This is a genomic window from Paenibacillus sp. ALJ109b (genome assembly GCF_010747435.1).
Classification (GTDB): domain Bacteria; phylum Bacillota; class Bacilli; order Paenibacillales; family Paenibacillaceae; genus Paenibacillus; species Paenibacillus taichungensis.
The window spans coordinates 1-57,671 of record NZ_JAAIFP010000016.1 but is presented as its reverse complement, the minus strand read 5'-3'; the positions used below and the strand labels follow the sequence as shown (position 1 = coordinate 57,671).

The following is a 57,671-nucleotide window of genomic DNA, read 5'->3' as shown; positions in this document are numbered from 1 at the left end:
AATTCAACGCGAGAATTCATTTGCATAAAACATACAGCACGAATCCATATCCCTGGCCTCTTTGGGTCTTTGATCAATTTCCAAAGAAGGATCATCTCAGGGTTTTAGAATTGGGTGGTGGAAACGGATTATTGTGGATGGCCAATGCCGAGCGCATTCCTGATCATTGGGATATAACCATTACAGACAAATCGTCGGGGATGCTTCAGGATGCCCAGCGCAATCTTGCTCATCTTGGGGAACGTGCCCAATGGAGTGTCATGGATGCAGAGAAAATTCATTATCCCAATGAAAGCTTTGATATCGTAATCGCGAATCATATGTTATATCATCTTGGGAATTTGGAGAGGGCATTGTCCGAAATCGGGAGAGTGCTTAAGAAGAGCGGGACCTTTTATGCAAGTACCATCGGTTCACGAAATATGGCCGAGATGAAAGAGTTGGTAAAAGAATTTAATCCTGATAGCCAATATGACAGTGTTCTTGGCATGATTGAGTCGAAATTTTCCATGGAGAACGGAAAGCAACAACTTGAAAATGCCTTTACTGATGTGCAATTACATGTGTATGAAGACTCGCTTTCCATAACAGACTCAGACGCAATCGTCGAATATGTATTATCCATGAATGGGTTGGAAGGAAATGAACAAGTCATGAGTCTTCAGGAAGCGCAAGCGTTTAAAGTCTTTTTAGATGGGAAAATGAAAGAATCAGATGGGAAGATACACATTAGCAAGACTTCTGGAATGTTCTCTTGTACAAATGCCAGAATTGTTCATTCTTCAACTAATCCATCCTAGATGGACTCCTTGTCAGATTGGATCAGCAATCGATCTAAACCATAGATTTTGCCATATTCACGGTGATGATATCACCAACATTCTGGAGGTACCCGATGCTTTCAGCTCCAGTAGCCTTCCCGTAGATTCCTACTAAAGTTTACGTCTATGAACACATGCTATAATAATTGGAAATGGGACAGAATGTTGGGGGTATGTAATGAAAATTGTACTTAAACGAATGGGTTATGGTGCACTGGCTTTATTGGGTATCCTGCTATTGTTCATAGCGATTAGTTTCACGAATCATACAATAAAATTAAAGAAAGAATCGGCTATACTATCACCCCCAGGTGTAATGGTTGATGTTAATAATCACCCAATGCATGTCTACACAGAAGGTGCCGGAAAACATACACTGGTCTTTATGTCAGGTGGGGGCACATCTTCCCCTGTATTGGATTTCAAGGCGCTCTATTCCAGATTGTCGGATCAATACAAGATTGCTGTTGTTGAGAAGGCAGGCTACGGCTTCAGTGCAACGGCAAAGGTCCCTCGTGATATCGATACGATGTTGGAAGAAACCAGAACAGCTCTGACGTTAGCGGGAGAAACACCACCCTATGTGCTATTTCCGCATTCTATGTCGGGCATAGAAGCACTATATTGGGCACAAATGTATCCAAATGAAATTGAGGCTATCATTGGTCTTGATCCTGCTATTCCACAAGTTTATGGAGAGTATCCTCTACCTTCATTTGGAATGAGGAGTCTTACAGGTCTAGGAGCTCGTGTCGGAATAACCCGTTTTTTCCCCGACATTGTTAACTCGTCCGCCGCAATTGAAGAGAAGAGGTTGTCCTCCCAAGATGAGGAGATCTATAGGGCATTATTTTATAAGAAAACGCAGACACTGAACATGAATGAAGAAGTTGAAATGATTAGGAATAATGCAGCACAAGTTTTAGAACGAGGTATTCCGGATGTGCCCATGTATTTTTTTATATCTAATGGAGAGGAATTACCTATCGAGAACTGGAAAAATTACTTAGTAAACTACGTTGAGTCTGTGAAAATTGGGCGCTATCTGTTATTACATAATGGTCATTACGTTCATGATGCTGATCCCGGTCTAATTGCAGAGGAAAGTATCAAATTTATAGAAGAACTGTGAATAAGGAAAAGGAAAACAATGATTTCGGAAAAGTTTTTAGAATAATGAGACGACACCATAGGTGCTCGTCTTTTCTTTTATAACGTAAGGGGATTATGTCACGCTTGGATTACTTCAGATTTATTGTTGCAGTGGCAGTAAATGAAACCTTCAACCTTATATTCATGTATTATAGTACATATGAACTGATCGAAGGAGGAACGAATGATGGGAATCTTATCGAGGTTTAGGGACGTGATGAAAGCGAATGTGAACCATGTGCTGGCTCGGACGCAAGATCCGGAGAAGACGGTGAATGAATATATGCGGAGCTTGAGCAGTGATCTGGGTCAGGTGAAGGCAGAGACGGCAGCGGTTCTCTCGGATGAGAGCCGGGCGAAGAGGGCTTTGGACGAATGCAGTGCAGAGATTAAGAAATTACAGCGGTATGCAGAGAAATCTGCGGAGTCCGGTGATGAAGACAAGGCACGTGGTTTTCTGGAAAAGAAGGCAGAGCAGGCTGAGAAACGGAATGAATTACAAGCTGTTTATGATCGGGCTTCTGCCAAAGCCAAAATGATGAAGCATATGCACGAGAAGCTGGTTGCGGATATGGGGCAATTGGAAGCACGACATACGGAGCTGAAGGGCAAAATGGCGGCTGCCAATGCGCAACAACAGGCCAATGAACGGAACGCCTCCGCTGCCAATGCGAGTGCTGCTCTAAAGGCGATGGAAGACAAGGCGAATCAGGCACTTAACGAAGCTGAGGCTTTGGCTGAACTTCGTGCTGGGGCACAGGAAGATGATTTGGATGTACTCATTGCGCAGTTGGAGCAGCAAATGAATGCCGAAGCGGGTAATAATGCACAGGTGACGCCTAGTCCAGATGAAGAGCTTGCAGCAATTCAGAAGAAATTGGAAGATAAATAACGATATATATCATGTAGTACATTTCGTTAAACATTGAGGTGAGCAAATGCCGGTAATCGAGTACAAGTGTCCCAACTGCGGCAGTGGAATGCTTTTTGATAGTGCAACTGGAGCGTTGTCCTGCCCCAGCTGCGGACGACAGGATAATATCGAACAGATCCCCGATCCGCTGAAGAAACAGGTGTTCACGGAGAATGAGGTCAAGGAGTATCACTGTAACAGCTGCGGCGCGGATATTGTGACTGAGCCGGAGACAAGTGCAACGACATGCAGCTTCTGTGGAGCCGCCGTTGTTCTGAGTGATCGACTGACGGGAGATCTGGCACCGGCCATGGTCTTACCCTTTTCGATCAGTAAGGATGAGGCCAAGCAGGCGTTCAAAAAATGGTGCAGAAACGGCTTGCTGACACCTAGCGGATTCATGACAGCTGACCGGGTCAAGAGCATTACCGGGATATACGTGCCCTTCTGGTTATATGAGTTACATAATAAAATTGAAGTTCATGGCCGTGGCACAAAAATCAGAACCTACACGCAGGGTGATTATCATTACACGGAAACACAGCATTTTGATATTTACCGGAGAATCCGGCTGAATTATGTGAATCTGCCCATTGATGCTTCGGAGAAAATGAAAGATGAACTGATGGATAAGCTGGAGCCATTTCCGTATAACCAGTTAAAGCTTTTCAAAACCCCGTATCTCGCCGGGTATATTGCGGAAAAATATAGTTATACGGATGAGGAGCTGTACCCACGCGCCAAGGAAAAAACGAGCTCTTATATCGATTCTTATATTGCATCAACGGTTTCAGGCTATAACAGTGTCAGTTACACAGATAAACAGATCGATACTACGTTAAAAAATGCAGACTATGTGCTGCTCCCGGTATGGATGGTTTACTATGACTACAATCGTTCGCAGTATACCTTTGCCATGAATGGTCAGACAGGTAAAGTGGTGGGAAAACCGCCCATTAGCAAAGCTAAAGTTGCTGGATGGTTTGCAGGGATTTCAGCCGTTTCTTTGTTGTCATTGAAACTGGTCTCCTGGATGATGGGAGGTGGATTCCTGTGAGAAAAGGAAAACATTTGGCATGGATGGCAACACTCATTTTATTTGTGATTACCCTCGCTTCTCCATTGATTCCAATGTCAGTAGCATCGGCAGCAGATAGCAAGAACCTGATTTACGATGAAGCTAATCTGCTGAACGAGCAGGAGAAAAGTGAACTGAACGCATTGGCGAATGAGTATGGGGCGGAGAGGCAGACGGATTTTGTTATTCTGACAACGAATAATACAGAGAATCAGGATGTACAGCTGCTAACCGAGGATTTCTATGATGAGCACGCTCTTGGGTATGACAAAGCGAATGGAAATGCGGTCATTCTGACGATGGACATGAATAATCGGGAAGTGTATTTGGCTGGATTCTATAAAGCTGAAGATTATCTGGACAACGGTCGGCTGCAATCAATCCGAAGCAGGATTACCTCTGAATTATCTAGTGGGGATTACAAACTCGCTTTTGAGAAATATATTAAGCTTTCCTATAAATATATGGGGTATGAACCTGGTGTGAACCCGAACAATATTTTATTTAACGGTTGGTTCCAATTAGGAGTATCTGTATTAATCGGAGGCGTTGTTGTTGGGATTATGACTTACCGTTCTGGCGGACGTGTGACGGTCAACCGGGCGACCTACGAGGATTCGAGTACTTCCAGCGTAATTGATCGTCAGGATCGGTATATCCGTACAACGGTAACCAAACGCAAAATTGAGAAGAACAACAATAACGGTGGCGGTGGGGGCGGAGGTACCAGCCGAGGCGGTCATTCGCACAGTGGTAGTAGAGGATCTTTCTAGCAGGAAAAACAACAACTCAACTTATGTCATGATGATGCAAAATGCTTACTATAGAAGGGATGGGAACGAGTATGGGATTTTTCAAAAATCAATTTTCAAATGTGGTGGAATGGGAAGAGTTCAGAGATGATATGATTTTCTGGAAGTGGAGTAACCGTGAGATCAAGAAGGGAAGTAAATTGATTATCCGTTCGGGGCAGGATGCGATCTTCCTGAATAACGGCAAGGTGGAAGGGATTTTTGAGGACGAAGGGTCGTTTAATATCGATTCCGAGATCATTCCGTTTCTTTCTACCTTAAAAGGCTTCAAGTTCGGATTCAACAGCGGCATGCGGGTCGAAGTGCTATTTGTGAATACGAAGGAGTTTACGGTTCGGTGGGGTACGCAAAGTCCGGTATTGATTCCAACTCCTCAACTTCCAGGTGGAATGCCGGTTCGTGCGAATGGTACGTTTAATTTTAAAGTGAGTGACTATGTTACATTGATCGATAAAATTGCGGGTATCAAGCAGAGCTATCTGGTCGAGGATGTTAAGATCCGGATCACGTCTGTGCTGGATCAGTTGCTAATGAAATGGATTAGCCGTGAGGGTAAGGACATGTTCAACCTGCAGGCGAATGCTTCGGATATTGCCAGAGGAATTCAGGAAGACCTGGATATGCAAATGATGGACATCGGGATCGGTATCACAGGTTTCCAGGTGATGAGCTTCAATTATCCGCAGGAGATCCAGGATATGATTACGAAGACCGCTTCACATGAAATGATCGGCAATTTGCAAAAGTATCAGCAGGTCAGCATGACTGATGGCATCTCATCCGGTAAAGTTAAGGGTGGCGGCGCTGCTTCGGATATGGCGGGCATGATGATGGGCATGAACATGGCGAATGAAATGATGAAGAACATGAATCAGAACCAGAACAACCAGAATCAGAATTCGGATCAAAAGCCTGCGACTAATCCAAACAGCGATGCAGGTGCATCTTCTTCGTCTGGAGACAATAAAAAGCCGAACTTCTGTCCGAACTGTGGCGCCAAGAATGAAGGAGCAAATTTCTGTCCAAACTGTGGTCAGAAGTTGGGTTAACCTATATATAAATATAAGAAGGGCTTACTCTAAGGTCAAACGTTGGAGTAGGCCCTTTTTTCATGCTATTTTAAATGGGAGAAAACGGTTGACAACGAATCATAAATCATTTATCTTTAAATTAAGATATTTAATTTGAATATAAATCAGACTCAAATAACAAATATCTTAATTCCGATTACGAGGAGAGATCAAGATGATGATTCCAACATTGACCAGAATAAATGAACTTTCAAGAAAAGCTAACGCGGCAGGGTTGACGGAGATGGAGAAAGCAGAACAAATTCGTCTGCGCCAGGAATATCTGCAAACCTTTCGCGGTTCGATCAACGATATTCTGCTGAATGTAACCATCTATGATCCGAACGGCGATGACGTCACTCCGGATAAACTGAAACAGGAACAGGCCCAACAAAATAATAACTGAATTAGCTCGGTTTAATATCTTAATATTAAGATAATATAAATGATCTATAAAACTAGGAGGAAATGATGATGACAATTCAAACTGCAGGTATTCACCATATTACAGCTTTTGCGGGAGATCCGCAGGCCAATGTCGACTTTTATGCTGGTGTCTTGGGACTTCGGCTTGTGAAAAAAACAATCAACTTCGATGCACCAGACGTTTACCATCTGTACTTTGGGGATGAGAACGGAAGCCCAGGTACCATTATCACATTCTTCCCATCAGCCGGATCACCGCGAGGCAAAATTGGTGGCGGTCAGGTTGGCATCACCTCGTATGTGATTCCACCTGGGACTATTGGCTTCTGGCAGGATCGGCTGGAGCAGTATAACATTGAGGTAACCAAAACAAGTCGTTTTAACGAAGAGCTGCTGCAATTCGAAGACAGCGAGGGCTTGCGTCTTGAACTGGTTGAACGTGAAGAGGGCCCAGCCAGCACCTGGGTGCATGAAGGCATTCCAGCGGATAAAGCCATCAAAGGATTTGGAGGTGCCGTGCTGTTCAGCGTCAATCCGCAGAGAACGATGGATGCGCTGGACAAAATACTCGGATTCACCAAAGTAGATGAGAATGAGGAGTATGTACGATTCCGGTCCGTCGGAGATATCGGCAATGTCGTGGATGTTCCTGTCACCCGGATGGCTTTGGGGGCAGGCGGAGCAGGGACGGTCCACCATATTGCGTGGCGTGCCAAAGATTTTGCAGAGCACGAGCAGTGGAGAGAAGCTGTACAACAGTACGGCTATCAACCAACCCCAGTTCGGGACCGTCAATATTTTAACGCAATCTATTTCAGAGAAGCGGGCGGAATCCTGTTCGAAATTGCTACTGATCCTCCTGGATTTGCGAAAGATGAGCCTGCGGAGTCGCTTGGACAGAAACTCATGCTGCCTGAGTGGTTTGAGCCATATCGCGCCCAAATCGAAGGCAATTTGCAGCCGATCCAGGTAAGAACGTTAGAGCCTTCGCATTCTATGGAGGCACGTTAAAGAAGAGGCAAGAACAGTAATCTTTTTTGATAAGAGTTTAACCAAAAGGGGCATTGAAGGATGATGGAGAAAAAGGTTACTTGGCTGGAGCTGTTCTATGATTTGCTTTTTGTAGCAGCGGTCTCCAAAGCGGGACATGTCCTGCTGCATGCCGAACACGGCGTGATTTCGTTTGAATATTTGATGAAATTTGTTTTGATTTTTATTCCTGTCTGGTGGGCATGGGTCGGTCAGACCCTATTTATTAACCGTTATGGTCAGGATATCTTCATCCATCGAGTCTTTCTTATCCTTCAACTCCTGTCCGTTCTGGTGATGACGGCGAGCCTCTCGGTTGATTTTGATCAATACTATCTTCCCTTCTTTGCGGGTTATATCGGTTCGAGGGCACTTACAGCCATTCAATATTTTATGATTCACAATTCCAAAAGCGAACATCAACAAAAAGCCGCCCGTTATCTGGGTGTATGCTTCATCATCGGCATATTGATCTCAACAGGTTCCCTGTTCTTTGATTCGTGGCTGCGATATGCGATTTTGTACGTGGGAATTGCCGTGGATATCATTCTCCCACTCATCGGACGCAAAAATCTGGTGAAGGTGCCGATACACACCCATCATTTATTGGAACGTTTCGCTCTGTTCACTCTCATCCTGCTTGGTGAGTCGGTCGTCAGTATCATTGCCGTGCTGCAAATGGATCATTGGGATGTACGATCTGTTCTGTTCGCGGCGTTTACATCCATATTCGTGATTGCGATGTGGTGGCAGTATTTTGATAATGTTGAGAAAAAGGTCAGCAAAGAGATTCAGACTGCCGGGCAAGCGATCATATACGGCCATCTGTTCATCTATATATCCATGAGCATGATTGCCGCTTCCATTCAACTGTTATACCTGAATGAACTCAATTATGGTTTCATGTTGGCCTTTGTATTTGGATCAGTTCTACTGTATTTTCTGTCCACCTCGCTGGTGTTCCACCGATACAGGCATGCTCATCTGCGGCTACGTCCACGTCACTTGGTGTTTATGCTGGGGATTATGGCCGCGTTTATCGTTGTGGATCTGATCTATCGGGTGCCTAATTATGCAATTGTGGGAGAGAACATGGTGTTCTTCCTTATCTACGCCAAATTAACGACCTAATGCATAGGTCACACAAGAATAAAAGTCACGGACGAATAACGTTCGTGGCTTTTTAAGTTCGATAATTGTAAAATCATGTCCACTGTGAGAAAAAACGTTTAACCTGATTTATTTTCTACTATAGAATCTGTTAATATGAGACTAGATACAAGTGAATCTACCAGATTAACGAATATACATAGTGATTCGTGGAGATGGAGATGACAATCAGGAGGGAAATCATTGAGCACACATCAAATCGGAGTTCCATTGGAAGGGTTTGCAGAGTTTAGCCGCACGGTTGCCGCTGAAGGCGCAGTGCTTTTGAAGAACGAAGGACAAGCGCTTCCAATTCAAAAAGACGAAAACGTTTCAGTGTTTGGACGGATTCAAGTCAACTATTATCGCAGTGGTACAGGCTCAGGCGGCAGTGTTCATGTGGCGTATACAACCAATTTGCTGGATGGTCTGCGTAGCAAAAAAGGACTTACAGTTAATGAAGAATTGGCAGCAGTCTATGAAAAATGGATTGAAGAAAACCCGTTTGATGACGGTGGAAAAGTATGGGCAGCAGAGCCTTGGAATCAGAAAGAAATGCCTTTAACGGACGAAGTGGTATCCCAAGCCAGAAGTAAATCCAGCAAAGCGATCGTGGTGATTGGACGAACAGCAGGCGAAGATCAGGATAATGTGGATGCACCAGGTAGCTACCGGTTGACGGAAGATGAGAAAGCGATGCTGAAGCAGGTCACGAATCATTTTGAACAAACGATCGTCGTATTGAATGTTTCGAACATCATGGACATGAGCTGGTTGAATGATCAAAGTTACGTTCATCCGATCCAAAGTGTCATTTACTCGTGGCATGGCGGTATGGAGGGTGGTAATGCGATCGCCGATGTACTAGCCGGAGACGTTACACCAAGTGGTAAATTAACCGATACGATTGCGTATTCCATTGAAGATTATCCTTCCACAAGTAATTACGGGAATGAGTTTAAGAACCTTTATCAAGAAGATATCTACGTAGGCTATCGTTATTTCGAAACGTTTCGACCTGAAAAAGTACAATTTGAATTTGGATACGGCTTGTCCTATACCACATTCACAACCAAGGCTGAAGACGCAAAATTGATCTCTCAAGACGGAGAAAACAGCATTAAGGTGAATGTAACCGTAACCAATACGGGCACGACCTATGCCGGTAAAGAAGTAGTGCAGATCTATTATGAAGCCCCACAAGGTCAATTGGGGAAACCTGCAAAAGCTTTGGTGGCATTCGGTAAAACGAATCTGCTTCAGCCGGGTGAGTCTCAGCGTCTGACTGTGAGCTTCCCTGTAGATTCCATGGCTTCCTATGATGATGCTGGCGTAACAGGACATGCATCGGCTTATGTACTTGAGGCAGGAACATATCGTTTGTACGTGGGAACCAGTGTCAAAAATGTGGAACATGTCAGCATTGATGGCCAAGATGGGTACGTCGTAGAAACGATTCAACTCGTGGAACAGCTCCAGGAGGCAATGGCACCGACTGAAGGCTTTACGAGAATGAAGCCGGGAGCGCGCAAAGATGATGGATCTTACGAGCTGATCTTTGCAGATGTACCGACGCGCCAAGTATCCATGGCTGAACGAATTGAACAGTGCTTGCCGCAAACGTTGGAGCAAACCGGCAATCAGGGCTACAAGCTGAGAGATGTGAAGGATGGCAAAGTCAGCCTGGAAGCGTTTATCGCCCAATTAAGTGATCAGGATCTGGCAGCCATCGTAAGAGGCGAAGGTATGAGCAGCCCACTCGTTACATCGGGCACAGCTTCTGCATTTGGCGGCGTGAGTGACAGTCTGTTCAATTACGGAATCCCTGTTGCATGTACTGCAGATGGCCCATCCGGTATTCGTATGGATAGCGGGGAGAAGGCTACACAAGTTTCTATTGGAACTTTGCTGGCAGCAACATGGAATGCAGAACTCGTCGAAGAGCTGTATGTGATGGAAGGCCAGGAATTGCTGAGAAATCAGGTGGATGCACTACTCGGGCCTGGATTGAATATTCGTCGTAGTCCGATGAACGGACGTAACTTTGAGTATTTCTCTGAAGATCCGCTGATTTCCGGTGTATTTGCTGCTGCATGTACAAAAGGAATCATGAAGGGTGGCTCTAATGCTACGCTGAAACATTTCGCCTGCAACAATCAGGAGAAACATCGCAGTAAAGTGGATGCCGTTGTATCTGAACGTGCATTGCGTGAGATCTATCTGAAAGGGTTCGAAATTGCCGTAAAAGAAGGCGGTGCGAACTCAATCATGACTTCCTACAATCCGATTAATGGACATTGGGCAGCTTCGAACTATGATCTGAACACGACCATTCTTCGTGGAGAGTGGGGCTTCCAAGGTATCGTGATGACCGACTGGTGGGCTATTATGAACGATGGCGTTGAAGGTGGACCAGCAGATCGGAAAAACACGAATTGGATGGTTCGCGCTCAAAATGACCTGTATATGGTTGTCCCTAACTATGGTGCAGAAATCAACGGCTGGGATGACAACACGATCGAATCTCTGGAAAATGGGACGTTGACACGTGGCGAGCTTCAGCGTTCGGCCATGAATATTTGTGAGTTCATCATGAATGCACCTGTCTTCTCCAGAAAACATGAGATTGTAGAGAATGTCGCTTCATTCCAAGCGAATGCTTCACTTTCCTCAGAGCAGGCACAAGTGCTGGCTGATAATGCACAGGTCAAACCCGTTGTGGGCGAACCTGTCTACATGAAAGTGGATGAAGCAGGTCAATATCGGATTATTGTACAGATCATGTCTCCTGAGCCGGAACTGGCTCAAAGTGCATGTAATGTGATTCTCAATGATCAATTGATGACAACCATTCAAACCAATGGTACTGAAGGTAAATGGATCAGACAGAAGCTTGTTAAAGTGGAGTTGGAAGCAGGCTTGTACGAATTGAAGCTGGACTTCACCAAACCAGGTCTGCAGATCGACTGGATCGAATTCAAACAAGTGTAACGCAGGATCATCTGATCTGTTGTAACTGAACATGACGACTGTTATGATTGTGTTATGAGATCCGGAATTTCTGAACAATCTGGTCAGGAGTGTTGCGAAGGATGAGAAGGTATAATTTTTGGAGTCCCATTCTGCTGATTGCGGTTGCGCTGATTGTCAGAGGCCTGGTTACGAATCTGGGCGTTCTGTTCGGCATGTCGCATGATGCAGCAAGTAATATCGCAATTGTTGCCATGTTGATTGCTGCACTGATCATGTTTAATCGAATGACAAAGGCAAAGCGAAAATGAACATATAATATTCGATATCGATCAAGAGAGAGAGGCACCCTTAGGGGTGTCTTTTTTGTGTATTGACGTTTCATTCATAACGTCTTAGACTGTTTATGAATAAAACAATAACATTTTTATGATAACGAAAATAACAAATGTGATTACTACAATGGCTAACCCATCATTTTCCGAAAGGAGACCCATTCATGAAGGTTATGGCGGCATGGTTTGCAGGCAAGCATGAAAAGGAAATTGATGTGGTGAGCAGGATGTGGGGACAGCAGGAGGGTTCGTGGATCGTTCCGCTGAGATTGGTAGAGTCTTCGTGGAACAGGGATCGAATTGCAATCAGAAAGCTGACTTTCAACGACAGATGAACATAATTAAGGACCGCTGGAGATGCTGTGCTCTGTCGGTCCTTTATGGCATTTGACGGAAAGCGGACAGAGAACCGGCATGAGAGGAGAGGAATCCAGTAAATACAACCGATTGGGTGAAGGCAGCAGCCCAGGTCGTGCCATCAGAACGTCAGCTGAAATGGCAGGAGATGGAGTTCTATGCATTTATTCATTTTACCATGAATACGTTCACAAATCAGGAGTGGGGAGCGGGGGATGAAGATCCCGTTATCTTTAACCCTTCTCATCTGAGTGCCCGGCAATGGGTTCAGGCGTGCCAATCGCCGGTATGACCGGATTAATCCTCACATGCAAGCATCATGACGGGTTTTGTTTATGGCCAAGCCAGTACACGAATCATACGGTAGCCGCCAGCCCTTGGCGAAATGGTGCGGGTGATCTGGTGAAAGAGGTTGCCGATGCCTGCCGTGAAGGCGGGTTGAAGTTCGGTATCTATCTGTCTCCTTGGGACCGTCATGAAGCATCCTACGGAGATTCAGAGCGATACAACGAATTTTTCAATAATCAGTTGCGTGAGCTGTTAACCCAATATGGTGAACTTTTCTGCGTCTGGTTCGACGGAGCATGCGGAGAGGGGCCGAATGGGAAAAGGCAGGTCTACGATTGGGATTCTTATTATGCGGTAATCCGGGAGTTGCAGCCAGAGGCTGTAATCTCGGTATGTGGACCAGATGTTCGCTGGTGCGGCAATGAGGCAGGTCATACCCGGACTTCGGAATGGAGCGTCGTACCTGCCCACTTGCAAGATAATGAGAAGATCCAGGAGCAATCGCAGCAGGTGGATGATGGTGAGTTTGCCAGCAGAATTAATACACAGATGCCGATTTGGGGAGTCGGGAAGTGCTCCGGCAGCATGAGGGCAAGCTCATCTGGTATCCCGCAGAAGTGAACACATCCATCCGTCCAGGTTGGTTCTATCATGCAAGCGAGGACGTTCAAGTCAAATCGCTGGATGAACTGCTTAGCATCTATGATGGAACGGTTGGGGGCAACGCCAATTTTCTACTGAACCTTCCACCAGATCGACGCGGCCTTATTCACGAACAGGATGTGGAGCGGCTGCAGCAGCTTGGAGACTTTTTGCGCAGTACTTATCGGCAAAGTTTGGCTGTTGGGGCGAGCATTCGCGCATCGGATACCATGGGTCAAGAACATGCCGCTACCCAGGTATTGCGTGAGGAATCGGATACTTTTTGGTGCCCATCTGAAGGAACTGAACTGGCTTGGCTGGAGGTAGAACTGCCGGAGGAAACGCGGTTCGACCGAGTCGTTCTCATGGAGCATATCCGTTTAGGTCAGCGAATTGAACGCTTTACGCTGGAGGCAAAGGAAGAGAGTGGTGATTGGCAGGAGCTGTATCGCGGTACGATTGTTGGTCACAAACGAATCTGTAGTTTCGAACCTTTTACTGCCAAATCCATTCGTCTGGCCATTCATGAATCCAGATGTATCCAACGTTATCCTGGCTGGGTGTATATCTGAGCAAACAAGAGGTGCATGAAGCGGGTGATTGAGCAGTAACATTTGTAGATAAGCCGATTTTGGATTCATCCCATGGAAAATAGAGTAGCAAACGATTATTGGTAATTGTATGATCTTATGGAAAAAGGTATACGTAAGGTAGCTACACACCAGCAGGAGAGGATGAGAGGATATGAAAGTAGGACTCAGCACATACAGTCTGCAACAGGCACTGGATGCCAAAGAATTGACTGTACCTGATGCCATCCGTTACATCGCCGAGCAGGGCGGAGAACATGTGGAGATTGTTCCGATCGGGTACAGCCTGATCGACCAGCCGGAATTAATTGACCAGATTCGAGAGGCTGCGCAAGACGTGGGAATTGATATTTCCAATTACGCAATAGGTGCTAACTTCGTTACAGGAGAAGGCCCGGATGCACTTGAAAATGAGATTGCTACTGTCATGAAGCATGTAGATGTCGCTGCCGCACTTGGCGTTACGAGAATGCGCCATGATGTTGCGTTTCGTCCTGCACAGGAAGGTACTGTCGCCCAGTTTGAGGCCGATCTGCCTGTTCTGGTGAAGGCCTGTCAGCGAATTGCTGATTACGCTGCGAGTCACGGCATTACCACAAGTGTGGAGAATCATGGTTACTATGTGCAGTCCAGTGAGCGTGTCCGGCGACTGGTGCATGAGACGGCACGTGAAAACTTCAGGACAACGCTAGATATCGGCAATTTCCTGTGTGTGGATGAAGATCCGGTTAGCGCTGTGAAAAACAACATTCCTTATGCATCCATGGTGCACGCCAAAGATTTCTATCGGAGACCTTCCTATCGCAATCCCGGAGAGGGCTGGTTCCAGACCGCACACGGCAATTACCTGCGCGGAGCGATTGTGGGCCATGGGGATATCGACATGCCGGAAGTATTCCGTGTGTTGAAGCAATCCGGTTATGACGGATATATCTCTGTGGAATTCGAAGGTATGGAAAATTGCAAAACAGCATCCCGAATCGCGATGGATAACGTCCGCCGCTTCTGGGAGGAAGCATAAACTGCTACTGCTGCACCACTATATAAGTGGAATCAATTTTTATATGTAAGGCTGAAGTAACAGAGGGGAAGTTTGGAACTGCAGGAGCGGTAGCGCCCGCCTTTGTCTGCGGATTTCAACTGTTGAGAGCAGTTGATACAAGAAATCTGTAGACAACAGCGGCCGAAAGTCCAAACATTCACCGTAGTTACGTTAAGCCGATTATCATATGTTTTGAATCAACTGATATGACCATCATTCAACAGATTATGGAGGGAAAATCCATGTCCAAACTTAAAATTGCCGTTATCGGTGCAGGATCAATTTCCGATTTTCATTTACAAGCGTATGACAGCAATCCCGAAGTTGAAATATACGCCATATGCGACCTGAATGAAGCACGTGCCCAGGAAGCGGCGAAAAAATATAACGCTACCCATGTATTCACGGATTATAAAGAGCTCCTGGCATTACCTGAAATCCATTCGGTCAGCATCTGTACCTGGAATGATACACATGCCGAGATCAGCATTGCTGCACTGGATGCGGGTAAAAACGTACTTTGCGAGAAGCCGCTCTGTCAGACGGTAGAAGATGCGTTGGATGTGGAGAAGGCTGTTCACCGCAGTGGAAAGCTGCTTCAAGTTGGGTTTGTACGCCGCTATAGCGACAATGCGCAGATCCTGAAGAAGTTCATTGATGAAGGCGAGCTGGGAGAGATCTATTATGCCAAGGCATCCTGTCTGCGGCGTTTGGGCAATCCGGGCGGATGGTTTGCAGATGTGGAACGTTCTGGCGGCGGCCCGTTGATCGATATTGGCGTTCATATTATTGATATCTCCTGGTACCTGATGGGCAAACCGAAGGTGAAAACCGTGTCTGCGAATGTCTCCAATCGATTGGGTAACCGTGCGAATATCCGCAATTTGTCATTCTACCAGGCTGCGGATTATGATGCGAACAAAAACACCGTGGAGGATATGGCCAACGCACTGATTCGTTTCGAGAACGGGGCAAGCCTGCTGGTGGATGTAAGTTTCACACTGCACGCGAAGCAGGATGAAACTTCGGTCAGACTCTATGGCGATAAAGGTGGAGCAGAACTGGAACCGGAAATTTCACTGATTGGTGAGAAATTCGATACCATTTTGAACATGACGCCACAGGTGGATTTCAAATCCCTTGATTTCGCAGGTTCTTTCCGTAATGAAGTCAATCATTTTATCGACAGTACCCAAGGACGCAAAGAGACACTAAGCCCCGTTGAGGATGGCGTTGAAATCATGAAAATCCTTTGTGCCATCTACGAGTCCGCACGAGAAGGACGCGAAATTTCACTTTAAAAAGGTGTATTGCAATCTTAAGATGGCACCGCAATCAAAGTGACGAGGCTTAACATGTCTTTATTAGTTGAAACTGAACGTTTAAGCCAAAACGGAGAGTGCAGAACCAATCTGAAGAATGCACTGCTATCGAAATGACTGGGCTTAATATGTCTTTCTTAGTTGAACGAAACATTTACACGATAACGGAGAGGGCAAAACAAATCTGAAGAAGCGAAGCGCTCGCCTTTATCCCCGGATTTTCCCCTTAGGAAAGGGAATCAAAAAAATCTGGGGATAACAGCGATCGGAAGATTGTTTTGACCGCGCAGTGGTCCAGTGCAATGCTATTTATTCAGCGTATGACATCCAATCCAAAGGAGATGAACGGGATGAGCGAAACCAAAGATACGGTGCTGGAACAGGAAGAGCAGGTTGTCGAAGCCGGGGTGCATAACTTTAGCAAAGAAGAGGAATGGGTGAAGCCTGAAGATCCATTGCTGAATGAACGCCTGGAGTGGTTCAAGGATCAGAAGCTGGGGCTGATGATGCATTGGGGGCCCTATTCTCAGCTTGGACTCGTGGAGTCATGGGCGTTAAGTGACGAGGATGGCGATTGGTCACGCAATGATATCGACTGGACTGACGACATGGAGCATTTCAAGCAGGAATACTTTGATCTCAACAAAACCTTCAATCCCATTCGCTTTCAGCCTGAAGAGTGGGCACAGATGGCCGCTGATAACGGGTTCAAATATTTCCTGTTCACCACCAAACATCATGATGGTTTCTGCATGTGGGATACACATACCACCGATTATCGCATCACGGGCAAGGATACTCCTTTTCACACCCATAAGTATGCGGATATTTGCCGGGCGCTTTTTGATGCTTTTCGTGCCAAGGGGCTCGGCATCTCGGCTTATTTCTCCAAAGCGGACTGGCATACGCCGTATTACTGGACACCTGGCATGGAGCGGGGAAGCCATATGTGGCGTGGACCATCCTATGATCCGAAAGCGTATCCATGGCTGTGGGAGAAATTCGTGGAATTCACGCATGAGCAAATTATGGAGTTGCTGACCAACTACGGACGAATCGAATGTCTATGGCTGGATGCAGGCTGGGTACGTGAAGGCCGCCACGGTCAGGATATCCGATTGGGCGAAGTGGTGGAGCGGGCACGTCAGACAACTCAGCCGTGGCTCCTCGCAGCAGATCGCACAGTAGGCGGACCGTATGAAAATATCGTAACTCCGGAACAGACCATCCCTGAGCATCAAATGAATATTCCTTGGGAGAGCTGTATCACGGTGGGCAATTCCTTTGCGTTTGGATATGATGATCAGTACAAGTCAGCAAGACAGCTAGCGCATATTCTGCTTGAGGTAGTATCCAAGGGTGGTAATTTGGCGCTGAATGTGGGACCACAACCGGACGGGCGTCTTCCCAAAGGGGCAGTACGAAGTATTAAAGCCCTCGGAGAATGGATCGGTACTCACGGTGAGGGCATCTATGGCACGCGAATTTGCGGACCATACTTCACAGGAGATTGGGCCTTTACACGTAAGGAAGATCTCAACGTATCGTATGCCTTCCGTTTGTATAGAAACGAGAACGAAGCAGTACAATCACAGGTAGTCATTCCATATGTGGAAAAGGTGGAGCGAATTGAACTCGTCGGCACAGACGATGTGCTGTCATTTCAACGGACGGAAGATGGACTTGTTGTAGAGTTGCCACAAGCGGCAGTTACGGAAGTAGCACCTATCACGCTGACGTTCAGATTGTTCACAAACCAATAAACCTACACTTCAAATCCCGGGGGGCGTAGAGAAAAGGAGTGAACGGGTAGGGGTCGAAAATTGTATAGAGCATTCCGTCCATCATGAAGGCTCACCAGGAATGAAAAATCAAATACCGATTTAACGGGAGGGTATGGCATGAAATTAACAAACAAGATTGGCGTGATCGTGGATAGCTTCGGTGTAGGTGTACGTGAAGGATTAAGCAAAGCGAAGGACGTAGGTGCAGAAGGCGTACAGATCTATGCAGTCCATGGAGAGATGGACCCCGAAAATCTCTCTCCGGCAGCTCGCAGGGAGTTAAGAAGTTATATCGATTCTCTTGGTCTTGAAATTTCTGCCCTGGTTGGCGATTTGGGCGGTCACGGGTTCCAGGTCAAGGAAGATAATCCGTGGAAAGTAGAGAAGTCCAAACGCATCGTGGATCTTGCTCTGGATCTAGGTACAAATATCGTCACAACACATATCGGTATTGTTCCGCACGATCCTTCCTCCGAAGTGTATGCCACACTGCATGCCGCATGTGAGGAACTGGGCCAATACGCCAAAAGCGCAGGAGCCTACTTCGCGATTGAGACGGGACCGGAAACGGCAGCAGACCTGAAAGGGTTTTTGGATACCCTGTCGACTAACGGGGTTTCGGTGAATTTTGACCCGGCGAACATGGTGATGGTTACCGGAGATGACCCTGCACGAGGTGTTCATCTGCTCAAGGATTATATTGTGCATACCCATGTGAAAGATGGTGTGCGCCTGAAGGAAGTAGACCCGAGGGACGTATACGGTGCAGTGGGATATGCCCCTATGGATCATGAGAAAATTGCCGAAATGGTCTCTTCCGGAACGTTCTTCCGTGAGGTACCGCTGGGCGAGGGCAGTGTGGATTTTGACGCATACTTTGCAGCCCTTCGGGATATTGGCTACAAAGGTTATCTGACGATTGAACGCGAGGTAGGCGACCAGCCGGAACAGGACATTCGCAAAGCGGTTAAATTTATCCAACAATACCGATAGGGAGCTGAGCAGATGAAAGTGGGCCTGAGTACGTATAGCTTGTTGAACGATCTGAATTCGGGTGAAATGACGGTTCTGGATATCATCGACTGGATTGCTGCAAATGGTGGCGAGCATATGGAGATGGTTCCGTATGGTTACACCGTGGAGGGCAATCCTGATCTCGCCGACGCCATTCGGGAGCGGGCAACTTCTGCGGGTATTGAGCTGTCCAACTATTCGATGCCTGCGAATTTCGTGCAGGAGACGGAAGAAGCTTTTGAAGAAGAGATAGCTCGGGTCAAAAGACATGTCGATGTTGTACACCGGATGGGTGTAAAGCATATGCGTCATGACGTAACGGCGTTTACTTTGCCTAAGGAGAAAATGACTATTGCCTGGTTTGAGGAAAATCTGCCGCTAATGGTGAAGGGAAGCCAGATCATTGCTGATTATGCTGCACAGTTTGGCATTACAACAACCATTGAGAATCACGGCTTCAGTGTGCAGGCCAGTGACCGTGTGCAGCGTGTGCTTCATGCCGTAGATCGTCCCAACTTCAAAACGACACTCGATATCGGCAACTTCATGTGCGTGGATGAGAATCCGATTATCGGGGTCATGAAAAATCTGCCGTACGCTTCTCTGGTTCACTTCAAGGACTTTTATTTCCGCCCTTATGATGAGCATCCGGGTGAAGGGGAATGGTTCACAACCGCTTACGGCAACTTCCTGCGTGGTGCCATTGTGGGACAAGGGGATATTCCAATCCGCAAAATTGTGAGGCTGATTAAAGACTCCGGTTATGATGGTAACATTACGATTGAGTTTGAGGGCATGGAGGAATGCAAATCTGCTTCCAAAATCGCCATGAGCAACCTGCGCCGCTTCTGGGAAGAGGCTTAACGCAATCATTTAGTTTTACATCGTGGGGCCACTTTAAGGAAGTGGCTCTTTTTTGCACTTCTTATGTTGGATAATATAGTCGTCTTCGTGTTAAATAAGTCATTATTCAGGGGTGCCCAGTCCCGTGATTATGATAAAGTATAATAAAGCGAAGCGCTTTCATATTTTCTGATCAAGAAAATTATAAATAATATCAATAGAAATGGAGAATGTAGATGACGAACTTATCACTCGAAATTCAAAATGCGGACGGTGTGGTGCTCGAAACGCGGACGGACAGTGAACAAGTAAATCTTGTGTACAGACAGGCCTATGGATCAGGGGACAGCATCGTTCTAAGAAGCTCTGATGTAAACGTATATCTGATCATCCAGCTGGAGGATTCCATGAATCCGGCTTTCGTTTATTTAACAGGTGAGGAGTATCGTTATGTCATTCCTTTTGAAGAGAAACGAGTGTCTTATTCACCAAAGTCATTTACGGGTGACAGGCATGTTCTAAGTGCTCGGTTGGCTACACGAGAAGAGATTGAGGCATATAAAAATGTAGCGCTGAATCCGTATGATCAGCATGGAAACGAAAGCTGTTTTCCCCATGCTTCCGCCAACGTGGAGACCCGTGGAGAGTCTGTATTTGCAGCACGTAACGCCATCAATGGCAACAGCGCCAATGATTCACATGGCGAGTGGCCATACGAATCTTGGGGGATCAACCAGCGGGCTGATGCTGCCATTACAGTCAACTTTGGACGCAAGGTGACTATCGACAAAGTAGTCCTGACCTTGCGTGCAGATTTTCCCCACGATAACTTCTGGGAGCGGGTTACTCTTAACTTTTCCGATGGCAGCTCCGAGCAGGTCAGTTTGATCCAAACTCATAAACCACAAGCGATCGCAATTCAGTCGAAGGACGTGGAATGGGTAACGTTAAGCGAACTGATCAAGTCGTCAGATCCCTCTCCATTCCCGGCATTAAGTCAGTTCGAGGTGTTTGGTCGCGAAGCCTAATTTCATTAACATTAATTGGTTCTCGATAAGGATTAAGTTACGATCATCACAAGTATGGTATAATGGATCTATTCAGCCTGGAAAATGACTGGCTATGGATAGGGGAGATCACTGATCTATGCAGGTATTCGAGGACTGGAACCAGAAAGTGAAGAAAACGTTTAATGCTACGAATCCCGAGGTTGTATTGACGGTATCTGAAGCAGGGAGTTTGCTCGGTCTGACCAAAGATCAGATGAAACTTTATGTAGACAAGAATAAACTAACTAAGGTCCCGATCATGAGAAGTGTTCACCGATACCTCTTGTTGAAAAGTGAAATAGATAGCATCGTAAAAACGCGCTAACCTCATAGGATCGACCGCAGCCATTTAACCGACAGGATTCGGGAGAGTGGTTTTTTTTTGCGAAGACACCGAGGATAAAATAAGGATTACAGGACAATCCTACCAATGGATGAACTTTGGGACCCAGTACCGCTGGGAGTTAAATGAAGTGTGGTCAGTGCCTCTTTGGAGAGGGGAACTTGTTCTTAGAGGAGCTTTTGGAAATACCTTCTTGTCAATGGACAACCTATTCGTATATACTCATGTCGCAAGTGACAGGAATGGTTCAATTACATGATATCAAGGAGATGAAGCACGAATGGCGATTAGCTTGAATGTGTATCTTGTAACGGATGGTAACGGACGTGAAGCAGTGGAATTTTATAAAAAGGCATTTGGAGCGGAAGTGCTGGCTCTCCAGACATTTGGCGATGGTCCTTCCAACCCAGACCACCCCGTACCTCCCGAAGCGAAAGACCGTATCATGCATGCTTCCTTGCAGATTGGAAGTTCTGTATTGATGTTATCCGATACATTCCCTGGCATGCCTTATATTGTGGGTAATCATGTGAATGTCACGGTGAACACAGATACTGCCGATGAAGCCAAAGCAATTTTCAACCAGCTGCAAGACGGTGGCGAAGTGAAAATGCCGATCCAGGAAACATTTTGGAGTCCAGCCTACGGTATGGTTATCGATAAATTTGGCGTTCAGTTCCAGATCAGCTGTGTTGCAGCCAACCATCAGTAAATTGCCAGATAGTGTCTCTGCCATATAGGTAAAGCAAAAAAACCTTCAAGACATGAGTACCATGTCTGGAGGTTTTTTTGTGACTTTTATTCTTTCTGAATCTTGGAAGGATTGTTGATTTTGTAGGGAACAGGGTTCTTGGTCAGCTTTTTCTTGATAATCTTTGCTTCAAAAGTAAGCACATCGCCAACCTCAAGCTCCTGCTTCTTGATCGTGGCACTGTGGCTGGACCAGGCTTCGCCAACGTCAATAACCTCGGGCTCGGTGATCGTAACGGCTTCATAGATAATGACTTCATCATCATTGTCGGAGAAGTGGTTCGGCACGGTCGTAAATTCCTTCACAACAGCGGACATTTTCACTTTGCCCTCCGGCAGTTCAATCTTGAACGATTTAGCTTTACCTGCGGTTTTTGCCTTTGGTTTAGCAGCACTGCTTGTTGCGTTAGCCGGTCCAACATACTCTTCCACCAGACCATCAGGGTCGCCTCTTAGTTCGGAGGAGGTATCATCGTCATCCGTGTCCACATCCAGTTCGGAATCAAAGTCACTCATACCGGATGGAATCTTATCCGAATAGGCAGCAACAGGATCTTGTGCAGCATCAGAGCTAGGGATCTCTTCTAAGTTGGTTGTAACGACTGGTTCATTAGATTTGTCTTTTGCCGTGCCTGCTCCAACCGAACTTTTTACATTATAGCTGGACGCCTGCATTTCTTTCAGATAAGACGGATGAATACAGTGTTTCTGATCATTGTCCAATTGAATGACTGCTGCCATATGATCGACAAAGCCAATGATGGTGCAAGGCATATTCAGCCCATTTCCTTTATAATAGAACGTTTTGACCTTCGTTGCTTTTTCCGAAAGCAAGCCCCATTCCTGGCACTTCTCAATCAACTCGTCTTCGTTCTCCAAAGCGGTATAATACTGCGGTTCGATCATAAAAGCATATGCCATAACGAATTTCCGCCTTTCCCATCAGTTCTTCATGTTCATCGTTGCCAAATTACACTCAGTGTATCACAAAAGTGGACTCTTCGATGAGGAATATAAAAGCGCCTGCGTAGGCGCCTATGGTATAATTTTCGATAGACAACGGGTGGGCATTACCATAATGAAGTCATAAACAAAAACCCACCGTTAAACAGGTTGAACGCCTGCGGTGGGATTTGCTCTGCATCTGAACAGACGCGCGCCGTGAGAGGATTTTACCTCTCCATGTTGTCTATTCTTATGTTACCATAGCCATTTTATACAGGCAAATGAGTGACTGTTCCTACATTAAAGTTAATATTTTTTTTATAAATATCTTCAAGGAGGATGATCTCCATGGGCACAAAAGTGAATCCTCAAACTCTATGGCTTGGGGTGGGTATTGCCATTGGAACGAGTATTGGTGTGGCAACAAACCAGATCGCCCTGGGGGTTGCCTTTGGTGTGGCATTGGGCGTCGTGGTTGGATCTGTCGTTAGCAAACGTGCAGGCTCGGGGCTGGATGATATGCTGAGTGAACATGTCAAGGAATTGTATAAGCAGGAGGAATGGGAAGAGGTGCTTGAGCGGTCTCAGGATCATCCGGTGCTGCTGCTGAAACACAGTACAACTTGTCCAATCAGTGCGAGAGCATACAGGGAGTTTATGGCGTTTGTGGGCTCAAATGCATCAGATCCCGCGCAGAAGATGGAGTATCGGATCGTCAAAGTCATCGAAAGCCGCTCGCTTTCCCGCCGCATTGCGGAAGATACCGAGGTTCACCATGAATCACCTCAAGTCCTGCTTCTGGACGGCGGCCAAGTTATTCAACATACGTCACACGGGAAAATTACCCGGAAGAGACTGCTGCAATGGGCCCAGAATCCGTTTGGATAAAGGGCACCCAATATACATAGACCCGTTTCCTTCAGCTGATCGCTGAGGGGAACGGGTCTTTTTTACGCTTTTTTTACACCCTGGCGGGTATTTCTTTACCCCCTTTTTACAGCGTTTCGTATTACGATTTCATATGTAGAAGGTTGCAAGAACGGTAGAGAGAGGGAGGGAGCACATGGTGAATGATGCCACGATAATTGGGCTGGTTGTGCTGTTGTTTGTGGTGTTCTGGGGATTTGTGAAATTTTGTGAGAAAGCATGAATTTATAGGGCATGAAAGGGGAGAAGCCGTATGATCGTCATCGGCATGATTGTGCTCGCACTGGTAGTTTATCTAGGTTACGTGCTAGTGAGGCCGGAGAAATTCTGATGGTCGCTTGGGGCACGTAACCAGAAGCATTCGGATCGTCGATTTTAGGGAGGAAATGCGGATATGAGTAGCGGTTTATTACAAGTGGCGGTGACGCTGCTGATCATCATACTGCTGGTGAAGCCAGTGGGGAGTTATCTGGTGAAGGTGTTTGACGGCAAACGAACAGGACTGGATCGGATATTTGGCGGGCCTGAGCGATTGCTATATCGATTGATGGGGGTGAAGGAGAACGAGTCGATGGGTTGGAAAAAGTACCTGTCAGCCGTGCTCATCTCAAACTTCGTCATGCTGTTATTGATGTTTCTGGTGCTGCGGCTGCAAAAGTATTTGCCGCTCAACCCGGATGGCATCGGCAATATGCCTGCCGCACAGGCCTTTAATACAGCTGCATCGTTCATGACCAACACGAACTGGCAGTCTTACACGGGCGAGAACGCCCTGTCGTATCTATCACAGATGCTGGCAGTGACGTTTCCAATGTTCACCTCAGCCGCTACCGGATTCGCGGTTGCTATTGCATTCATTCGCGGCCTGGTGGGCCGACGGGATGAACTGGGGAACTTTTACGTCGACGTGGTACGGTCGATTACGAGAATCTTTTTGCCGCTGAGCTTCATTGTGGCGTTGTTCCTCGTATTCCAGGGTGTGCCGCAGACACTGGCGGGAGCGGTGAACGCGACCACGCTGGATGGTGCGCAGCAGACGATTAGCCGCGGGCTGGTCGCTTCGCTGGAGTCGATCAAACACTTGGGTACCAATGGCGGAGGCTGGTTCGGAACCAATGCAGCGCATCCATTTGAGAACCCCACGGCATTGTCGAACCTGGTGCATATCGTCTGCATGATGCTGCTTCCTACTGCGCTGGTTTATGCCTTCGGCATCATGGTGAACAACCGGAAGCAGGGCTGGACGCTGTTTGCAGCCATGAGCTTACTTTTCCTCGTGATGCTGACCACCGTATTTGTTTCGGAATATCGCGGTGTGCCAGCGCTGGATGCCGTGGGAATCCAAGGTAATATGGAAGGCAAGGAAGTCAGGTTTGGGGTATCCGAATCGGCGCTTTTCACAGCGGTGACTACAGCAGCCACAACCGGGTCGGTGAACAATATGCATGAGTCGCTCACCCCGCTTGGTGGCATGGTTGCACTGGCCGAGATGATGCTCAACAACGTATTCGGCGGTAAAGGGGTAGGTTTGCTCAACGGATTGCTTTATGTGATTCTGGCTGTGTTTATTTGTGGGTTGATGGTTGGGAGGACCCCTGAATTTCTGGGTAAAAAAATTGAGGGTAAGGAAGTGAAGCTCGCATCTATCGCGCTGCTTGTTCATCCTTTGATTATTCTGGCTCCGACCGCGCTGGCGCTTATGCGTCCTGAATCTGTTGCTTCTATTTCGAATTCAGGCATGCATGGTCTGACCGAGGTGCTATATGCCTTTGCATCCGGGGCTGCCAATAATGGATCGGCGTTTGCCGGACTGAATGCCAACACGGACTTTTACAACATCGCCATTGGTGTGGTGATGCTGCTTGGAAGATACATTTCCATGATCGCGATGCTCGCCATTGCCGGATCACTAGCCACCAAACGGGTGGTTCCCGTAACAACGGGTACACTGCGTACACACACGCCTCTTTTTGCAGGTATTCTGGTGATGATGATTGTGGTCGTTGGGGCGTTGACGTTCTTCCCATCACTGGCGCTTGGACCGATTGCAGAACATTTGGCGATGATTCGATGATGAACGGTACGGTGATCGGATATGGGAATAGGAGCAAGGACGTAAAGTGCGGAGGTGGATTATCACAATGAATGTTGTAGAACGAAAGAAGGAGCAGACGGTGGAAGGATTAGACAGAGGCATCATTAGAACCCAGGTTAAAGGAACGAGAGGTTCGGGGACGGATCCCGGTACGCCCAAAAGAAGCAAAACATTAAGTCGGGACATTCTGCTCCAGGCATCTCTGGATGCCTTCAAGAAGCTGAACCCGGTCGTCATGATCAAAAATCCGGTGATGTTTATCGTCGAAGTCGGCACACTCATCACATTGCTGTTATGTATCAATCCGGATCTCTTTGTTGCATCCGAGGCAGGACGAGGGTACAACATCGCGGTGTTTCTCATCCTGTTGTTCACGTTGCTGTTTGCCAACTTTGCTGAAGCACTGGCAGAGGGACGGGGCAAAGCTCAGGCAGATACGCTGCGCAAGACGAAATCGGACACCACTGCGAAGCTGGTGCAGAAAGACGGAACCATCAAGCAAGTGTCTTCGACCCAGTTGAAAAAAGGAGATATCGTCCGTGTAGAAGCAGGCGAACTGATTCCCACGGACGGTGAGATTATTGAAGGGCTGGCCTCTATCGACGAGTCCGCCATTACCGGGGAGTCGGCTCCCGTAATCAAGGAGGCGGGCGGTGACTTCTCCTCCGTTACTGGAGGTACGCGGGTTACTTCCGACTATATCGTGATGCGGGTGCAGACCGATCCGGGGGAGTCGTTCCTCGACCGAATGATCTCACTCGTTGAAGGCGCACAGCGCCAGAAAACGCCGAATGAAATTGCGCTGACCACACTGCTCGCCGTGTTGACGCTGATATTCCTGATCGTCATCATGACCATGGTGCCAATGGCGAATTATTTGGGCATCCGGCTCGATCTGGCTACCCTTATCGCATTGCTTGTCTGTCTGATTCCGACGACGATCGGCGGGCTGTTATCTGCGATCGGTATTGCGGGCATGGACCGTGTCACGCAGTTCAACGTACTCGCCATGTCGGGTAAAGCGGTGGAAGCGGCAGGCGATATTGACACGCTAATCCTGGACAAAACCGGAACAATTACGTACGGCAACCGCATGGCCTCGGAGTTTATTCCCGTTCAGGGCGTATCTGCACAGGAGATGACTCGGGCTGCGCTGCAAGCTTCCGTGGTGGATGAGACACCAGAGGGACGCTCGGTCGTCGAATTGGCTGTTAAGCAGGGGGAGAACTGGGCGGAGACAGAATATGCAGATGCAGAACATGTGAACTTCACCGCAGAGACCCGCATGTCGGGTCTGAATCTAAGCGGTGGGAAGCAGATTCGCAAAGGTGCGGTGGATGCAATCAAACGCCATATTTCCTCCCGTGGAGGACGGATACCCGGCGATTTGGACGATATAGCTAACCGAATTGCAAAGGCTGGGGGTACACCGCTTGCTGTTGCGATTGATGACCAGATTTATGGTGTGATCTATCTGAAAGATACAGTGAAACCAGGGCTGAAAGAGAAGTTTGCGGAGATGCGAGCCATGGGTATCAAGACGATCATGTGTACAGGGGATAACCCCCTGACAGCGGCGACCATTGCGCTGGAAGCGGGTGTGGATGATTTTATTGCTGAAGCCAAGCCGGAAGACAAGATTACTGCGATCAAAAAAGAGCAGCAGGAGGGCAAGCTCGTCGCCATGACCGGCGACGGCACGAATGATGCTCCTGCTCTGGCGCAGGCTGATGTTGGCCTTGCGATGAATTCGGGCACCATGGCAGCTAAGGAAGCGGCCAACATGATCGATCTGGATTCGGACCCGACTAAGCTGTTGTCGGTGGTCTCCATTGGCAAACAGCTGCTCATTACCCGCGGCGCACTGACGACCTTTTCGATATCCAATGATATTGCCAAGTATTTCGCCATCATCCCGGCCATGTTTATTCTAGCCATGCCGCAGCTTCAGGCACTCAATATTATGAATCTCGCTTCACCGCAGTCTGCAATTCTGTCAGCGCTGATCTTCAATGCCATCATTATCCCGCTGCTAATCCCAATCGCCATGCGGGGTGTGAAGTATCGGGCCATGTCCGCGGAGCGGCTGCTTGGACGGAATGTGTTCATCTATGGCGTGGGCGGTGTAATCGTACCGTTTATCGGAATTAAGCTGATTGATCTGGTACTGTCGGGGCTTCATCTGGTATGAGGTTTTAACTCTAGATTTGAATAACATTTACACGAAAACGTAGAGGGCAGAACAAAACTGGAGAAGCGTAGCGTTCGCCTTTATCCCCGGATTTTATCCCTTGGGAAAGGGAATCAAAAAAATCTGGGGATAACAGCGATCGAAAGGTTGTTCTGACCGCGAAGTGGTCTAGTGTAGAGTCATTTGTTAAATTTAACTAATAATAAATTCAGGATGTGATTCATATGAAACAGGTACTGCCCGCCATTCGGTTGTCTATCGTACTTATGCTGATTTGCGGTATGATCTACCCGCTGGTTACAACTGGAGTGGCACAGCTGCTCTTCTCGAATCAGGCCAACGGCAGTCTGATCACAACTGACGGGAAAACCATCGGTTCGTCGCTGCTGGCGCAGGAAGTGAAATCGCCGGGGCTGTTCCAGCCCCGGGCATCGAATGCCAATTATGATGGAACCGCTTCGGCAGGTTCCAATCGCGCCGTGGCCTCGGAGGCGTATATTGTTGAAATGAAGGAAAAGGTGGCTCAGCTCAAGCAAGAGAATCCGGGTTTGCAGCAAATTCCTGCAGATCTTGTGACGGGTTCCGGTTCTGGTCTTGACCCGGATCTGTCACCGGAAGCGGCAAAAGCACAGATTCCCCGGATTAGCCAGGCAACGGGTCTTGGTGAGCAAGAGCTTGCCAAGATCGTGGAGGAACATACACAAGGGCGACAGCTGGGCATTTTCGGTGAGCCGCGTGTGAATGTGACCGCTTTGAATCTGGCGTTAACGGCTGAGCTGAAATAACAGGCATTTTATTGGGTAGATCCACGGGAATGCAGCTTCCCTTGGTTGTTCGTATCAGGCCTTCTTCCGAGCTTCGGAAGGGGCTTTCTCCATTTTAAAGTAAAGGTTATGTTGGGGGAGTGAGCAGGATGGAAGACAGCTTCAAGCGGAAGTCCCCGGAAGACATCTTGAAGATGATCACGAAGCTGCAGCAGGGAACCTTGAAGATATATATCGGTCCGGTCAGCGGTTCGGGCAAAACGTATCATATGCTTAGGGAAGGAAACACATTGCGTCAGCAGGGGATTGATGTGGTTATCTGCGCTGTGTCGACCATGCAAAGACCGGAGACCGTGGAGCAGCTCGGCGAGTTGGAGCGGATTCCAAGCATTCATTGGTCTCGCTGGAAGGATGGCATGGAGATGAAGGACCTGAATCTGGATGCCCTGCTGGCACGTAATCCGGAGGTCGTGCTCGTTGATGGGCTTGCTCATAGAAACCGAAAAGGGGCACGTCATGCAACCCGACTGGAAGACATTCAGTATTTGCTGCGGCACAACATCAGTGTCATTACAACGGTGAATGTGTATGAGCTGGAGGGATATACGGAGCTTGCACGCCAGCTAACGGGAATTGCAGCTGAGCATACCGTGCCTGCCGATACCCTTGAACTGGCCGATGAAGTGAAGCTGATCGATGTAACTCCTGAAACCGTATTAAGCCGTCTTGCCGAGGGACATCTTCGGGGACATGAAGGTGAAGCGGTGTTTCGGCATGGCAATTTGGGCATTTTGCGTGAACTGGCTCTTCGACTTGTTGCGGAAGGGGTCAACGAATCACTGCGTGAGCACCGGGAAGAGATGGGAATTACGGTTACGACAGGCATTATGGAACGCATTTTGGTATCCACCCAATATCACTGGAACGGGTCCATCTATATTCGGCGGGGACAGCAGATTGCGAAGAGATTAAACGGAGATCTGCATGCCGTGACCTTTCGCAATATGAAGCAGCCACTAACCAAGGAAGCTACTGTTTTTCGTCGCAACATGATCAAACTGGTGGAGAAATTCGGAGGGCAGTTTGAGGAATTGCCTGTGTTACACCGCCGTAACATCCCATCTACACTTGCACGCTACGCAGTCCAGCATCAGATTACCCGCATTGTTATGGGACACTCACGACACAGTCGCTGGCAGGAGCTGTGGCGGGGATCATTTGTTAACTCCTTACTGCGCAGGATGCGGGGTGTCGATCTGTTTCTGCTCGCGGATCGGGCACAGCATGAGGGCGAGCGGGTACTTCCGACCCGATTGCCAGATACAGAGACTCCAACATATCGCAGGTTGAGTGAGCAGGAGGTGAAGGCACAGATTGGTCAGATTCGGCGTGGTAAGTTCAAGGTATACATCGGTGCTGCGCCAGGTGTGGGAAAAACTTATATGATGCTCCGGGAAGGCAATGATCTGCTCCGCAAAGGCATCGATGTACGGATTGGTCTGCTGGAGACGCATAATCGGGTGGAGACGGTGGAACAGATCGGCCAATTATCCATCATTCCACGAGAGCAGCGGATGTACCAAGGGGTGCAGCTCGAGGAAATGGACACTGATGCCATTCTTCGTCTATGTCCTGAAGTGGTATTGGTGGATGAGCTCGCGCATACGAATGTCCCGGGAAGCACGCGGCAAAAGCGTTACGAAGATGTGCAGATCCTGTTGGATGCGGGCATCTCTGTCATCACTACCGTGAATGTACAGCATCTGGAAAGTCTGAACGATGCGGTGGAACATATTACGGGAATTAGAGTCCGAGAGACCGTGCCGGATCAGATTTTGCAAACGGCAGATGAGGTCCAGCTTATCGATGTGGCCCCCCAAGCCTTGCGGCAACGCATGCGGGAGGGTAAAATCTATGCAGCAGCCAAGGTGGAACAAGCGCTTGGTCATTTTTTTCGCATTGGTAATCTGATTGCCTTACGGGAACTTGCCCTGCGGGAATTGGCCGATGATGTGGATGAACGCCTCGAATCACAGGAGCGCAAAAGTGCACTTCGCGGTCCCTGGCGCAGACAGGAGGCGGTCTTTGTCTGCGTAAGCAGTGATGAGCATGCGGAGCGGCTGATCCGCCGCGGATTCCGAACAGCCTACCGGTTAAAGGCGGTCTGGCATGTGCACCATGTTCATGTAGGTCAAGTCATGAATGACGAAGTGAAATGCCAGTTGGATGAGCTGGAACAGCTGACCGTTCGACTGGGCGGCAAATTTCATATTCATCATAGCCAGAGTCTGCGAGATGTACCAGGTATTTTGGCGGGTAAAGCTTCTGAAGAAAAAGCGACGCAGTTGGTGGTTGGTCAAGCGAAACGGGTCTGGTGGCTGAACGGCTATCGTGGAAAGGGAACGGTGGTCAGCAGGCTGGTGCGGTTATCCAGACATATGGACGTATTGATCGTTGCGGACTACGATTATGATCTGAGCGGGATGTGAGATGTGCTGTGTCTGAACGAAATAAAGGGGAAGACGCCCGGCTGAAGCTGAACCGTGTTCCCAAATATATATGGGTAACTCTTGGAATCACATTGCTAACCATTCTGCTTCATGCGATAGGGATTAGTGATGACCTGGTTAACGTGGGGTTGATTTATCTTTTTCCGGTATTGGTTAGCGCTGTGTACTGGGGAATGGGGCCGGCCATATATGCAGCAAGTCTTAGCGTTGTTGCCTTTGACTTCTTTTTTGTTCCTCCGTATCTCAGTTTTACGGTTGAAGATTTGCGATATATTTTTTCCTTTGTTGTGTATTTGGCAGTGGCGGTATTAACGGCGAGTCTGGCGGGGCGCCTGCGGCAGCAGCTGGAGGTGGTAAAACAACGCGAGATTACGACGAATTCACTTTATGCATTAAGTCGTCAGATGACGGCTGTTACAGATTTGCATACTCTACTCGGCAACATTGCGAGACAAGTGTCACTGACACTTGGAACTCCGGCAGCAATATATCTCCCGAATGCTCATGGCGAACTTCAGGTTACCTCTTCCTCGGAGGATTCGGGTTCAATAGCCTGGGGTGAAGGAGAAGCTGAAGTCGCTATTGCCAAATGGGTGTATCAACATGGCGAAATTGCCGGACGCGGGTCCTCCAGCCTGCGGGAATCGTCTGGTCTGTATGTGCCGCTGCGTACAGAAGACCAGATCCATGGGGTACTCGCTGTGAATCTGGAATCCAGCGCTCTTCAGGAGCAGCGGGAAGAGCTGCGTTTGCTGGAAGCGTGTGGCGGGCTGGCAGCAAGCGCCATTGCCCGTGTCAAGCTGGCCGAAGAAGCGAGACTCGCACAGGTGACGGCTGAATCGGAACGAATTCGCACCGCTTTGCTGGACTCGGTGTCCCATGAGCTGCGCACACCTCTTACGGCCATCATTGGTTCAGCGACAGGTTTGCTGGAGAATGACGCTCTTTTTACCCCGGAGGATCGAAAAGAGCTGACAGGCAATATTCGGGATGGAGCGCTGCGCATGAACAGACTCGTAACCAATTTGCTAGGCATGGTGAAGCTGGAGAGTGGCATGTTGCAGCTGCGCAGGAAATGGTGTGATGTGGGCGACATGATCGGCATTGTGTTAACTCAGGTTCAGCAATTCATCCAGCACCGCCGTATTCGGGTGGAATTGCCGGATCAGCCGCCGTTTGTATCCGGGGATGAGGTTTTGCTGGAGCAGGTTCTGGTTAACGTGATCAGCAATGCCATCAAATATTCACCAGAAGACAGTGAAATCGTCATTACGGTGAAGGTGGATGAGCGGCATGGACGAATGACCATTGTGGTGGCTGATTCGGGTATCGGGATTCCGGAAGCAGAGCGAGAGCGGGTGTTTGAGAAATTTTATCGATCTGAATCGTCACGGCATGTGACAGGTACGGGACTTGGGCTTGCCATTTGTAGAGGAATCGTCGAAGTTCACGGAGGTACGATTACCGCAAAACCGAATGCGGGAGGCGGGACGCGGGTATGTATTTGTTTGCCCACTGAGGAACCCGAAGCATCATTCCCGTATATAGGACAAGGAGAGGAAGAATGACATGACGGCACCGCAAGGCGCGCGCATATTAATTGTGGATGATGAACCGCAAATCCGTAAACTGCTGAAGGTTACACTTCAGGCACACCAATTTGAGATTCACGAATGCGCCGACGGCGAAGAAGCGGTCATTCAGGCGAGCATTGTGCATCCTGATCTGATCGTGCTTGATCTGGGCTTGCCCGGTATGTCCGGAATGGATGTACTTCAGCGGATTCGGGAATGGTCCCAGGTACCAGTCATTGTGCTGACTGCAAAGGATCGCGAAGAGGATAAAATAGCTGCACTTGATGGCGGGGCGGATGATTATGTCACCAAACCGTTTGGCATGGGGGAGCTCGTTGCCCGTATTCGGGTTGCCCTTCGCCATGTGGCCAAAACTACGGATGAGCCGGTATTGCGTTTCGGTCCGCTTACGATTGATTTGGCCCAGCGACAGGTCGATTTGGACGGATCACCCGTTAAGTTAACGCCGACTGAGTATGAAATGCTGAAAGTGCTCGCAACCCATGCAGGCAAAATTATTACCCAACGCCAGCTGCTGCAACAAGTGTGGGGAGGGCATCATCATGAGTCTGACAGCCATTACTTGCGGGTATATGTTGGACATCTGCGCAAAAAATTGCAGGAAGATCCCACGCGTCCACGTTTTATCCAAACCGAGCCGGGAATCGGCTATCGTTTTCTGCTTCAGGATTAGGCCGGGAAACAAGATGAAAGCTCAAAAAAGCACCAGCCTCTCCCTGTTGAGAGGAGACTAGTGCTTTTAGAATTGCGAACAATGAACTTCTTATGACGTGTACTTCGGCAACCAGTCGCCATGAGCTTCGATCAGTTCATCACACATTGAGACGATATCATCGATGGAAAGCTCGGCAGCTGTATGCGGGTCAAGCATCGCGGCATGATAGATGTGTTCTCTTTTGCCTGTAATCGCCGCTTCAATGGTCAACAGTTGGGTGTTAATATTCGTACGGTTCAATGCTGCAAGTTGCGGAGGCAGGTCCCCGATATACGTCGGGCTGATGCCTGAACCATCAACAAGACAAGGCACTTCAACACAGGCTTCACGAGGCAGGTTGGTGATCAGTCCGTTATTCATGACATTACCGCCGATTTTGTAAGGGCGATCCGTCTCCATGGCCTCCATAATATGCGAAGCGTATTCCCGGCTGCGCGTATGTTCGATATTTTCGCTGGATAACAGCTTCTCACGCATTTCTTTCCAGCCTTCAATCTGGTTCACGCAGCGGCGCGGATACTCATCCAGCGGAATATTGAAGCGTTCGATCAGCTCCGGGTAGTTTCGTTTGATAAAATAAGGATGGTACTCGGCATTATGCTCGGAGGACTCGGTTACATAGTATCCAAAGCGCTGCATCAGCTCGAATCGCACCATGTCGTCATGCTGCTCTTTCTGCTTTTCCTTCGCTAGACGTTTAATCTCCGGATACAGATCCTGACCATCCCGAGTTACTTCAAGCAGCCAGGCCATATGGTTGATACCCGCAACCTTTGCGACAACACCCGTCTGATCAATCCCCAGTGCATCAAACAGATGCGGCACACACACCTGTACACTATGACAAAGACCTACGGTTTTAATTCCGCCATGCACGTTCATGACATTTGTCAGTACTGCCATCGGGTTGGTGTAGTTCAGGAACCACGCATCAGGACACACTTCCTGCATATCCCGTGCAAAATCAAGCATCACCGGAATCGTCCGCAAATTACGGAAAATTCCGCCAATCCCGAGTGTATCGGCAATCGTCTGACGCAATCCATATTTCTTCGGAATCTCGAAATCCGTAATGGTACATGGATCATATCCGCCCACTTGAATGGCGTTGATCACATATTTGGCCCCGCGCAGTGCTTCCTTGCGGTCGGTATAAGCTTTAATGGCACATTGGCTTCCGAGCGAGCGGGCCATACTAGTAAGCAAACGCTCCGAGTCGTTTAGGCGTTCAGCATCAATATCGAACAACGCCAGCTCAAAATCCTGAAGTGCTTCGGTCATCATGACGTCACCCAATACATTTTTGACAAAAACGGTGCTTCCCGCACCGAGGAACGTAATTTTGTTCATCTCAAGTTCAGCCTCCCTGAATAAATGGTGTACCTCCAATATAGGCGGATCGGGCTTATATAACTATGGCTCAACCTCTCTGAAACATGTCATAATCCCATTTTTGGATTCGCTTACAGCTAATAATTCATCTATTTACCTGTTATAATTTTAATGGAGAGATTAGATTGTGGTTGTGGTGAACAGAGGGAGTGTGAAGCGTTGAAATTAATCGAAACAAACGTGGTTCCTATGGATTTGACGCAGATGGAATTGGTACTGTTGTTTTTCGGTTGGCAGGCATGTGATCCGTCGCATTATTGGGGGCCTGGTGTTCGGGATGCCTACATTGTTCATTACATTCATGAAGGACAGGGCACTGTGTTTATGGCGGATCAGCAATACGAGCTTACACAGGGTCAGGGCTTTGTCATTCTTCCGGATACGCTTATTCATTATGAAGCAGATGCGAAGCAGCCATGGACTTATTCCTGGTTCGGGTTCAAGGGTGTGCATGCCAAGGCATTCATGCAGCGGGCACACATCAGTCCAGAACATCCTGTATTTGAGGCCAGAGATCCAGACGCTTTTGATCGTCTCTATACGGAGATGGTTCAAGCATCAACACGTACCGGGGGAGATGTGTTCAACCAGAGCCTGCTGTACCGGCTGATCGCTGATTTGATTGCATCTTCTCCCGCAGAAGAGCAGCTGCAACGGCCTCTGTCCACTAAAGAGGAATACATCAGGCAGGCCGTTCAATTTATAGAGAACAGGTATAGTCAGAGAACTTCAATTCTAGATATTGCCCGAGCGGTAGGTTTGGATCGCACATATCTGTCAGGGCTTTTTAAGGAGAGGTATGGCAAGTCATTACAGGCTTTCTTTCTTGAATACCGGATGAACCGTGCAGCTGAACTGCTGCAGCATTCGGCCCTGTCGGTTAGTGAAGTGGCCCACTCTGTGGGGTACACAGATCCATTACTTTTTTCCAAGATGTTTAAGCGAGTGACGGGTGTGTCTCCGAAAGGGTCGAGAAGCATGGAGCAGGGGGATTAGTCTTCATTACGCTGGGACCCTCGAAAAAACGCAAAAAAAGGCCGCGGATCCGAAGATTCATAGCCTTATGCTTTAAGGTGCAAAGACAGGATAGCGATATGATGAAAATCAGGCTATTGGTGTTCCGTTCGGTAATGTCTGGTCCGGTGTTAACAATACAACGTCACCTTCACCGGGCACGCCACCAAGCACCAGTACTTCGGATACAAAACCCGCAATTCGGCGCGGCGGGAAATTGACTACAGCAATAACCTGCTTGCCGATCATCATGTCGGGGGTGTAACGTTTCATAATTTGGGCACTCGAACGTTTAAGGCCAAGTGGGCCGAAATCGATGGTCATTTTAATGGCGGGGATGCGTGCCTTTGGAAAAGGTTCGGCTTCCACCACAGTACCAACGCGGATATCATGCTTTATAAACTCTTCAAAAGTAGCCATGTTGTGATGTCTCCTTTCAGCTATGGAGTCCATTATAAAATAGAAATAACCAAAAAATCCAGATTGCGCTAATCGCAACCTGGATTTTAGTGGTGATATTGTATGAGCGATGCCCGTTTTTGTCCCACTCGTATGTGAGCGGGGCAGAGCGCTTAATGCAGCAACATCATATTAAATTATGCGCCATTCCACTTTTCACCGGTCAGATATTTCTCAGTCAGGATGGATAACATCTGAATGCCGACTTCATTATGTCCACCTTCGGGAATGATGATGTCTGCATACTTTTTGGAAGGCTCGATAAAAGCATCATGCATCGGTTTGACGGTTTCGAGATATTGTTTGTACACGGATTGAATCGTACGGCCGCGTTCTTCCATATCCCGCAGTACTCTGCGCAGAATACGCACATCGGAATCGGTATCAACAAAGACCTTGATATCCAGAAGAGCGCGCAGATGTTCATCGATCAGGACATGCAGTCCTTCCACAATAACGATATGGTTCGGTGCCAGTTCAACCGTTTCATCGGCGGCACGGTTATCTATGGTGAAGTCATATACGGGAGCATATGCCGTTTGTCCTTGTTTTAACAGGGTAAGATGCTCAATTAACAGATCATTATCGAATGCAAACGGATGATCGTAATTGGTGAGTCGACGTTGCTCAGGGGTGAGCTGCGACTGGTCTTTGTAATAGTTGTCTTGGGATATGAAAGTCACTTTGCCTGATCCAAGACGGTCTATGACGGAGCGAGCTACCGTCGTTTTACCGGAGCCGGTTCCTCCGGCGATACCAATAATGAGCATGATTGTTCCATAAACCTCCCTAGAATGGCAGCATGGTTATGGATAAATAATGGATGAATCGGGATAGATTCAAGTCCTTACCCACATGTCTGTCTGTGAATGCACAATTCCTCTATTGTAGCACAGCAAATCACTTTTTTCATCTTAGGGAATTACCACATTTTTCTGTAGAAACAACCATCGCTCTGTATCAATTTAGTCTCAACTTCGCAATTATAGGTTGTAGGATCTAGGACCTTCGCTATATGATGTCGAAAGATGCCAGTTAATGGCTGATATCTATGAACATGAAGGGGGTGTACGTTATGAAAAAATCAAGCAAAGTCATTTCTTCCACAGTTATTGCTGCCATCGCAGCTGTATCCGTTGTAACTTCTGCTTCTGCAGCAAGTGCATCTGCGGTAAATCCGGTGGGGTCTTCCCTCTCAGCTATTGATCTGAGCAGCATGGACATCGAAACAGCTTTGATGATGGTTCAGCAAGAACGCACGAAATTGCTGGATAGCCAATTGCAGGCACAAATTCAAGAAGTTCAAAATCGCAATCAAGCGATTGCAGAGCTGAACGAACAATTGCAGGTAGCTAATCAGAGTGGGGATACTGCCCAAGCTCAAAAACTGAAAGGCCAAATCGATGCGTTGGGCAACTCACAACAAATGGATATGCTTCGTTTGCAGTCTATGTCTAACAAACGCAATGAAGCTTTTGATGTGATGACCAACTTCATCAAAAAAATGCAGGATTCAAGATCGTCCATCATCGGGAACATGCGCTAGGAATGTAAAAAAAGAGCGAAGACGGAATGCATTTCCGACACTTCGCTCTTTTTGTATTCTACTATTTAAAAGGTTACGTATGTTGCATCAACCCAGTCTGGAGTTATCCCGACCAGTCGCGGCGCCGGGTGAACAGATCCTTCAGCTCATCCGTCGACAGTTCGGTAATCCAGTTTTCAGAGCTGGTGATAATATTGTCGCTGAGCTGCTGTTTACTCTCCAGCATCTCGTCAATGCGTTCTTCGAGTGTGCCCAATGAAATGAACTTGTGTACCTGAACATCCTTCGTCTGTCCCATCCTATAGGCACGGTCTGTAGCCTGATTTTCCACGGCAGGGTTCCACCAGCGGTCAAAGTGGAATACATGATTCGCTGCAGTCAGGTTCAAGCCCACGCCGCCTGCTTTGATGGATAGAATAAAGACCGACGGCTGCTCTGACGCAGGCAACGTCCGGGACTGGAACTCGTCAATCATGCGATCCCTGGCTGTCTTGGACGTACCCCCATGCAGATACAGCACAGGTTCCTGCAACTCCTGTCTCAATACCTGTTGCAGCATCTGCCCCATGCCGATGTATTGTGTGAAAATCAGGCACCGTTCGCCCTCGTCCCGTAGTTCGCGAACCAGTTCCATCAGTCGTTCCAACTTCGCGGAGCGGCTGATCAGCATGGCCATGTCCTGCGGACTATATAGGTCATACTCTGTTATAGAGCCTTCCGAGGAGATCGTTTCCGGCAAGGCTTCTTTTGTCAGCAGCAGGGGATGATCACACAACTGTTTGAGCTGGGTTAATGCAGAGAGAATCGCACCTTTGCGCTTAATGCCTTCCAGCTCTTTCATTTTGTCCATCAGTTCCTGAACGGACTGATCATACAGTGCACTTTGTTCACCCGTAAGGTGAATGTAGGTTTTCATCTCATTTTTGTCCGGTAGATCGAGTTGAATATTCGGATCTTTTTTCTTGCGGCGCAGCATGAATGGCTTCACTAACTGCTGCAAATCCTGCATGCGCTGCTCGTCCTTATCTTTCTCAATCGCACTGATAAAGCGAGTCTGGAATGCCCGTGCGCTGCCCAGATAGCCGGGATTAATAAAATCATAGATCGACCACAGCTCGGATAACCGATTTTCAATCGGCGTACCAGTCAGTGCAATACGATGTTTTGCCGGGAAGCTGCGTACCGCCATGGACTGCTTCGTTTGGGCATTTTTAATATTTTGCGCCTCATCCAGACAGATCGATGCCCATGTATATGACTGCAACATCTCTTGATCCAGAGTAGCTGTTGCATACGAGGTAATGATGATATCCACCTGTTCAGTCTGTTCCCGGAACTCTTCTCCGCTCAGTCTTCGTGCTCCGTAGTGCAAACTGACGTTAATTGAAGGCGCGAAGCGACTGATCTCCTTCTGCCAGTTCCCCAATACGGAAGTGGGGCAGATGAGAAGGGCAGGGGCCTGCCCAGGCAAGCGCTGCTCATGCTCTTTGAGATGAAGTAAATACGTAATGAACTGTATCGTTTTTCCCAGTCCCATGTCATCCGCAAGACAAGCACCGAGACCGAATCTCCGCAGGAATCCAAGCCATGCGAAACCTTTCTTTTGATAAGAACGCAGCTCAGCATGCAACCCTTCCGGAATAGGCAGGGAAGGAGCGCCACCTTGCCCACCGCCAAGCTGTGCAATTACCCGGTTCAGGTGTTCGTTCAGTTCCACCTCAAGTCGAATGTTCTCGTTGGATTGTGGCTGTTCTTCTTCCTCTTCCTGTCCTTCCTTGCGTTTCTGGTTGCGATATTCTCGCTGCTCATTATGCAGCAGATGAAGATGCAGAATATCCTGAAACGATAGCCCTTGTTCCTGATCCACACCGCCCATGGCCCGGCGGATCTGCTCAAGCAAGGCCGGATCAAGGGGAACCCATTCTCCACGGAAGCGGACCAGCCGTTCATTACGGGCCACGAGATCAGCGAATTCTTCCTCACTGAGATCCGTATCCCCAATCGCAATACGCCAGTCAAAATGAATGATCGAATCCAGTCCAAAGAAAGACTGTCCCCGCTCACTGCCTTCCTCCGGTTTCACCTTGGCACGCAGCTTGGGTTTCTTCTTGCGTGCAGCTTCCCACCAACCCGGAAGCAGCACTTGCCAGCCAGCTTCGAGCAGTCGTCCGCTGTCTTGCGTCAGGAACAGCCAAGCATCCTGATCTCCCAATGGATCACTGAGCACATCCCGACTGCCGCTGATCACGCGGCGAATTCGGGGCAGATGTGCACGCAGTTGGTCAAGCCATCCTGCCGAACGATCAAGGATGAACGGCGTCCACACGTCCGGCCATTCACCTTCCAACCGGCCACGTGAATCCAACCGCACGGGAACCAGCACGGCTGCATCCAGTTTGTTCTGCAATACCAGGCGTAGCCGCCATGCCGGTTCATCATCCTCCGGCTCCAGCAATTGCAGGAGCGGACGGAATGGGGCTGCGTCTGCTTTCCAGCCGATGGACACGAGCCAGGATTGGGCATCCATGCCAGCCGTTTGCGGAGCTGTTCCGCTTTGTGGAAACAACTGGGGGAACTCGCGCCGCAGATCGGTGGCAGCTTCTTCTGTGCTGTACCATCGCTGGAATACGGAAGCCGAATAGGCAGCACTCAGTCCTTCGGCGTAGCTCTCATCCGTTTGTTCCAGAGCTTTGCCAAGAGCGGTTCGATCCTGCTTTTTCAAGCTGTCCGGGTCCCAGGTCCATTGCAGTTGTCCGGTACGAAATGCGGTGAAGCTAGGGATGTATTTACGATTCTCAATCGATGCTGCAAGTACCGGGGCCAGCCGGATCAAATGCTCTGCCTGCTCGTCCCATTTCCATTCAATGTGCAGAAGGGTGTGCATTTCGCTGAAGAAAGGAATAACTTCTTCCGCAGGCAGGACGACCAGTTCAATCTCTTCGATCTGTCTTGTTTCCAGTTCTGTTCCGTAGAAGGAAGGAGCATGCCAAGCAAATAATCGCTGCTTAAGCGATTGTCCCGATACAAAGTGATGGGTGTTCAACGCTCCATAGAACAAGGCATCCCCGTATCCTGTCAATGCAACATGGACCTCAATCGTTTCGGTGTAAGGGTGCAATAGGCTCATGAGATCAACTTACCTTTCCGAAGCTCTTCCTGCAGGGCGCGCAGTCGGCTGTTGCGAACAGCCAATGTGGTGATAAACTGCTCCCAGTGCTCTTCCTGCTTCAATTTTTTATAAATTTTGGACAGACGCTTCAACAGTTTCACTGCTGCTTTGTATCCGTCCCTGTTTTTGTGTCCGATATAACGATCCACTGCCTGATGGTAGAAAGGCAATAGCAGTTCGGGTGCATCCTTTTCAATCGGCTGTAGCACCGCTACCCGGAATTCAAGCGGCTCCGTCTCTGTGCTCAGTTGAAAATCAATCCACCGCCGCCACTGTCCACGGGAATGCATTGCTTCTTCATAAGCCGGACGGGAATGAGGCAGCATGCTGACGAGTGTATCCCACATGCGGTGCTCTACATCAGGCAGTTGATGAATGGCTGTGTCCCACAACTGCATGTAATCATTCAGAGGGGAGTTCCGCCGGTTCGCCAGCAGAGGTCCGAGGTGCACTAACCACTCGCCCAGCCGTTTCCAGTCGGAAGAATCTGCAAGCACATGAAGAAAATGCAGCAGATGCTCCGGCGGGATGCCATATGCCGAGCTTCCGCTGATTAATCGCTGCCAAGCCTGTTCATCTTGTCTCAAATGGAAATACATCCAGCTCTGCGCCAATACCAGCGGCAAGGGCAGAGTGACCGATTTAATCGGCGCTCCGCTCCCGTTTTCCGTCAGATTCGCTACACTCAACACGCTTTCACCAGGTTTGGCGGGTTTGGAAGCAGCAGTCAGGCCGTCCTCCATTTCCTGTAGAAATGCCAGCTCTGACTCCAGCGTTTTCCGGTTTTCCTGGAGATTTGGCACGATCCAGTTTAACCAAAGCTGCCGATAAATCGGGGTGAAGAACATCATGCTGGACGTCTCGGAGATCATCTGCGTACGCAGGTAAGCCGAGGTTTCCTCAAGCCTTGTCCACTGTTGTTCAAGCTTCGTGCCCTTCAGACCGGAGAGATCCAACGGACGACTAAAGATCTGTTCCAACCCTTTTTGGAGCGCATCCACGGCAAGTTGAGCAGGATAGCTCAGATACACAGGTGTATGTGTGATTGAATTGCGGCCAGGCACACAGAAGCGAATCAGGTGCAACTGAACATGCAGCTCAAATAACTGGTCCATGCCAGCAGAGAGCTTAGGTTTAATGGCATAGAGCTCGTCCGCTGCGGCCTGCACATATGATGTACTTGGCGTACCTATCCCGAGTCGTTTCAGGCATGCCCGAAACAGCTCATGCCATTCCGTGATTTCAAGTTCTGTAAGTTCCGTTGCACGTTCCTTGATCTGGCTATACTGGTTATCAGGGATGGTGAGATCCTCTTCGTGCGCTGCGTAATCCGAACGTCCTGAAGTCGCTATAGCAGCAGGTTTTGGAGCCTGTTTCAGTGCAGTACTGGAGTGGGCGTTCACAATGCCGTGTACGGGTCGGCCCAGTTGCTCCGCATAACTCATTAGAACGGCTATCATATGTTTGCAATGAGAACCAACCGGACAGGTACAGTGACTGGTATTCAACGATTGCAAGCTCAGGGTTACCTCATAATCATCAGAGCCCTGCACTTCAGCCAAAATTCCGTTTTGTTCGGTGTGGGTTAATGGTCCGACACGTTTCTGTTTATAATATTGAAATCCGCGCATAATCGTCAGGTTGTTAAACTGTTCAGCGACCTGCCTGATCAGCTGTTGCCACTGCGCGTCATCCATGTTCATGTCATTAGGTATGTTCATCATTCCATCTCCTGGGGAAATCATAGGTTCAGTAATCACCACGTCTTGACGTAATGGTGTACATTTCATGTATCCATCATATCAGTTATCGTGTGCTCCGTGCATCGGTTCTGAGAACTTGGATGAGACTTTTTGATAGGTGAAACCCAAGAGTATAGATATCTATTTTTTACCATAAACCATGCATAATAGGCTCGTCTTGTGTATGCTTATCGTATGTATTCCTTTCAGGAACAATGCAGGCCGGGATTCGGCTTAATTTCAAACAACAGGAGAGAGCATATGAAAATACTTACGTTAAATACGCACGCTTGGGCAGAAGAAGACCAACTGAACAAGATCAGTCACCTGGCTGATTTTATCAATACACACCAATTTGATGTGATCTCCATGCAGGAGGTTAATCAAACGATGCAAGAAGCAGCGCTGTCCGCGGAGGAACTGAAACATTACTTTGCCACGGAATCGGATGCTGTGATCAAAAAAGATAACTACGCCTACGTTCTGCTTACGCAACTGACCGAGACCTATTACTGGACATGGATTCCGGCCCATGTTGGTTTCAGCAAATACGATGAAGGGCTGGCCATCCTAAGCCGGACGCCGATCATTCAGGCTTTTGGTGAATATGTATCCCACATGCGGGATTACGACAACTACCGGACACGCAAAATTATAGGTGTTCAGACTGAAGTACAAGGCGAAGCAACCTGGTTTGTGAATGGACACTATAACTGGTGGGATGATGAACAAGAACCTTTCAAGGGGCAGTGGGAACTGACCGAAAGCAAGCTTGCTCCATATATGGACCAGCCGCTGTATATTATGGGGGATTTCAATAATGTCGCAGAAGTACGTGGGGAAGGCTACGATTATATGATGAGCAAGGGCTGGAATGACCTGTACACGACGGCTGTGCAAAAGGATGACGGTGCAACCGTGGTTAAAGCCATTGCCGGCTGGGCGGATAACAAACGCGATCTGCGTATTGATTATATTTTCTCGAATCGTCCGGTACAAGCGAAGTCTTCGACGGTAGTTCTCAACGGAAAGAACGGCCCTGTGGTCTCTGACCATTACGGCGTAGCTGTGGAAATTTAAATTACAGTAAGTCAGTCTAGTACACGATTCATTATCAAAATAAAACGAAAGCCTCCGCTTACTTCCTTATAAGGAAAGTACAGTCGGAGGCTTTTTATTTTCAACCTTTGCCATATTGATGATTAGAAAGGCCCATTTTAAACTATGTACATGTCATTCCTGTTTAACCTATTCCTTAGACCACAAGCTAGCTTTATTCCAGTGCCAGCATCTTTTGCACAAACGTTTTCAGATTCGCACTAGTTTCACTAAGCTGTTCAATACTTTCCATAAACTCGTTTACCAGCCCAGCCTGATCCACCGTTGCTGTGGTGATCTGACCGATCTCCTGTTCCATATGTTTAATGGAGTCTTGAACGCTGCCAAGAGAAGATTCGATATCGGCTGCTGCTTGTTTGGTGTGATCGGACAGCTTGCGAACCTCGCTGGCAACGACACCGAAGCCGCTTCCCAGATCTCCGACACGAGCCGCTTCAATCATGGCATTTAAGCCGAGCAGGTTGGTTTGTTCGGATACTTCACGGATGACGTTTGTCACTTTGGTCACATTGATGGAGTTCTCCGAGGCTTTTTTGGAATTGCGCAAGATCTCTTCCGAAGTCGCGGATAGTTCTTCCGAATGTGCCGCAATCTGCTGAATCCCACCAACTAGTGCGTGAATGGTCGCTTCATTTTCGCTAATCAGCGTTTCCAGTGTGATGTGGTTGTCCAGTGCGTAGTTCACACCGAGTATGCCCACAACCTGATCGTGTTCCTTAATTGGAATCAGGATGGCATCAAAGGGCCTGCCTTGCAGATCACCGGGCATGCGGGCCACGGTACGTGTGTCCTTGTTAATCAGCATTTTAAAATCCTTATAATCTTCATGTAACTCGTCCCCGACGTTTACACCGATCTCCAGACTTTTGGCTTCGGCAAAATACAATACTTTCTCATGATCATTAATAGATATGGATACATCATCACGAAACATCTGTCTTACAAAAGGCATAGCATTAACCAGAGATTCAAGAATACTCAAGGTACATCGTTCCTTTCTCATACAAAAAGTGGAATTTTCAGCCTACTACCTATATCGGAAACATTTTTCGATTTTTAAACCAATGCTCAACACTTTGTCGAAATAAGGCGATTTGTTCAGAATCGGTTCAGAACCTCTCTATATAATGGAAATATCGTACATGTCCATATTATTTAAGTTGGATTTTGCGTTGGAATGACACGAATATACTTCATATTGGAGGAGCATTCTTTTGAAAAAAAATCATTTCATCAGCTCGATTCTCGCGGCATCCTTTTTGACAACACCTTTGTGGACGACACAGGCTAACGCTGCAGTATCATTTACGGATATTGATAAATCCTACGCCAAGGATGCCATTGTAGAGTTGCAAAACGAAGGGATTGTCACTGGATTCAGTGATGGTCGATTTAATCCGTCCGGTATGATCACCAGACAGGATTTTGCCATCCTGATTGCCAAGACGTTAAAGCTGGATGTAACCAATAACGTCCCATCCAATCCGACATTTACAGATATTCCTGTGACCAGCTATGCCTATGCTTCTGTTGAAGCGGTATATCAAGCAGGTATATTTAAAGGCACGGGAAGCGGGGAATTCGGGAGTGGTAAGACATTATCCAGACAGGATATGGTCGTAACCCTAATGAGATCGATGGGAACAGACATAACGGGCAAATCTGCTTCGTTAACGTTCAAGGACAGCGCAAGCATCTCGGAGTATGCGAAAGATGCAGTTGGAGCGGCACTCGAGGCGGGATTCATTATCGGTGATCAAAACAACATGTTTAAACCCGTGTTGCAAGCGGATCGTCAAGCTGCGGCACTGACGACTTCTCGATTGCTGCAAACGATAAAAGAACCTACAGGTCCACAACCTGAACCAGTGCCTACACCAACACCAAAACCAAAACCAGAGGTAACACCAACGCCCGTGCCTACGCCGGCTCCATCTACCAGTTCGAATAATGGCGGGACTTCATCAGGTGGGAGTAGCGACAGCGGGAACATGAATCCATCTGTACCTGTGGATATAACAGCACCGACGGTGGATGTAAGCAAATTTAGAATTATCGACAATTACAGCGGAACCTGGGATCAAGTTCAGGGAGATCCTGGAGCAGTCAGTGAAGAAGGAGCCGTTGTAACTTTCTATAGTTGGACTGATGCGAATACGAATGGAGTCGTGGATGAAGGAGAGTTGGATGAAGGAATTTCCCTTGCCAAAAGCAAATCGGATGGCTCACTTGCGCTTACCAAGTTGGATAATTTGAGTCCAGGAGACTACAAATATGTGATTACCGCCAAGGATTCAGCAGGTAATGAGTCCCCTAAAGATGCGGCGCATGTATTTACTTTTACGCTGGTGAACGGAGAGATGCCAGTAGACGTGCCGACTATAGGTTCCAGTAAGTTTGGATTCGACTCAAAAAACGACAAAACAAAGTATCTTCAAATTCAATATGGAAATAATCCATTTTCTCTAAACTACGATGTAGGAGAAGAATTTGTGGATGGCACCATCGAGTATTGGACCGATGCGTTCCAGTTTAGCATAGATGATTTTTACCAAATTGGTGGTGAGAATTATACAATAGATAGCAGTCAGATCAGTAATGATGGTCATACGCTTAAGCTTAAAGTAAATGTAGAACCCGGCACACCTATTATTTTGCAATTGGGAAATAAGATGAATGAGACAAGAGGCCAATATGATTTGATCATTCGCGTAGATGCTGACGGCGAAGGATTATCCAAATCTGTATATGAAGAAATAGAGAAGCTATTTGTTAAATTTGACATTTTCGGATAAGTGTAATCTACATAAGACGGACTACAACGATGTAGTCCGTTTGTTTTGTATTATCGTCAGACTGACAATACAATTATTTATTTGTAAGCGTAATCAAAAATCTGTAGCCACCGGGAAGCAGGTCAGTTATACTTGGTTTATTATTTGGCTATTCCGAAGATAAACGAGGATCATCACCGTTCGGTAAAAAGGGATTTTCTCACAAAGGTTAAGCGCTATACCTATGTATTCCATCTGGAGAGGAATGTGGGCATTCAATGACAACATATTTCAGTGAACCGCAGAGCATGTATTACCGATTCGGAGAAGATCAGGATCAGGTGCTGAAGGTGCTGGCAGAGAGGTATATAGGTGCCAACGCGCAGGCTGATTTTGTATATCGCGTATTTCAGAAGTCTGGTATTTTGCAAAATGAGAAGGGTCTGTATGATCTGAATTTGAGTAAACGTTTCCCTGATTCACATAAAGGTCAGATTTCCTATGCCGCAGCGTTGGTATGGGGGGATGAAGATCGAAATCTGGATGTGCTGATCAGCTGTTATGGACCGGTTCGTTTTTATTTTAACGAGCAATTGGTATATCGCTCCACGGTCATGGATGAGATCAACCTGGACGCGACTGTGAAGCTGGGAATCGACATTAAGCCGGGATGGAATACGTTGCTGCTGGAGATGAAGTATACACCTGCGGGCTTTGGATGCCAGTTTGGCTCGGACGAGGGGAAAGTGCGCATTCTGAATGTGCTCGCTCCTTTCCAGGAGAGACAAGGACAGGCCGGATGGGTGTATTCCAAACCGATAAGCTCGGAGGACAGTCATCCAGAATGGAATTTGCTCGGGTCAGAAGAGGATCACAGACTGGATTGGTTGCCTGATGCACAATGGTCAGAGGAAAAACAGACGCAACCGTCCCTGGAGAGAATATACGGACATCTTCCTGGTCAGCAAGTCTATGCGTGGACACGGTTGGTCAACAGAGATTCAAGCGATTGCCCCATCCGTTTGTCCGGTCAATCTTCCGGACCACTGAATATATGGCTGAACGGCGTATCGGCGGTGCAATTGATGGAAGCGGGCCCGTATGAGGTGAACATACCCGCATCTTTTGGGCGGAATGACCTGATGATTCGCAGTGAATGTAGCGATACGGCCGAGCCATGGAATTTTGTAATAAACGCAACGGTGAATGGAGAGCAACTGGAACTGGAGCTTCCCCAACGTGTGCACGGAGCTTCTGGAGAGTCGTGGCTATATCTAGGACCTTTTGAATCGGAGGACGTCGAACCAGATTTGCAGGATCTAATGCGCACTGATCGGGTGTTTAAAGGAAATGTATTGAACGATAACCGAGAAGAAACGGGAAGCCAACAGGCACGGAAGGAACGCATATATTGGCGATTGGACAGACCTGAAGCGTGGATACGCCCCTATTATGAAAATGCAATGCTCAGTAACAAATGGACAGTAGGCAGTGTGACCAACTATGGTCGCTGGGATTATCCATTAGGTGTCACCGTATATGGTCTGTTGCAGACCGGACGTTATTTGCAGCGGCCCGACATTACGCGTTATGCTTCAGAACATGTACAGGCGTGTACCCGTATGGATGAGTACTCATTATGGGATCGGGAGCAGTATGGTTTCCCGGCGGTTAACCAGCAGCTGGTTATGATGAGAATGCTGGATAACTGTGGCTCTTTTGGCTCCGCGATGCTGGAAGCCTATTCCGAATGTCAGGAGCCGACGTTCTTGCCGATTGCCGAACGGATTGCAGATTTTATGTTGACCCGGTTGGAGCGACAGGAGGATGGTGCATTTTACCGTGAGTGTATCGGTGAATTTGCAGAGAATACGATGTGGGCAGACGACCTTTATATGAGCACTCCATTTCTTGTGCGGTATGCCCGACTGACGGGGAATAATTCGGCACTGGACGAAGCCGCTAGACAATTTTTATTGTATCGGAAGTATCTGTACATGCCTGAATTCAAGATCATGTCCCACGTATACGATTTCAAATATGGACAGGCGACACAGATTCCGTGGGGACGGGGGAATGGATGGACGATCTTTTCACTGTCTGAGGTATTGGAAGTTTTGCCAGCAGAGCATTCGGAGCGCCCGGCTTTAATTGCCTTCTTTAATGAATTATGTGAAGGATATGCAGCTCTGCAAGGAGAGGGTGGATTGTGGTATCAGGTATTGAATGATTCGGAAACCTACCAGGAAGCCTCCTGTACAGCGATGTTTGCTTATGGTTTTGCACGGGGAGTACGTTTTGGTTGGTTATATCAACCTGCACGTTACATTGAAGCGGCTGAGCGGGCATGGAACGGATTAACCCGTAAAGCGATTGACCGTCAGGGTAATGTACATGGTGTGTGCAGTGGCTCGAGATATGCCTTTACCGCAGAATATTACAATAAGGACCTGCTCACGGTAACGAATGACAATCACGGTATTGGCATTATGATGCTGGCAGGAACTGAAGTGGCGAAGATGAAGAAACATCTGGCCCAGCCTAAGGTGTCATCAACTGCTGTGACGCAATCCTGAAAGTGTCAGTAAAACTACAGGATACCTTGATCGAAATCTTACATGATATCTACTCTAACGTTTCATTGCAAACGGCTGGATGACCACTGGTGAGATGGAGCGAGGTAGAGTACGCCGCACGAAGAATGCTGTATATATGAATAACCACCGGGAGTATCATTCCTGGTGGTTATTTAATCACTAAGAATATTGAAGACAATTGAATGGACATTGGTCCCAACCCCTTACTTTTTTGACAGGAAAGCTTACTTTTGTTTATGTCATGAGCACCCATAGGCCGTTACAATAGTTTTTGTAAGCGATTCCATAAAAGCAAAAGGGGAGGAATTTCATTCATGTTGAATACCAAAAAGTGGGTAACCCTGTTCTGCCTATCCCTGTTAATGTTCGCTACAGCCTGTTCCGGAGGATCATCAGTACCGTCTGCCTCATCCAATGAGGGTGAAGAAGGGGACACTTCCGGCAAAATTGAACTTCGTATGACCTGGTGGGGATCACAGACTCGCCATGATCTCACTACCAAAGTAATTAAGCTATTTGAAGAGAAGCACCCTGGCATTACCATCAAGCCGGAATACTCCGGTTGGGACGGATACTTTGACAAGCTGACCACACAAGTAGCCGGTTCAAATGCACCGGATATCATACAGATGGATTACGCTTTTCTAACCGACTTTGCCCGGCGTGGTGCATTGCTTGACCTGACCCCATATGCAGAAAGCAAAGAGCTACGCACAGAGGACCATGACAAGAGCATGCTCAAAGCCGGGTCGATTGACGATAAATTATACGCGATTACATTGGGTGTAAATGCGCCAGGTGTCATCTATGATGCGACCGTATTCCAGGAGCTTGGGATTGAGGAGCCGCAGGAAAGCTGGACGTGGAAAGATTTTAGTGACGTAGCGGCCAAGATTGCAGCAGAGAAGGGTGACGGTTTCTACGGTTCGGCGGATGTATCGGGAACCACCAACATGTTTGAGGTATTTATCCGGCAAACAGGCAAGGGACTATTTGAAGGCGGGACGTTGACAGCAACGAGCGAGGAGCTTCAGCAATGGTTTGACATGTGGGGTGCGCTTCGTGAGAACGGGGGTGCTACCTCTGCGGAAGTGACGGCATCCACTACGAATGCACTGGAGACACGCCCGATCTCGCTTGGTACAGCCGCCATGGATTTTGCTTGGTCTAACCAATTGCTGACGTTCCAGCAGGTGAACAAAAACCAGGATCATAAGCTTGGAATACAAGTACTTCCGCACGGTGTGGGTGAAAAGCAAATCGGTGAATACCTGAAAGCAGGTCAGTTCCTGTCCGGTTATGCCAAAACAAAACATCCGAAGGAAGTGGCGATGTTTATCGATTTCATGGTAAATGATCCCGAAGCAACCGCCATTCTCGGCTCGGAGCGAGGAGTACCCGTCAATGCCAGCATCCGTGAGAAGATGCAGCCTACGCTGCCAGAAGCGGAGCAAGCCATCTTCCAATTTATCGATGTGGTATCGAAAAACTCCAGTGAAATTGATCCGCCATACCCGCAAGGATTTTCCGAAGTGGATACCAGCTTCAAGAGTGCAAGTGAGCAGATCGCCTTTGGTCAAGACAACACACCGGATGTGATTGCCCAGTTCATTGAAGGGGCCAAGGCGACACTTGCATCAAGTCAATAACACTTGAACGGTTCCAGACTTCATATTCCGCGGGGAGGTTGCGAAGATGAGTACAACACAGGTCAGTCAAGCACGAGCCGAGCGTGTAACAGCCCGGCGGGTGAAACGGAGATATGCCCATAATGGAGCAGCGCTTCTGTTTCTGGCCCCATGGCTGGTTGGTTTATTGTTTCTGACACTTGGGCCGATGCTCGTTTCCTTATACATTTCGTTCACCGACTACAGTATCCTGGCCGCCCCTTCCTGGGTCGGTCTGGATAACTACACCACGATGTTTACATCGGATAAACTGTTTATCCAATCGCTCAAAGTCACATTTACGTATGTCGCTGTCTCCGTACCGATCAAGCTGATCTTTGCTCTGCTGGTGGCGATGCTGTTGAACAAGGGCATTCGCGGGCTTGGCATTTACCGTACGGTTTATTACATCCCAACCCTGCTTGGGGGCAGTGTCGCGATTGCGATGCTTTGGCGCAAAATGCTGGGCGGTGACGGTCTGCTCAATGGAGTACTTGCCATGGTCGGCATTAAGGCACCCGATTGGGTCGCCAACCCGAAATATGCCCTGTATTCAATCGTACTGTTGTCGGTATGGCAGTTCGGATCGTCGATGATTATTTTCCTGGCAGGATTGAAGCAGATTCCACCTGAGTATGACGAAGCTTCCGCCGTAGATGGAGCAGGCCCACTCCGGAGATTCTTTTATATCACACTACCGATTCTGTCACCGGTTATCTTTTTCAATCTCGTAATGCAGCTGATTACCTCCTTCCAGTCATTTACTCAGGCTTTTGTCATCAGTAACGGCAGCGGGGGGCCAGTCAATTCAACATTAATGTACTCTCTATACCTGTACAAAAAAGGGTTCTCGTTCTTCCAGATGGGTTATGCATCCGCCATGGCCTGGGTGCTGGTGATCCTGATCGGTGTCTTTACATTGCTGGTATTCCGCAGCAGCAAGCTGTGGGTGCACTATGAGGATGGTGGAAAATCATGATTGGACAACGAAACTCTGCTGCGTGGGTAGTCGCCAAACATATACTTATCTCGGTCATTGCCTTTGTCATGCTGTACCCGGTGCTCTGGATGCTGGGCAGTTCATTCAAACCGGGACATATGATTTTCACCGAAACTTGGTTTTGGCCGCAAGAATGGAACTGGGAAAACTACATCAATGGCTGGACAGGAATTCAGGGCAATCCCTTCTCTCGTTTTCTGACCAACTCGGTCGTCCTGTCGCTGGGCGCTGTGCTTGGCAATGTCATCTCTTGCTCGATGGCGGCGTATGCCTTTGCCAGATTGAATTTTCGGTTCAAAGCGATTTGCTTTGGCTTAATGCTGATGACGATCATGCTGCCACACCATGTGACGCTGATCCCTCAATATATTCTGTTTAACCATTTGGAATGGGTGAATACGTATCTGCCGCTGGTAGTGCCAAAATGGCTGGCGACCGATGCCTTCTTTATTTTCCTGATGGTCCAGTTCTTCCGGGGATTGCCCAAAGAGCTGGATGAAGCGGCGACGATTGATGGATGTGGTCCTGTACGAATTTATACCAAAATTATCATTCCGCTGGCCTTTCCGGCGCTGGTGACGACGATGATCTTTACCTTTTTGTGGACATGGGATGACTTCTTCAGCCAGTTGATTTATCTGAGTGATGTCAGCAAATATACGGTGCCGCTGGGCTTACGTCTATTCCTCGATTCCAGTTCCCAATCCGATTGGGGGCCGATGTTTGCGATGTCAGTGCTGTCACTGGTGCCTTGTTTTATCGTATTTATCGTGTGTCAAAAGTATTTCGTGGAAGGAATCGCGACCTCTGGGCTCAAAGGGTAATTCCAAGACGAAACGAGTTGATTTCATGCGAAAACGAAGATTATCGTTATTCCTAAATCATAAGCTGCAACAAAGCAAGCTCTCCACGTTGATGGTGACTTGCTTTATTGCGTTTAACCTGCTGCTCGTCTCGGTTATTGTTTGGCTGGCATACCAGTCGTTCTCTGCCGTCACGTTTACCGAGATCAGCAAAGCACGACTTGCTCTTCTGAATGAGAGTACACGCCGAGGGTTTGATTTTATTACAGGTGTTACAGGAACGGCTTACTCCTTGGCGAGCAACCGTGAGCTGTCGAATCTGCTGGAAACGAAGGGAACGGGAAGGCTGACACAGATCCACCAACGGCGTGAGGTGTCCAAAATACTGGATCATACGGTGGTAGTCAGTGAAGGTATTACCTCGATCGAGCTGTATACGGATGCCTTCAACGGTGTCACAGTCACGATGGCCGATCGCATCTATTCAGTGGATACGATTGCCGGTGCTTCATGGTTTGCTGCACTGGAGCATGCGGATGCGGCCTGGGTACCTCTGCGGGAAAACGAATCAGGCCAATCGCTAATCGGATACGCCCAACGAATCTTTGACAGCCGGGGTGGTACGGTAGCCTACGTGCTCATCCGCCTAAGTCGCGCCGATATTGTACGTAGATTTGCGGATATGCCGATGGTGCTGGATGGACAGGTGCTGTTGGTGGATACCGCAGGCAACGTCGTCATGCAGATGGGCGATGACAATTTAGAGGTGAATCCTGGTGAGGGTTCGAGCTCAATTCATGAAGCCTCGGAAATTTTCCCTTCTATTAATGTATCTGCTAATGCAGCTGCTGCTGTGGAAAGCGAACCAGTCGTCGATCGTGCATGGATTCAGGAGCATGTTGAACATGGGGAGGACGGATTTGAAGTGGTTTCCGGCAAGCCTGATGGAGCGCAGCTGGTTCTGTATTCAAGACCTGCCATGCTTCAGTGGCGATTGGTTCAGACCATCCCTGTTCACACATTATTATCTCCTGTGAGGCAGGCCGGATGGCAGGTCCTTGGAATAGCTGTGCTGGGATTACTATTTTCTGCGGTACTTGCTTATCTGTTCGTTTGGCGGATTGTTCGTCCTTTACGTCAGCTGATCAAGCGGATGAGGCAACTGGAGAAGGGGGATTTCAATACCCGAGTTCAGCTCTCGTTTACCGAAGAATATGCCCATTTGGCGTATGGATTCAATCATATGGCTTCACAATTGACGGAGTTGATGGAGCAGGTCAAGGAAGAGAGCCGGGCGAAGCGTGAAGCACAGACCGGTTTACTGGAGGCGCAAATCAAACCGCATTTTCTTTACAACACACTCGACATGATCCACTGGCGTGCTCTCGATTATGAGGCCAAGGACATCAGCCGCATGATTGTACAACTCAGCAAACTGCTGCGTATTGGATTGAGCGGTGGCAGGTTATTCATCCGGGTAAGGGATGAGTTGGAGCATGCTCGTTGTTACGTCAGCATTCAGTCAGAGCGGCTGCCATTCTCCATTGATTATCAGGAACAGATTGATCCGAGAGTGCGAGGTTGTTACATTCCCAAAATCATTTTGCAGCCCTTTATCGAAAATGCGGTCATGCATGGGCATCCGAAGGAAGGAAAACTTTGCATACAGGTGGATATACGGGAAATGGATGGCATCGATTCACCATCCAAAATCATCATTTGCCTAAAGGATAATGGACAGGGCTTGCCTGAGGGCTGGAAGTTGGAGGAGACGACTGGTATTGGTATACGAAACGTACATCAACGTATTCAACTGTATTGTGGCACTGGGTACGGCGTTGATATATGCGCAGGTGAATTAGGAGGGGTAGAAGTGACTATTACGCTGCCGCGTATTGAGACGGAAGAACAATTAAACTTATGGCTGGACGGTGAAAATGAATGAAAACCATTATGCTCGTAGACGACGACCCGCATATTGTGAAAGCATTGACCGACCATATTGATTGGCCATCCATTGGCCTCCGCATTGCAGGAACAGCTTCCAATGGCGTGGACGCACTGGAGATGTTCCAACAGCTGCGCCCCGATCTTGTGATGACGGACGTCTATTTGCCAGGAATGACAGGACTTGAGGTCACGCAGGCGCTGCGACGGGACTATCCCCATCTGCCGATCATCATTCTTAGCGGATATGACGAATTCGAGAATGCCCGGGCGGCCATGCGCTGGGGCGTGAATCATTTTTTGCTAAAGCCTGCGGAAGTGGAGGAGATTGAGTCTGTTCTGCGTGAGGTCTTACTGGAAGAGGATGTGCGTGAGCGGCGTGAGCAGCTAGAGCAGACGTACAAACAGGAGATTGGGCGGGTGGTTCCCTATCTTCGCAAATTGTTTCTCCACGAGCTGTTAACCACACGCTATCGGGAAGAGGAATTGCCTGCGGAGCGTATGGATTATGTGGGTATTCGCATACCCTCTCAAGTGCGTGCCATCAGTCTGCAGTTGTATCGGCCTGCATTTTTGACAAGGATGAAAGAGCGGGACTGGCAGTTGTTAAGGTATGGGGCAGCGGATATTATTCAGGAGACCGTCAAAGAGCAGGCTACGCAAATAAACGACTGCCAGGTGGAGATCGTGGATTACTCGGATCAGGTGTTTGTGCTGCTTCTATTTGACGAGAAGGACCCGCTAGAGCAATTTGAGTCAATTGTTGAACGGATGATTGATCAGATTTTTACGTATCTCAAAATCGAAATGAGCGCAGGTATTGGAACGTCCAAAGAGCACTTATGCGAAGTGATGGACTCCTATCTGGAGAGCAGAGAGGCGCTGGAGAAAGCAGAGTTTCAGGGCGGGAGCCGTGTATATCGATATGATTCATCAAATGCGTTAACCCCGAGCGCAACGGATTACTCGCAATTGTTGCGACAATGGAGTGAGTCATGGGCAGATATGAGGACTGATCTAGCAGAGGAGATATGGGTTCACCTTCGCAATCTGCTGGACGAAGGGGGTGGTACCAGTATTCAGGATGTGCAAGTTGTGGCCGTGAGCCTATTCGACACGTTAATTCATAGTTGGAACCGACATTATCCCATGCTGGCACCGCCGCTCGCGATGAGCCACTTTTTGCGGGAAATTCAATCAAAATATGGGCTGCAGGATCTGATATGCTGGATGGATGGTATTATTCGAAACTGGATGGAACAGATACGTAAAGAAATGGGCGAGAAAAAAAGCAATAAATTAGTGGAGCAGGTGAAACAGTACGTTGAAATGCATTATGCTGAAGATATCAGTTTTGAAGCCATTGCCAAGGGACTGTTTGTACACCCCAAATATTTGAGTCAGCTGTTCAAGAGGGTAACCGGAGAGAACTTTGTGAGTTATGTGAACGGGTACCGTATTCAACGTGCGTTGGAACTATTACAGTCAGGACATTACATGGTCTACGAGGTTAGTGAGATGACTGGGTTCCGCAACGCGACGTATTTCAGTCAGGTGTTCAAGATGCTTACAGGCAAGAGTCCCTCTGAGGTGGGGTAGAGCTATGAATAGGATAAGGCAAAATAAAATAGATTGGAGAGATTATGGCGTATGATCATTGATCAACAAGAGTTTTACGTAAAAGGATTGACCTATTCGATTAGGTCCGCAATGGAAAAGGATGCTGAAGCATTGTCTTCACTTCGTGTACAGATGGATGGAGAAACCGAGTATATGGATCGTGAGCAAGGTGAGGGCTTTATTGATCCGGCTAGATTTGAACAAATACTCCGGTTGGACTCGGAGAAAGAGAGAAACCTGTTTCTCGTTACTATTGTAAAAGGAAAGATCGTCGGGTATTCCAGATGTGAAGGAGTTGATTTGAAGCGATTTTCTCATAAGGTTGAATTTGGCGTTTGCATAACGAAAGAGTTCTGGGGTTACGGGATCGGCAAGAAACTACTCGAACTATCGATAGATTGGGCAGATACGAATGGAATTGAGAAAATGACCTTAAACGTGGTGGGGACGAACGATAAAGCGATGGAGCTTTACAGAAGAATGGGCTTCGAGATAGAGGGAACTTTGAAAAAGGATCGACGACATGCGGACGGTCGGTATTACGATACAGTTATGATGGGAAGGTTCAGGGGCTGAGGGGAGAAGGGGGTGGTGAGAGATTGGCTAGCAAATATACGCTGATCCTTTTATTGTTTCAATATGTAAATATGAAAGAGTAGATACTAGAGTAACTACTATCTCTTATGGAGAGAGTTAATATCTAATAGATGTAGGTTTCTTAAAATCTGATTTCATATATTGCTATAGAGACTAATGGATATGTGCGGTACAAAACTAAGTATCCCTTTAGCTGCTAGTTAGTGTTTCTTCGAGACGAAAAGAATCTCAGTTTATTATGAACAGTAACTATTACCTTTTATCTATACGTTAATGAAGTTTAACATTATCATATCTATATGAGTGTAGCAGATAGGGTCTGTAGGGTCTGATTTCAAGACAATGATTGATTATAAATAGAAGGGGATAAAACGGTTCTATTGTTCTCATAAAACGGAGATAGAAAAATATTAATTAAGGGTTGCAATTTATTTTTGTACATGGTATATTCTAATTCCGGCCAAGAAAACACGAGAAACACGGTGCGGCAAGCAAAACAAATAAGCTTCGAAAGAAACTTAAAAAAAGAGCTTGCAAAGTTGGTTCGGATGTGATAAGATATAAAAGTTGCTGAGGTGAACAACACACAGCAATGAAACAAATTTGATCTTTGAAAACTGAACAACGAGTGAGTAACGATCTTGCTTGCAAGATCGACGCTGAGAAATTGGTGCGCGTCTTCGGACGGTATGATTTCGAAGCAA

The 57,671-nt window shown here is 47.8% G+C and carries 49 protein-coding genes (1 of these 49 running past the window's edge); 42 read left to right on the top strand and 7 right to left on the bottom strand.

Features of this window, described 5'->3' with window-relative positions; translation table 11 throughout:
- The 23 genes from G3352_RS17415 to G3352_RS17315 all read left to right on the top strand — a co-directional run.
- On the top strand, window positions 1-800 hold the 3' portion of the coding sequence (locus G3352_RS17415; RefSeq protein ID WP_163758337.1) for a class I SAM-dependent methyltransferase. 55 nt of this gene lie to the left of the window's left edge; only the last 800 of its 855 coding nucleotides appear in the window; its start codon lies beyond the left edge, outside the window; it ends in the stop codon at window positions 798-800.
- Window positions 801-999: 199 nt separating this feature from the next.
- Complete coding sequence (locus G3352_RS17410) at window positions 1,000-1,953, top strand: alpha/beta fold hydrolase (RefSeq protein WP_163758335.1); 954 nt, start codon at window positions 1,000-1,002, stop codon at window positions 1,951-1,953.
- Window positions 1,954-2,160: 207 nt separating this feature from the next.
- Window positions 2,161-2,865 (top strand): PspA/IM30 family protein, encoded by a 705-nt coding sequence (locus tag G3352_RS17405; protein WP_205524920.1) that lies wholly within the window; start codon window positions 2,161-2,163, stop codon window positions 2,863-2,865.
- Between the two features lie 46 nt (window positions 2,866-2,911).
- Window positions 2,912-3,943, top strand: coding sequence for a TFIIB-type zinc ribbon-containing protein (locus G3352_RS17400; protein ID WP_063566469.1), 1,032 nt, complete (start codon window positions 2,912-2,914; stop codon window positions 3,941-3,943).
- Between the two features lie 23 nt (window positions 3,944-3,966).
- A complete protein-coding gene (locus G3352_RS17395) occupies window positions 3,967-4,737 on the top strand; it encodes a TPM domain-containing protein (RefSeq protein WP_163758427.1) in 771 nt (256 codons plus the stop codon).
- Window positions 4,738-4,808: 71 nt separating this feature from the next.
- Window positions 4,809-5,825 carry an SPFH domain-containing protein gene (locus G3352_RS17390; RefSeq protein ID WP_163758331.1) on the top strand — a complete coding sequence of 339 codons (1,017 nt, stop codon included), beginning with the start codon at window positions 4,809-4,811 and terminating at the stop codon, window positions 5,823-5,825.
- A gap of 199 nt (window positions 5,826-6,024) precedes the next feature.
- Entirely contained in the window at window positions 6,025-6,252 is a 228-nt protein-coding gene (locus G3352_RS17385; protein WP_063566529.1) for a DUF896 domain-containing protein, read from the top strand.
- A 68-nt stretch (window positions 6,253-6,320) separates the two neighbouring features.
- The gene (locus G3352_RS17380; protein ID WP_163758329.1) at window positions 6,321-7,283 is read left to right on the top strand and encodes a ring-cleaving dioxygenase; all 963 of its coding nucleotides are present in this window, start codon (window positions 6,321-6,323) and stop codon (window positions 7,281-7,283) included.
- A gap of 60 nt (window positions 7,284-7,343) precedes the next feature.
- Window positions 7,344-8,432, top strand: coding sequence for a low temperature requirement protein A (locus G3352_RS17375; protein WP_163758327.1), 1,089 nt, complete (start codon window positions 7,344-7,346; stop codon window positions 8,430-8,432).
- A 222-nt stretch (window positions 8,433-8,654) separates the two neighbouring features.
- Window positions 8,655-11,441, top strand: coding sequence for a glycoside hydrolase family 3 C-terminal domain-containing protein (locus tag G3352_RS17370; protein ID WP_163758326.1), 2,787 nt, complete (start codon window positions 8,655-8,657; stop codon window positions 11,439-11,441).
- A gap of 101 nt (window positions 11,442-11,542) precedes the next feature.
- Window positions 11,543-11,731 (top strand): hypothetical protein, encoded by a 189-nt coding sequence (locus G3352_RS17365; protein WP_024629467.1) that lies wholly within the window; start codon window positions 11,543-11,545, stop codon window positions 11,729-11,731.
- Window positions 11,732-11,919: 188 nt separating this feature from the next.
- Entirely contained in the window at window positions 11,920-12,090 is a 171-nt protein-coding gene (locus G3352_RS17360; protein WP_163758324.1) for a hypothetical protein, read from the top strand.
- 116 nt (window positions 12,091-12,206) lie between these two features.
- Window positions 12,207-12,404 carry a hypothetical protein gene (locus tag G3352_RS31605; protein ID WP_345940774.1) on the top strand — a complete coding sequence of 66 codons (198 nt, stop codon included), beginning with the start codon at window positions 12,207-12,209 and terminating at the stop codon, window positions 12,402-12,404.
- Window positions 12,401-13,021 carry an alpha-L-fucosidase gene (locus G3352_RS31600; RefSeq protein WP_345940773.1) on the top strand — a complete coding sequence of 207 codons (621 nt, stop codon included), beginning with the start codon at window positions 12,401-12,403 and terminating at the stop codon, window positions 13,019-13,021. Before G3352_RS31605 ends, G3352_RS31600 begins: the two co-directional genes overlap by 4 nt.
- Entirely contained in the window at window positions 13,018-13,614 is a 597-nt protein-coding gene (locus tag G3352_RS31595) for a discoidin domain-containing protein (RefSeq protein ID WP_345940772.1), read from the top strand. Before G3352_RS31600 ends, G3352_RS31595 begins: the two co-directional genes overlap by 4 nt.
- 172 nt (window positions 13,615-13,786) lie before the next feature.
- Window positions 13,787-14,653 carry a sugar phosphate isomerase/epimerase family protein gene (locus G3352_RS17350; protein ID WP_163758322.1) on the top strand — a complete coding sequence of 289 codons (867 nt, stop codon included), beginning with the start codon at window positions 13,787-13,789 and terminating at the stop codon, window positions 14,651-14,653.
- Window positions 14,654-14,916: 263 nt separating this feature from the next.
- A complete protein-coding gene (locus G3352_RS17345; protein WP_163758320.1) occupies window positions 14,917-15,975 on the top strand; it encodes a Gfo/Idh/MocA family protein in 1,059 nt (352 codons plus the stop codon).
- 371 nt (window positions 15,976-16,346) lie between these two features.
- The gene (locus tag G3352_RS17340; RefSeq protein WP_163758318.1) at window positions 16,347-17,759 is read left to right on the top strand and encodes an alpha-L-fucosidase; all 1,413 of its coding nucleotides are present in this window, start codon (window positions 16,347-16,349) and stop codon (window positions 17,757-17,759) included.
- Window positions 17,760-17,897: 138 nt separating this feature from the next.
- A complete protein-coding gene (locus G3352_RS17335) occupies window positions 17,898-18,773 on the top strand; it encodes a sugar phosphate isomerase/epimerase family protein (protein WP_163758316.1) in 876 nt (291 codons plus the stop codon).
- A 12-nt stretch (window positions 18,774-18,785) separates the two neighbouring features.
- Window positions 18,786-19,658, top strand: a complete 873-nt coding sequence (locus tag G3352_RS17330) for a sugar phosphate isomerase/epimerase family protein (RefSeq protein ID WP_163758314.1) — start codon at window positions 18,786-18,788, stop codon at window positions 19,656-19,658.
- A gap of 215 nt (window positions 19,659-19,873) precedes the next feature.
- On the top strand, window positions 19,874-20,665 hold the full coding sequence (locus tag G3352_RS17325) for a carbohydrate-binding protein (protein WP_163758312.1): 792 nt from the start codon (window positions 19,874-19,876) through the stop codon (window positions 20,663-20,665).
- Window positions 20,666-20,783: 118 nt separating this feature from the next.
- Window positions 20,784-21,011 (top strand): hypothetical protein, encoded by a 228-nt coding sequence (locus G3352_RS17320; protein ID WP_053782996.1) that lies wholly within the window; start codon window positions 20,784-20,786, stop codon window positions 21,009-21,011.
- Between the two features lie 298 nt (window positions 21,012-21,309).
- Complete coding sequence (locus G3352_RS17315) at window positions 21,310-21,741, top strand: VOC family protein (RefSeq protein ID WP_076291950.1); 432 nt, start codon at window positions 21,310-21,312, stop codon at window positions 21,739-21,741.
- Window positions 21,742-21,827: 86 nt separating this feature from the next.
- On the opposite strand, the gene G3352_RS17310 is transcribed toward G3352_RS17315, so the two are convergent.
- Entirely contained in the window at window positions 21,828-22,700 is an 873-nt protein-coding gene (locus G3352_RS17310; protein ID WP_163758310.1) for a hypothetical protein, read from the bottom strand.
- 372 nt (window positions 22,701-23,072) lie between these two features.
- Here G3352_RS17310 and ytxJ point away from each other — a divergent pair, with 372 nt between their 5' ends.
- The 8 genes from ytxJ (at window position 23,073) to G3352_RS17270 (ending at window position 33,479) form a co-directional block, all read left to right on the top strand.
- The gene (ytxJ, locus tag G3352_RS17305; RefSeq protein WP_240343124.1) at window positions 23,073-23,612 is read left to right on the top strand and encodes a bacillithiol system redox-active protein YtxJ; all 540 of its coding nucleotides are present in this window, start codon (window positions 23,073-23,075) and stop codon (window positions 23,610-23,612) included.
- A 292-nt stretch (window positions 23,613-23,904) separates the two neighbouring features.
- Entirely contained in the window at window positions 23,905-23,982 is a 78-nt protein-coding gene (locus tag G3352_RS31705; protein WP_072735816.1) for a potassium-transporting ATPase subunit F, read from the top strand.
- 63 nt (window positions 23,983-24,045) lie between these two features.
- On the top strand, window positions 24,046-25,725 hold the full coding sequence (gene kdpA / locus G3352_RS17295) for a potassium-transporting ATPase subunit KdpA (RefSeq protein ID WP_090955342.1): 1,680 nt from the start codon (window positions 24,046-24,048) through the stop codon (window positions 25,723-25,725).
- Window positions 25,726-25,792: 67 nt separating this feature from the next.
- On the top strand, window positions 25,793-27,937 hold the full coding sequence (gene kdpB, locus G3352_RS17290) for a potassium-transporting ATPase subunit KdpB (protein ID WP_205524917.1): 2,145 nt from the start codon (window positions 25,793-25,795) through the stop codon (window positions 27,935-27,937).
- 224 nt (window positions 27,938-28,161) lie between these two features.
- The gene (gene kdpC, locus G3352_RS17285; protein ID WP_163758307.1) at window positions 28,162-28,722 is read left to right on the top strand and encodes a potassium-transporting ATPase subunit KdpC; all 561 of its coding nucleotides are present in this window, start codon (window positions 28,162-28,164) and stop codon (window positions 28,720-28,722) included.
- Between the two features lie 128 nt (window positions 28,723-28,850).
- Complete coding sequence (locus G3352_RS17280) at window positions 28,851-31,190, top strand: histidine kinase (protein WP_163758305.1); 2,340 nt, start codon at window positions 28,851-28,853, stop codon at window positions 31,188-31,190.
- Between the two features lie 8 nt (window positions 31,191-31,198).
- On the top strand, window positions 31,199-32,779 hold the full coding sequence (locus G3352_RS17275) for an ATP-binding protein (RefSeq protein ID WP_345940771.1): 1,581 nt from the start codon (window positions 31,199-31,201) through the stop codon (window positions 32,777-32,779).
- A 1-nt stretch (window position 32,780) separates the two neighbouring features.
- Entirely contained in the window at window positions 32,781-33,479 is a 699-nt protein-coding gene (locus tag G3352_RS17270) for a response regulator (protein WP_163758303.1), read from the top strand.
- Between the two features lie 90 nt (window positions 33,480-33,569).
- On the opposite strand, the gene melA is transcribed toward G3352_RS17270, so the two are convergent.
- The gene (melA, locus tag G3352_RS17265; RefSeq protein WP_163758301.1) at window positions 33,570-34,871 is read right to left on the bottom strand and encodes an alpha-glucosidase/alpha-galactosidase; all 1,302 of its coding nucleotides are present in this window, start codon (window positions 34,869-34,871) and stop codon (window positions 33,570-33,572) included.
- A 201-nt stretch (window positions 34,872-35,072) separates the two neighbouring features.
- Between melA and G3352_RS17260 the strand changes: the two genes are divergently transcribed.
- Window positions 35,073-35,909 (top strand): AraC family transcriptional regulator, encoded by an 837-nt coding sequence (locus tag G3352_RS17260; protein WP_163758299.1) that lies wholly within the window; start codon window positions 35,073-35,075, stop codon window positions 35,907-35,909.
- Window positions 35,910-36,017: 108 nt separating this feature from the next.
- Here the strand turns inward: G3352_RS17260 and csaA are convergent, their stop codons facing one another.
- Both csaA and udk read right to left on the bottom strand, forming a co-directional pair.
- Window positions 36,018-36,347, bottom strand: a complete 330-nt coding sequence (gene csaA / locus G3352_RS17255; protein WP_163758297.1) for a chaperone CsaA — start codon at window positions 36,345-36,347, stop codon at window positions 36,018-36,020.
- A gap of 176 nt (window positions 36,348-36,523) precedes the next feature.
- A complete protein-coding gene (gene udk, locus G3352_RS17250) occupies window positions 36,524-37,156 on the bottom strand; it encodes a uridine kinase (protein WP_063566443.1) in 633 nt (210 codons plus the stop codon).
- Window positions 37,157-37,461: 305 nt separating this feature from the next.
- On the opposite strand from udk, the gene G3352_RS17245 reads away from it, so the two are divergent.
- Window positions 37,462-37,932: a hypothetical protein gene (locus tag G3352_RS17245; RefSeq protein WP_240343123.1), complete on the top strand. Its 471-nt coding sequence runs from the start codon at window positions 37,462-37,464 to the stop codon at window positions 37,930-37,932.
- Window positions 37,933-38,035: 103 nt separating this feature from the next.
- On the opposite strand, the gene G3352_RS17240 is transcribed toward G3352_RS17245, so the two are convergent.
- Both G3352_RS17240 and G3352_RS17235 read right to left on the bottom strand, forming a co-directional pair.
- Window positions 38,036-41,050 carry a DEAD/DEAH box helicase gene (locus G3352_RS17240; protein WP_163758417.1) on the bottom strand — a complete coding sequence of 1,005 codons (3,015 nt, stop codon included), beginning with the start codon at window positions 41,048-41,050 and terminating at the stop codon, window positions 38,036-38,038.
- 5 nt (window positions 41,051-41,055) lie between these two features.
- The gene (locus tag G3352_RS17235; protein WP_205524916.1) at window positions 41,056-42,825 is read right to left on the bottom strand and encodes an SWIM zinc finger family protein; all 1,770 of its coding nucleotides are present in this window, start codon (window positions 42,823-42,825) and stop codon (window positions 41,056-41,058) included.
- A 279-nt stretch (window positions 42,826-43,104) separates the two neighbouring features.
- Between G3352_RS17235 and G3352_RS17230 the strand changes: the two genes are divergently transcribed.
- Window positions 43,105-43,923 carry an endonuclease/exonuclease/phosphatase family protein gene (locus G3352_RS17230; RefSeq protein ID WP_163758294.1) on the top strand — a complete coding sequence of 273 codons (819 nt, stop codon included), beginning with the start codon at window positions 43,105-43,107 and terminating at the stop codon, window positions 43,921-43,923.
- A 193-nt stretch (window positions 43,924-44,116) separates the two neighbouring features.
- Here the strand turns inward: G3352_RS17230 and G3352_RS17225 are convergent, their stop codons facing one another.
- On the bottom strand, window positions 44,117-44,944 hold the full coding sequence (locus G3352_RS17225; RefSeq protein WP_163758291.1) for a methyl-accepting chemotaxis protein: 828 nt from the start codon (window positions 44,942-44,944) through the stop codon (window positions 44,117-44,119).
- A 232-nt stretch (window positions 44,945-45,176) separates the two neighbouring features.
- Between G3352_RS17225 and G3352_RS17220 the strand changes: the two genes are divergently transcribed.
- From G3352_RS17220 to G3352_RS17185, 8 genes are all read left to right on the top strand, one after another.
- Entirely contained in the window at window positions 45,177-46,757 is a 1,581-nt protein-coding gene (locus G3352_RS17220) for an S-layer homology domain-containing protein (protein ID WP_163758289.1), read from the top strand.
- A gap of 257 nt (window positions 46,758-47,014) precedes the next feature.
- Complete coding sequence (locus G3352_RS17215) at window positions 47,015-49,312, top strand: glycoside hydrolase family 88/105 protein (RefSeq protein ID WP_163758287.1); 2,298 nt, start codon at window positions 47,015-47,017, stop codon at window positions 49,310-49,312.
- 335 nt (window positions 49,313-49,647) lie between these two features.
- Window positions 49,648-50,982 carry an ABC transporter substrate-binding protein gene (locus G3352_RS17210; RefSeq protein ID WP_163758285.1) on the top strand — a complete coding sequence of 445 codons (1,335 nt, stop codon included), beginning with the start codon at window positions 49,648-49,650 and terminating at the stop codon, window positions 50,980-50,982.
- Between the two features lie 46 nt (window positions 50,983-51,028).
- The gene (locus tag G3352_RS17205; protein ID WP_205524915.1) at window positions 51,029-51,979 is read left to right on the top strand and encodes a carbohydrate ABC transporter permease; all 951 of its coding nucleotides are present in this window, start codon (window positions 51,029-51,031) and stop codon (window positions 51,977-51,979) included.
- Window positions 51,976-52,824 (top strand): carbohydrate ABC transporter permease, encoded by an 849-nt coding sequence (locus G3352_RS17200; RefSeq protein ID WP_163758283.1) that lies wholly within the window; start codon window positions 51,976-51,978, stop codon window positions 52,822-52,824. Before G3352_RS17205 ends, G3352_RS17200 begins: the two co-directional genes overlap by 4 nt.
- Before the next feature lie 25 nt (window positions 52,825-52,849).
- On the top strand, window positions 52,850-54,748 hold the full coding sequence (locus tag G3352_RS17195; RefSeq protein WP_163758281.1) for a cache domain-containing sensor histidine kinase: 1,899 nt from the start codon (window positions 52,850-52,852) through the stop codon (window positions 54,746-54,748).
- The gene (locus tag G3352_RS17190; RefSeq protein WP_163758279.1) at window positions 54,745-56,349 is read left to right on the top strand and encodes a response regulator; all 1,605 of its coding nucleotides are present in this window, start codon (window positions 54,745-54,747) and stop codon (window positions 56,347-56,349) included. The genes G3352_RS17195 and G3352_RS17190 overlap by 4 nt, the downstream gene beginning before the upstream one ends.
- Before the next feature lie 51 nt (window positions 56,350-56,400).
- Window positions 56,401-56,946 (top strand): GNAT family N-acetyltransferase, encoded by a 546-nt coding sequence (locus tag G3352_RS17185; RefSeq protein WP_163758277.1) that lies wholly within the window; start codon window positions 56,401-56,403, stop codon window positions 56,944-56,946.
- Window positions 56,947-57,671: the final 725 nt, after the last annotated feature.

Excerpts from the sequence above, each read along its gene's own strand:
- G3352_RS17410 (WP_163758335.1), top strand. The coding sequence starts at position 1,000 with ATGAAAATTGTACTTAAACGAATGGGTTATGGTGCACTGGCTTTATTG.
- G3352_RS17405 (WP_205524920.1), top strand. The coding sequence starts at position 2,161 with ATGGGAATCTTATCGAGGTTTAGGGACGTGATGAAAGCGAATGTGAAC.
- G3352_RS17400 (WP_063566469.1), top strand. The coding sequence starts at position 2,912 with ATGCCGGTAATCGAGTACAAGTGTCCCAACTGCGGCAGTGGAATGCTT.
- G3352_RS17395 (WP_163758427.1), top strand. The coding sequence starts at position 3,967 with ATGGCAACACTCATTTTATTTGTGATTACCCTCGCTTCTCCATTGATT.
- G3352_RS17390 (WP_163758331.1), top strand. The coding sequence starts at position 4,809 with ATGGGATTTTTCAAAAATCAATTTTCAAATGTGGTGGAATGGGAAGAG.
- G3352_RS17385 (WP_063566529.1), top strand. The coding sequence starts at position 6,025 with ATGATTCCAACATTGACCAGAATAAATGAACTTTCAAGAAAAGCTAAC.
- G3352_RS17380 (WP_163758329.1), top strand. The coding sequence starts at position 6,321 with ATGACAATTCAAACTGCAGGTATTCACCATATTACAGCTTTTGCGGGA.
- G3352_RS17375 (WP_163758327.1), top strand. The coding sequence starts at position 7,344 with ATGATGGAGAAAAAGGTTACTTGGCTGGAGCTGTTCTATGATTTGCTT.
- G3352_RS17365 (WP_024629467.1), top strand. The coding sequence starts at position 11,543 with ATGAGAAGGTATAATTTTTGGAGTCCCATTCTGCTGATTGCGGTTGCG.
- G3352_RS17360 (WP_163758324.1), top strand. The coding sequence starts at position 11,920 with ATGAAGGTTATGGCGGCATGGTTTGCAGGCAAGCATGAAAAGGAAATT.
- G3352_RS31600 (WP_345940773.1), top strand. The coding sequence starts at position 12,401 with ATGACCGGATTAATCCTCACATGCAAGCATCATGACGGGTTTTGTTTA.
- G3352_RS17350 (WP_163758322.1), top strand. The coding sequence starts at position 13,787 with ATGAAAGTAGGACTCAGCACATACAGTCTGCAACAGGCACTGGATGCC.
- G3352_RS17345 (WP_163758320.1), top strand. The coding sequence starts at position 14,917 with ATGTCCAAACTTAAAATTGCCGTTATCGGTGCAGGATCAATTTCCGAT.
- G3352_RS17340 (WP_163758318.1), top strand. The coding sequence starts at position 16,347 with ATGAGCGAAACCAAAGATACGGTGCTGGAACAGGAAGAGCAGGTTGTC.
- G3352_RS17335 (WP_163758316.1), top strand. The coding sequence starts at position 17,898 with ATGAAATTAACAAACAAGATTGGCGTGATCGTGGATAGCTTCGGTGTA.
- G3352_RS17330 (WP_163758314.1), top strand. The coding sequence starts at position 18,786 with ATGAAAGTGGGCCTGAGTACGTATAGCTTGTTGAACGATCTGAATTCG.
- G3352_RS17325 (WP_163758312.1), top strand. The coding sequence starts at position 19,874 with ATGACGAACTTATCACTCGAAATTCAAAATGCGGACGGTGTGGTGCTC.
- G3352_RS17320 (WP_053782996.1), top strand. The coding sequence starts at position 20,784 with ATGCAGGTATTCGAGGACTGGAACCAGAAAGTGAAGAAAACGTTTAAT.
- G3352_RS17315 (WP_076291950.1), top strand. The coding sequence starts at position 21,310 with ATGGCGATTAGCTTGAATGTGTATCTTGTAACGGATGGTAACGGACGT.
- G3352_RS17310 (WP_163758310.1), bottom strand. The coding sequence starts at position 22,700 with ATGGCATATGCTTTTATGATCGAACCGCAGTATTATACCGCTTTGGAG.
- ytxJ (WP_240343124.1), top strand. The coding sequence starts at position 23,073 with ATGGGCACAAAAGTGAATCCTCAAACTCTATGGCTTGGGGTGGGTATT.
- G3352_RS31705 (WP_072735816.1), top strand. The coding sequence starts at position 23,905 with ATGATCGTCATCGGCATGATTGTGCTCGCACTGGTAGTTTATCTAGGT.
- kdpA (WP_090955342.1), top strand. The coding sequence starts at position 24,046 with ATGAGTAGCGGTTTATTACAAGTGGCGGTGACGCTGCTGATCATCATA.
- kdpB (WP_205524917.1), top strand. The coding sequence starts at position 25,793 with ATGAATGTTGTAGAACGAAAGAAGGAGCAGACGGTGGAAGGATTAGAC.
- kdpC (WP_163758307.1), top strand. The coding sequence starts at position 28,162 with ATGAAACAGGTACTGCCCGCCATTCGGTTGTCTATCGTACTTATGCTG.
- G3352_RS17280 (WP_163758305.1), top strand. The coding sequence starts at position 28,851 with ATGGAAGACAGCTTCAAGCGGAAGTCCCCGGAAGACATCTTGAAGATG.
- G3352_RS17270 (WP_163758303.1), top strand. The coding sequence starts at position 32,781 with ATGACGGCACCGCAAGGCGCGCGCATATTAATTGTGGATGATGAACCG.
- melA (WP_163758301.1), bottom strand. The coding sequence starts at position 34,871 with ATGAACAAAATTACGTTCCTCGGTGCGGGAAGCACCGTTTTTGTCAAA.
- csaA (WP_163758297.1), bottom strand. The coding sequence starts at position 36,347 with ATGGCTACTTTTGAAGAGTTTATAAAGCATGATATCCGCGTTGGTACT.
- udk (WP_063566443.1), bottom strand. The coding sequence starts at position 37,156 with ATGCTCATTATTGGTATCGCCGGAGGAACCGGCTCCGGTAAAACGACG.
- G3352_RS17245 (WP_240343123.1), top strand. The coding sequence starts at position 37,462 with ATGAAAAAATCAAGCAAAGTCATTTCTTCCACAGTTATTGCTGCCATC.
- G3352_RS17235 (WP_205524916.1), bottom strand. The coding sequence starts at position 42,825 with ATGATGAACATACCTAATGACATGAACATGGATGACGCGCAGTGGCAA.
- G3352_RS17230 (WP_163758294.1), top strand. The coding sequence starts at position 43,105 with ATGAAAATACTTACGTTAAATACGCACGCTTGGGCAGAAGAAGACCAA.
- G3352_RS17215 (WP_163758287.1), top strand. The coding sequence starts at position 47,015 with ATGACAACATATTTCAGTGAACCGCAGAGCATGTATTACCGATTCGGA.
- G3352_RS17210 (WP_163758285.1), top strand. The coding sequence starts at position 49,648 with ATGTTGAATACCAAAAAGTGGGTAACCCTGTTCTGCCTATCCCTGTTA.
- G3352_RS17205 (WP_205524915.1), top strand. The coding sequence starts at position 51,029 with ATGAGTACAACACAGGTCAGTCAAGCACGAGCCGAGCGTGTAACAGCC.
- G3352_RS17200 (WP_163758283.1), top strand. The coding sequence starts at position 51,976 with ATGATTGGACAACGAAACTCTGCTGCGTGGGTAGTCGCCAAACATATA.
- G3352_RS17195 (WP_163758281.1), top strand. The coding sequence starts at position 52,850 with ATGCGAAAACGAAGATTATCGTTATTCCTAAATCATAAGCTGCAACAA.
- G3352_RS17190 (WP_163758279.1), top strand. The coding sequence starts at position 54,745 with ATGAAAACCATTATGCTCGTAGACGACGACCCGCATATTGTGAAAGCA.
- G3352_RS17185 (WP_163758277.1), top strand. The coding sequence starts at position 56,401 with ATGATCATTGATCAACAAGAGTTTTACGTAAAAGGATTGACCTATTCG.